Source organism: Streptomyces sp. NPDC107559, assembly GCF_055657365.1.
Genome location: NZ_JBVKBD010000006.1, coordinates 400,146 through 457,816, shown reverse-complemented (window position 1 = coordinate 457,816; position 57,671 = coordinate 400,146). Strand labels below are relative to the sequence as shown.

Genomic DNA, 57,671 nt, shown 5'->3' with positions numbered 1-57,671 from the left:
CCTAACGGGGGGCGAGCAGGGAGAGCAGTCCCCGGACGCCCGTGTCGAAGGCGGCCGGCGAACCGGAGGCGCGGGCCAGGACGTAACCGCCCTGGACAGTCGCGAGGATCGTCGCCGCGATCTCCTCGCCGTCGAGTCCGGGCGGGAACTCGCCCTGCTCCACGCCCTCCTCGACGATCCCGGCGAGCCGTTCGCGGATCCGGTCGAGCGCCTCGTCGACCGGGGCGCGCAGCGTGTCGTCGGCGACGACGTCGGGGTCCATGGTCAGCCGCCCGATCGGGCAGCCGCGCAGCACGTCGCGCTCGCGCAGGAGGTACGCCCGGATGCGCTCGTACGGAGTGCCCGGACCGTCGAGGAGGGAGCCGGTGGTGGCCAGCAGCTCCTCGGCCGTCCGCCGGATGGCGGCCAGGGCGAGGTCCGGCTTGCCCTTGAAGTGGTGGTACATGCTGCCCTGCCCGGCGCCCGCGCGCTCCAGGATCGCCTTGGGGCTGGTGCCCACATAGCCGCGCTCCCAGAGCAGGTCCCGGGTGGACTCGATCAGTCGTTCCGAGGTGCTCATGCCGCCACTGTACATACTAGTAGTTACAGAAATCTCGGAGGCCGGGAAAGAGGTCGGGGAGCGGCCTGGAGACGGCCGGGAGACGTCGGGGAGCAGGCGCGGACCGTCCGCGTACTCCCGGGGCGGTACGCGTACTGCCGCTGGCCGTACGACGACCCGGACCCCTTCCGTGGGCGAGTCTCGGGACATCACCGAGAACCCGTCCACCGTCTCACCGAGGAGATGACCGAGATGACCACCCTGGCCGACTGGCACGGCGGACCCGGCCCCTGGATCCTGTTCTTCCCGCTGATCTGGGCGGCCGTCGTGGCCGGCGCCGTCACCTTCCTGCGCCGCACCGCCCGGCGCGGCCGTCGCGGACCGTGGCAGGCGGTCGGCGACCCCCGTCCGTCCGGTGACTCGCCCGTCGCGATCCTCGGCCGCCGCTTCGCCTCCGGCGAGATCGACGAGGACGAGTACTGGCGCCGACTGTCCGTCCTCGACGAGCAGTTCGGCCGTACGGACAAGGGCGGCGCGGCATGACGGCGGCCACGGTCACGCGGGCGGCCACGGTCACGCGGGCGGCCGCGGGCTCCTCGCCGTGGTGAAGGACCAGGGTGACCACGAGCCGGCCGTACGAGCCCCGGAAGGCGTGGGCGTCGACCGAGCCTGCTGCGGCGACCTGATCGGCTTCCTGGTCTGGGCGTTCGACCTGGGCCCTGCGTCGGCCGCGGCGGAGGGCGGCACACCGGCGCCGGACCACGCGGACGGCAGCCGCGACACGGCGCGCAGGCCGGCGGACGAGGCCTGACGACGGGCGACACCGCCCGCCGCGACCTCGGCGACACCGCCCGCGGCACCTCGCCCACGGCGCGCGGCAGACCCGTACGGCCCGCCCGGTCACCGCCCGGTCAGCCTGCAACGGCCGACCGGGCGGGAGCATGGGCGGGCCTGAGGCCGTCGGTCGTGACCTCGACCTCCGTGAACAGGTGCGCGGGTTTGTCCGCGACCGTACGGCGTGCCGGGCGGGCCGGCGCGGAGACGGTCGTGGGGAGCGTGAACCACACGACCTTGCCGGACTCGCCGTCCGGCCGGACGCCCCAGCTCTCGCTCACCGCGGCGACCATGGCGAGCCCGCGTCCGCAGGTGGCCAGGGGTTCCGCGTCGTCGACCACCGGGAGCCTGGGGTCGTGGTCGCGCACGGAGACGGTCAGCCGGTCGACCACCAGCTCCATCTCCACTGTGCACGTCTTGTCGGGCTGGGCATGCCGGTGGACGTTGGTCAGAAGCTCTGTCACACCGAGCGCGGCCCGGTCGATGAGGGGGTCCATATGCCAGTAGCGCAACTGCGCCGATACGATTCTGCGGACCTGGCCGATCCGCGACGGCAGGGCTTGGAGCTCCACCGTGCAGTGCCTGCTCGGGTGACTGATCACGGCTGCGACTCCCCGACGTGAGGTCCGGAAGAACACGAAGTTCGGTTCCAGCAGGACGTGGGGTGAAGCTGCCGCCTGCTGTCATGTCCGGCGGGCTGGTTCGCAGCGTTATCGCCGGTAAACCCAGAGTGACGTGAGAACAGCGTGACCCAGTGGGGTCCGTGCCGCAACTCGCGACTCAGCCGCCCCGTCCGGCGGCCCGGCGTACGGCCTCGATGAACCGTCGTGCCGCGGGTGGCCCCGGCTCGCCGGGCGCGGGGTCGTGGTCACCCAGGGTCAGCAGGTACCGGTTGCCGTTGAGGTCCGCCAGGGCGCGGTCCTGCGGCGCGAACCAGGGCTTCGACGCCCGTACCGCCTGCACCGGCGCGCTGTCGATCTCGCTGCCGTAACTCGTGAGCAACTCCAGCCTGCCGCCGCTGATCCGGACCTGCCCGGCCCGGGTGAGCGAACGCAGCCGCTTGCCGATCCGCACGCCCGTCGCCGTGAACTCCGGCTCCGCCATGCCGTTCCGCCCCCTTGTGCGCCTGGTGCGCCGGACCGCGCTGCCTTGCGGGTGATCCGACCCGTGGCGTGATCCAGCCCGTCTCCGTGATCCAGTGTGCGCCCCCGTGCGGGGACCTCGCCCCGCCTGCTGAAGTCTGCCCGCGTACCGCGTCGAGCACCAGTGCGTACGACGTCTCGGCAGCGCGCACCCGGAGCACTCGCGTGAATGCGCCCCCCGATCTGCGCCAGGTCGGCTCCCGCGTCAGTTCCGCAGGCGTTCTTTGGGCCGCTCAAAGATGTGTTTATGCAGGTGAGAAGTGGTGCGGAGGGTGCTTATGATCGAGGCGTCGGGCGCGCCAGGCGCCGTCGGCGCGAAGCGTTAGGAGCACCGCCGTGAGTACCTCACAGCAGACCCGGACCGGCGAGACCCTCGACGTCGACCGCAGCGACGCTGCCTATCGTGACTGGCTGAAAGAGGCGGTCCGCAAGGTCCAGGCGGACGCCAACCGCTCGGCCGACACCCATCTGCTGCGTTTCCCGCTGCCCGAGCGATGGGGTATCGATCTCTATCTGAAGGACGAGTCGACCCATCCCACCGGCAGTCTCAAGCACCGCCTGGCCCGCTCGCTGTTCCTCTACGGTCTGTGCAATGGCTGGATCCGGCCGGGGCGCCCGGTGATCGAGGCGTCCAGCGGCTCGACGGCCGTCTCCGAGGCGTACTTCGCGAACCTGATCGGCGTGCCGTTCATCGCGGTCATGCCGCGCACGACGAGCGCCGAGAAGTGCCGCCTGATCGAGTTCCACGGCGGCCGCTGCCACTTCGTCGACGACTCGCGCCGGATGTACGAGGAGTCGGCCCGCCTCGCGGCGGAGACCGGCGGGCACTACATGGACCAGTTCACCTACGCCGAGCGGGCCACGGACTGGCGCGGCAACAACAACATCGCCGAATCCATCTTCCGTCAGCTGGAGTTGGAGCGGTTCCCGGAACCGGCGTGGATCGTCGCCACGGCCGGCACCGGCGGCACCTCCGCGACCCTCGCCCGCTACGTCCACTACACCCAGCGCGACACCCGCATCTGTGTCGCCGATCCGGAGAACTCCTGTTTCTTCGAGGGCTGGACCACCGGGGACCAGGACGTCACCTGCGACCGCGGCTCGCGTATCGAGGGCATCGGAAGGCCCCGCATGGAACCGAGCTTCGTGCCCGGCGCGGTCGACCGCATGATGAAGGTCCCCGACGCGGCGAGCGTCGCCGCCGTGCGCGCCCTGGAGCAGGCCATCGGCCGCAAGGCGGGCGGCTCCACCGGGACCGGGCTGTGGAGCGCCCTGAAGATCGTCGCCGAGATGGCGGCCGAGGGGCGCCGGGGGAGTGTCGTGACGCTGCTGTGCGACCCCGGGGACCGCTATCTCGACAAGTACTACGCGGACGAGTGGCTGGCCGAACAGGGCCTGGACATCACGCCGTACACGGCGGCGATCGAGTCCCTGCTGAAGACGGGCGTCTGGCCGGGCTGAGCTCCGGCGACCGACCGGCTCCGTCCCGCCGCGCGACCGGCTCCGTGACGCCGACCGGCTCCGTGACGCCGACCGGCTCCGTCACGCCGCGCGCGACCGGCTCCGTCACGCCGCGCGCGACCGGCTCCGTCACGTCGCCCGCCGGGCGGTGCCGCGGCGCCGGGGCGCGACGCGCAGATGCGACGCCGGGCCCCGCTTCTGTCCGGGGCTCCTATGCGGCCAACCGCCGGTCCAGCGTCCCCACCGCGTCCCGGAAGGCCTTGCCGAGTCCGGGCCGGGCCAGCCGCAGTACCAGCCGGAACGCCGTGTTGCCGTCCGCGGCGAACGTCCACTGCACGCGGGTGCCGGTGCCGACCGGGGTCAGCCGCCACTCCTCGACCAGGGCCCGGACACCCGGCGCGTTGCCCGAGTCCACCCGGTAGGCATAGACCTCGGGCCCGTCGGCCGCGAGAACCGTCTCGTGGAAGTGCCCGCCGCCCTTGAGCCGGATCTCCCGTCCCGCCCCGCCGTCGGTCGGCCGGGCGAGCGTCACCGCCGGGAACCACTCGGCCCAGCCGGGCACATCGTCGGCGAGCGCCTTGAAGACCTGCTCGGGAGCGGCGGTGATGTCCCGCGTGAAGACCAGGCGCAGGGGCGCGGTCTCGACGTGGTCGAGTCCCACCGGGCGTAGACGGCGAGCCATCGTGAGGCCCTTCCTGTCGACGGTCGGAAGACAACGGGCGGCCGAACGGGCAGCCACGCTAGCCGACTTGCCGTCAGATGTCAGTGTCCTCGTCGGGTTCGTCCGGCTCACCGGCCACCACCAGACGCCGCACATGCTCCGCGATCTCCGTGCGGACCCGGGCCGGCAGCCCCGAGTCGGTCACCCAGGTGTCCACCTGGTCCAGCGCCGCGAACGAACTCAGGCCCACCGTGCCCCACTTGGTGTGGTCGGCGACCACGACGACCCGCCGGGCCGACTGCACCAGACGCCGGTTGGTCTCGGCCTCCGCCAGGTTCGGCGTCGACAGGCCCGCCTCGACCGATATCCCGTGCACACCGAGGAACAGCACGTCGAAGTGGAGCGCCGCGATCGCCTGGTCGGCCACCGGCCCCACGAGCGAGTCCGACGGTGTGCGCACGCCGCCGGTCAGCACCACCGTCGCCGTGCCCGGCCGCTGGCCCGAGGTGCGCTGCGCCACGTGGAAGACGTCCGCCACCCGCACCGAGTTCGTCACCACCGTGAGGTCGGGCACGTCCACCAGACGGTGCGCCAGCGCGTACGTCGTCGTACCGCCCGAGAGCGCGATCGCCGAGCCCGGGGCCACCAACTCGGCGGCGGCGCGCGCGATGTCTTCCTTCGCGTTCAGCTCCAGACCCGACTTGGCCTCGAAGCCCGGCTCGTGCGTGCTCGCCTCGGCCACCGGCACGGCGCCGCCGTGCACCTTCTCCACGACGCCCTGCCGGGCCAGCGCGTCCAGGTCACGGCGTACCGTCATGTCCGACACGCCCAGCTTGCGGGTCAGTTCGTTGACCCGGACCCCGCCACGGCGCCGGACCTCGTCCAGGATCAGGGCGCGCCGCTGCTCCGCGAGGAGGTTCTGATTCTCACTCACGTACGCTCCGGTCCTTTCGCCTAGGCCGTCCGACAGGCCCGCATACCTGCTCCGACAAGGACATTCTTCCCGTCCACGATGCGCGGGCGTCCCATCCTCGCATGTGGGACCAGGGGACGCGCCACCACCCGTACCGACGCGCACATGCCATCCAAGGGCGCGGGGCCGCCCCGCTTGTCACACGTATCGGGGAGATTCGGCGACAGGAGGTGTACGACACGCCCGGAGCGGAGATCCTTGAGGCCGCACGGAGAGCTGCCGACGGTGCGTCACGGGGGAAGTGCGAACAGTGGAGCGTGCACAGGAAAGAACACGGGACCATCCGCGGCAGGCCGCGCGAGAGCCCGCGCAGGACCCCGCGCGAGCGCCCGCGGAGCTCACGCAGGAGTGCGCGGAGCCCACCCGGGAGCGTGTGCAGGATCCCCCGCACGACCCCGCGCGGGAGCGCACCACCCGCACCACCCGCACCACCGGCACCGAAACGGCGGCCGCCCCCGACGTGCGGCCCGCGGTGCCGCGCCCCGCCCTGGAGCTCCTGGTCCACGGGGTCGGCGGGGCCACGCCCGAGAAGATGCTGAACGACCCGCGCACCGTGCGGATCACCGGCGACGACACGGCGGCCGTGTACCGGCGGGCCGAGGACGTCGACGCCGAGCGCGGCCCCGCCGACCGCCACCCGGGCCCGGTGCCCGAGGCCTACGTCTGGTCCAACCTCACCTCCGGCGACGGCACCCGCGCGCTGTGGCTGTTGCTGCTGCCGTTCATGGTGGTCAACCTCGCCCACTGGATGCGCCCCGGCGCCCGGGGCCGGCCGCGCGCGGTGCGCCTGTACGGGCTGCTGGTGCGCCTCGCCGCACTGACCCTGACCGTGCTGCTGGTCGCGGCCGTCTGCGAGGTCGCCCTCGACCTCACGGCCTGGCAGTGCGCGGGCACCCCCGCCTGCGCCGCACGCCACTCCTGGCTGGGCTTCCTGGCCCCCACCGGCCCGGACGGCGGCTGGTGGAGCCACCCCGGCCGCAGACTCGCCCTCGCCTCCGTGGTCCCCGCCGTCCTCACCGCCCTGCTCTGCTACCTCTCCCACCGCACCTGGAGCGCGTACGAGTCCCAGCAGCCCCTCGTGCACGCCGCCGGACCCGAGACCCGCGCCGACCGCACGGCACTGGGGCGGCCCGGCTTCTGGTACGGACGCCGGCTGGTGGCCCGGCTGCGCGCGGCGCACACCGCGGCCGGTCTGCTCACAGTCGCCGCTGCGGTGGCCGCTCCGGCCGCCCGCTTCGACCGGCAGCCGGGCGGACCGGCCGCCCTGGACACGCTCGGCCGGCTGCTGGAAGCGGCCCTGCTGGCCGCGGCGGCCGCCGTGGTCTGGGTCGTCTGCCGCCGGGGCCGCAGCGAACACCGCCTCGACCGGGCGCTCGACGGGCACCTCGTGCACCGGCTCCCGCCCGCCGCCCTCACCCTGTTCCTGCTCACCCTGGTGTACGCCGGCTGGGAACGCCCCCACTGGCGCTCGCACGGACGGCTGGCGGGCGACGCGACCTTCGGCACCCTCGCCCTCGCCCAGGGCCTGATCGTCCTCGCGCTCGCCGCGGTCGCCCATGTCCTGTACCGCAGCGACCCCGCCCCGCGCACGGTGCTGCGCGGTCTGGCCGGACCCGCCGTCGCGCTGCTGGCCTGCGCCCTCGGCGGGGTGATGTCCGGCGGTGTGTCCCAGCGGGTCGCCGACTGGCTGGACGGCACCAAATCCTCGATCCCCGGACCGCCGGTCCTGCTCACCTGGCAGGCCTCCGTCATCCCCGGACTGCTCGCGGCCCTGCTCGTGCTCTGCGGCGGGCTGGGACGCGCCGCCTGGCGGCTGCGCCGGGCCGAACAGGCGGCCGTCGACCGCGACTACCCCGCGGAGAACAAGGACCCGGCCCGCACCCGCCGTATCGCCGACGCCCGCGCGATGGCCTCCCTCACCGACCGCGGCCCCCTCCTCGTCGCCGTCACCGCGGGGACCACCCTGCTGCTGGGCAGCGCGGCCCTCGTCGGCGCCCTGAGCACGGGGCAGACCCCGGCCGGTGCCGCCGACGGCACACCCGCATGGGTGCACGGCGCCGCCGACGCCGCGCAGGCGATCGGCTCCTGGCTGATCGGACTGGGCTTCATCGTCTTCGTGACCTGGGGCCGACGGGCCTACAAGGACGCCACCGCCCGGCGCACCATCGGCATCCTGTGGGATGTCGGCACGTTCTGGCCGCGCGCCGCCCACCCCTTCGCCCCGCCCTGCTACGCCGAGCGCGCCGTCCCCGACCTGACCTGGCGGATGGCCACCTGGACCCGCGACACGGGCGGCCGCCTGGTGATCTCCGGGCACTCGCAGGGCAGCGTGCTCGCGGCCGCCGCCGTCTGGCAGCTCAGACCCTCCGAGCGCGGCCGGGTCGCCCTGCTGACCTACGGCTCCCCGCTCGAACGGCTCTACGGCCGTTGGTTCCCGGCCCACTTCGGGCCGGGCGCGCTGAGCTCGCTGCACCGGGAGGTGGCCTGCTGGCGCAACCTCTACCGCCTCACCGACCCCATCGGCGGCCCGGTGCGCCTGCCCGGCGACTGCGGTCCCGAGGTGGACCGTGCGCCGCTGAAGGACCCGATGGCGTACGGCCGCACCGACCGGCACCCGCTGCCCGCTCCGGTCCTCGGACACTCCGACTACCAGGCCGACCCGGTCTTCGCGCGGGAACGGCAGCGACTGCTGGCCCGGTTGCGGCCGGACCTGCCGGGCCCCCGTCCCGCGGGCGGCCCGCCTCAGGACGGTTCGGGCAGGTCCTCGGCGTAGAGCAGGGTCAGGTCGTCCGTGCTCGGCTCCGCGACCTGGGCGACCCGGCCCGCATGCCGCTCCACCATCGCCTCGAACGTCTGCCGGGCCGTACGGCCGTTGCCGAAGGCAGGGCCCTTGGGCAGGTCCGTGAAGTACTTCAGCAGGGCCTGCGCGGTCCCCGGAGCCAACCGGTACTCGTGCTCCTCGGCCTGCTGCTCCACGATCCGCAGCAGTTCCCCGGGGCCGTAGTCGCTGAAGGTGATGGTCCGGGAGAAGCGGGACGCCACACCGGGGTTGACCGACAGGAACCGTTCCATCTCGGCCGTGTACCCGGCGACGATCACCACCACCGCGTCCCGGTGGTCCTCCATCAGTTTCACGAGGGTGTCGATGGCCTCCTTGCCGAAGTCGCGGCCGGAGTCCTCCGGGGAGAGCGCGTAGGCCTCGTCGATGAACAGCACCCCGCCACGCGCCCGTTCGAACGCCTCCTGGGTGCGGATCGCCGTGGAACCGATGTGCTCGCCGACCAGGTCCACGCGGGACACCTCGACCAGATGCCCCCGCTCCAGCACGCCGAGGGAGGCGAGGATCTCGCCGTAGAGGCGGGCGACCGTCGTCTTCCCGGTGCCGGGGGAGCCGGTGAAGACGAGATGACGTTTGACGGAGGCCGCCTTCAGCCCGGCCTCCCTGCGGCGCCGGCCCACCTCGATCATGTCGGTGAGGGCCCGCACCTCCCGCTTGACGCTGTCCAGGCCCACCAGCGCGTCGAGTTCGCCGAGCACGGCCGTGGAGGTGCGCGCCTGCTGCTCCGGCGGCGTGGCGGGGAGCAGCGGCTCCTGCTCGGTGACGCGCTGGCCGGGGATGGCGCCGAGCAGCCCCGCGGACCGGGCCGCCGTCTGCTGCACGGTCTGCTCCGGCTCCGGTGCCCGGGGCGCCCGCACCCCCGCGCTCTCGTCGCTCGTGCAGTCCTCGACGACCGGACCCGATCCGGGCGCGGCGTCCGGGCCGCCCTCCGCGAACTCGTACCCGCCGCGCGCGCAGCGCTCCGTACGGCACTTGCGCAGCGTCGTACGGCAGCCGTCGAGCACATGGAAGCCGTAGCCGGCGCTGCCCGTGACCCGGCAGCCCAGGAAGCTGCCCCGGCCGCCCGCCGAGACGTAGAACCCGGCCTCCGCGGGCGAGTCGACGGTGCACCGCTCGATGGTGGGGTCGGCGCCCTTGGTGACGATCACGCCGGTCTGGGTGCCGTCCACGGTGCAGTTGTTGAGGGTGCCGCCGCTGCCGTGGTCACGGAACCAGGCCCCGGTGGCCGCGTCCCGGATCCGGCAGTCGTCGAGTTGCGCGGTGGCCCCGTCGCTGACCGACACGGCGGTGTTGCGGACCTGGAAGAGATCGCTGTCGACGACGTCCGCGCGCGAGCCGCGGTCCAGGACGAACAGCGCGTCCGGCACGTCGTGCACCCGGCAGGAGTCGAGGACCACGGTCGCACCGTCGCTGACCCACACGGCCGGGTAGTCGCCGGTGCTGTCGAAGATCTCGCACTGGTTGGCGTCCACGCGCGTGCCCGGATCCCACACCGACAGCCCGTTGCGGCCGAATTGGCGCACCGTCGTGCGGGTCAGCGTCAGCACGGAGCGGGACCGCAGGTCGACCGCGTTCTCGGGGATGTCGTGGATCCGGCAGTCGGCGAGCGTCAGCACCGCGTCGGTGTCCAGGGTGACGCCGTCGGCCGTGGTGCGGTGCACATCGCAGTCCGTGAGGTGGGCGGTGGCCCGTGCGGTGATCTGCACACCGCTGCCCCGCACCTCGTAGACCTCGCAGCCCACCGCCTCCAGCGCGGAGTTGTCCCCGGTGACGCTCAGTCCGGCACCGGAGGTGTGGTGCACCCGGCAGCGCTCCAGCCGCGGATGGCCGGCCGCGCGCACCATCACCCCTGACTGCCCCGAGGCGACGACCTCGCAGTCCTCGAACACCCCGCCACCACCGTCGACCACGGCGATGCCGATGCCCGCCGGGTTGTCGACGGTGCAGCGCCGCACGGTGGGCCGGGCGCCGCCGCGCACCTCTATGCCGGCCGCGGACCGGGTGACGATCCGGACGTCGTGCAGCTCCGGCGAGCCGTCCTCGACCAGCAGCGCCGGCGCCGCCGCGTCCTGTCCCTCCACGTGCAGGTCCTGGACGACCGCCGACGCACGGACCGTCAGCGGCACTCCGTCCAGGGGCGCGATCCGCACCGAACCGGCCGAGCCCTCGGGACCGCGCAGGGTCACCGCCCGCTCGACGACGAGATTCTCCCGATAGGTGCCCGGGGCGATGGTGAGGACGTCACCTTCGGCCGCGGCCTCCAGGGCTGCGGCGAGCGACGCGTACTCACCTGTGCGGCGCCGCCACCTCGAAGTACCGGTGTGCGTCACCTGGACCGTGCCCTGTGCCATGGCGTTGCCGTGCCCCCACCTCGTCGTACGCGGGTCGATGCCGAAGTATCGGCCGGTCCACCGTAGCGTGCGTACGCACGGTGGATTGACCAGAGGCCGAAGGCGGCCGGGCGGACGCCGTGCCCTCAGCTGCCGGTGCCGGTCCGGCCCCAGTCCGGGCCCGCCCGCTCCCAGGCCCGGTCCCAACGCGTGTACCGGCGCCGGACCATGCGCCACAGGACGAGCCGTCTCATGCCCTCGACGAGTCCCACGGTCAGCATGGCCGCGCCCAGTCCGGCGAGGACGGCGTGCGTCGTCGCCGTCACCGGGTCCATCGGGCGGGCCACGAGGGTGCCGTGCACGTCGGTCCACAGGGTGAAGTGGTCGCCGCTGTGCGGGGTCTTGAGGGTCGTGACGACCGGGCCGTGGTGCGCGGTGCCGTCCGGTGCTCTCCAGTCGGCGGTCACCCGGCTGCGGCTGTCCCGCAGGGCGGAGACCTCCGGATCGGCCTCCAGCGGGGAACGGGTCAGCCGGCGCAGCACGGTGGCCGTCACCTCGTACCGCGCGGCGTGCTGCGCACGGACCGCCCGCTGGAGGGCGTCCTGGGCGGCGCCGCCGACGAGGAATCCGGTCACCGGCGTGACGAGCAGGACGAACAGCAGGGCCACGAGGGCGAGCCAGGCCTCCACCAGGTCGGTCGCGCGTCGCAGCGGATTGTGCCGCCAGCGCCAGAGCCCGCCGATCGCTCGCACCGAGACGCCACCCCCTCACCCCTCCGTGTATCCCCGTGCGCGACCGTTCACGCGTGGGTCCGGTCGAAGAGAGCGAACTCACCTCCGGCCCGGGCCTTGCACGAACTGCTCGCGAAAATCCCAACGAGCGGGTCCCGGCGCAGGGTTCCCGAACCGCGTCGGCATTCCGCGGGCGCGCGAGGAGCTGACGCACCGTCCGGGCGGGCAGGCGTCCATACGGGCAGGCGGCAGGCGGGCTCAGTCGAGGATCGTGACCGGGTCGCCGACCCGGAGCGTGCCGGGGGACTCGGGCACCAGGTTCTGGCCGAAGATCAGACCGCCGTCGATACGGCGGTGCCGGCCCAGGACGTGCAGCGGCTCCTTGCCGCGCCCGCCGGTGGTCTGGTCGGTGGTGGTCACGACGCAGCGCGCGCACTTCTTGGCGACCCGGAAGGTCACCTCGCCGACGGCGATACGGCGCCATCCGTCCTCGGCCCAGGCTGTGGTCCCCGACACCACGAGGTTCGGCCGGAAGCGGTTCATGGGCAGCGGGCCCTCCGCGGCGTGGCGGCCCTGCGCGATCAGCGTGTTGAGGGCGTCGAGGGAGGCGGTCGTGGTGACCAGCAGCGGGAAGCCGTCGGCGAAGGAGACCGTCTCCCCGGGCAGCGCGAACCGGGGGTCGACCGGACGGCGCACGGCGGGGTCGTCCATGTGCACGAGACGTACGTCGGCGTCGAGGAAGGCACTGCACCAGGCGTGGGCGGCGGCGTCGGCGGGCACACCTTCCACCTTGTCGCCGAATATCTCGACCGGCACGGTCCCGGCCGGCTGCGGCTCGGGGACGGTCAGCGGTGCACGGCCGGGCGCGGACAGCCGGACGCCGCCGGGCAGGAGCTCGGCGGCGGCCTGTGCGAGGCGCGGCTGCTGGCGTTGTGTGACGACCTTTCCCCCGTCGTCGATCAGTACCCAGCGTCGGTCTCCGGCCAGCCCCCAGGGCTCCACGACGGCTTCCCGGAGCGACAGTGCCCGGAACGCCTTGACCGGATGGACGTGAATCGACAGCAGGTCCGCTTTCTCCATGATTCCCATCGTGCCAGGTGGCACCGACGGGCCGGGAACGGATCAGTAGCCGCCGCGGTACTGCTGCTGGTTGCCGTACGGATCCTGGTAGGGAGCCGGAGCGGGCCGGGCGGCCGCGGGACGCATCGCCTCGTAGCCCATGCCGGGCTGGACCGGGCGGGGCTGCTGCGGCTGCGGACCGGGGTAGCCGCGGGGCGCCGCCTGCTGCGGGACGTAGGCCGCGGGCGCCTGCTGCAGCGGGGAGGGCTGCTGCGCCTGCGGGTAGCCGTAGCTCGGCTGGGAGGGAGCCGGGGGCAGGGCGGGCAGCGCCGAGGGGAGCGCGGGCAGGTTGCTGCCCATCGACGGAAGGCTGCTGCCCATGCCCATGTCGTACGCGGCGGGGACCCGGATCGGGGCGATCTGCGGAGTGCCCCGTTCGGCCACGAGCGAGTCGTAGATCGGGGTGTCCGGGAAGGAGGCGGAGTAGTAGCCGCCGCCATAGGTGGAGCGGGGGGAGGTCATGGCACATAAGTTAAGCCCACGATGTGCTGGTTGGGGAGACCGATAAGAGGGTTGTTTTCCGCGTCCGTAGTGACCTGGGATCCCCAATGCGAGCGAACATGGGAAAAAGGGGCACCAAGCAGGGGGTCGATCGTGTAAAGCCCGAGTTCCGGAGGGGTTACCGGTGGTTGACCTCCCGGGTTTCCGTCTCTCCATGGGAGTTCGCCACCGCGCGCAATAGGTTGGTTCCGTAGGCAACCCGATGGGTGCCGGGACCTGGCCCGGCGAAGTGGGATGTGATGGGGGCGGACATGTCAATGTCGAAGGGATCGAATACGCCGGTGCCGACGACGGCACTGCGCGTCGAATTGGGCTGGGGAGCCGGTGCCGGGGTGCCGGACGCCGATGCCTCGGCGCTCCTGCTGGTCGGCGGCAAGGTCCGCTCCGACGGGGATTTCGTCTTCTACAACCAGCCCGTGCACTCCTCCGGCAGCGTCCGGCACGAGGGGAAGCGACGGGACGGCGGCGGCCGGGTGACCGACACCCTTCTCGTCGACCTCGCGCGCGTGGAGCCCGCCGTCGAGACCGTGATCCTCGCCGCCTCCGCCGACGGCGGCGCGTTCGGGCAGATCCCCGGTCTGTACATCGAGGTCCGGGACGCGGAGCGGGGCACGGTCCACGCGCGATTCGACAGCACGGGCGCGACCGTCGAGACGGCGTTCGTGCTGGGCGAGTTCTACCGCCGCCAGGGCGCCTGGAAGTTCCGGGCCGTCGGCCAGGGCTACGGCAGCGGGCTGGCGGGACTGGCGACGGACTTCGGCATCGCCGTGGACGAACCGCAGCACCCGGCACCGGCCGCCCCGGTCCCGGCACCGGCCGCCCCGGCCCCCGTCCCGCCGGTGCCGGCCCCCGCCCCCCGGGATCCCACCCTCGTCACCCCCATGAACCCGTTCGGCGCTTCGCCCGCGGCTCCTCCTATGCCAGTGTCCCCGCCGCCGGCGGTCCACCCGGCGACCATGCCGGCGCCGGCCCACCAGGCCCCGCCGCCCCCCGCCCAGCCGGTCCGGCTGTCCAAGGTCACCCTCACGAAGTCCACGCCGTCCGTCTCGCTGACCAAGCAGGGCGGCACCTCGGGCGCCATGCGCGTGAACCTCAACTGGGAGGTGCGCAAGCAGTTCTCGGGCTGGGGCAGCAAGCGCGGCCGGGCCGTCGCGCTGCACAGAGACCTCGACCTCGACCTGTGCGCCCTGTTCGAACTCGCCGACGGCCGCAAAGGGGTCGTACAGGCCCTCGGCAACGCGTTCGGAGCCCTGAACCGGCCGCCGTACATCCACCTCGACGGCGACGACCGCACCGGCGCCACGGCGAGCGGCGAGAACCTCACGATCAACCTCGACCACGCGCGCGACTTCCGGCGCATCCTCGTCTTCGTGACGATCTACGAGGGCGCCCGCTCCTTCGCGGACCTGCACGCGACGGTCACCCTCACCCCGCAGTACGGCGCCCCGATCGACTTCTCGCTCGACGAGTGCACCGTCCCCTCCACGGTGTGTGCGCTCGCCCTCATCACCAACACCGGCGGTGACCTGGTCGTCCAGCGCGAGGCCCGCTACCTGGTGCCCCAGCGCGGAGTGAGCCCGCAGCGGACCGTCGACCAGACCTACGGATGGGGCATGGACTGGACGCCCGGCCGGAAGTAGGCGAGGCCGGTCCGGGGCGACTCAGCCCTCGTCGGCGACGGCTTCGGGACGCGGATAGGTGCGGCCCTTCCAGGCTGCACCCCGGCCCCGGTAGTGCTGCACCGCGGAATCGACCGTCATCAGCAGGTACAGGAACGCGGTGAACGGCAGCAGGGGAGCCAGCCACCGCGACTGCCGGTAGTAACGCAGCATCGGTACGTACGTCCCGGCCATCACCAGCCAGGCCGCGCCGCCGAGCACGGCGGTCGCGGGATCGCCCAGCGCCGCCCCCACGACCAGGGTGACGGGCGGCGCCAGGTACACCAGCGCCAGCCCGCCGACCGTGCCGGCCAGCAGCAGGAGGCTGTGGCGCAGTTGCGCGTAGGCGCTGCGCGAGACCATCCGCCACAGATCACGCAGTCGCGGATAGGGGCGCACGCTGTCCACGCCGTCGGCCAGCCCGAGCCAGACACGGCCCCCGGTGCGCTTGACGGCCCGCGCGAGGGCGACGTCGTCGATGACGGCGTGCCGGATGGAGTCCGGGATCCGGGCCCGCTCCGCGGCCTCTGCGCTCACCAGGACACAGCCGCCCGCGGCGGCCGCCGTCCCGGTCCTCCCCTTCTTCTCACCCGCCGTTCCTTCTTTGTTCTTCTCGTCGACGTTCTCCTTATTTCTTTTACTGATGCGGCGGAACGGATAGAGCTGGGCGAAGAAATAGACGAAGGCGGGCACGACGAGCCGCTCCCACAGGCTCTCCACCCGCAGCCGCGCCATCTGCGAGACGACGTCGAAGCCTCCGGTGCGGGCGCCGGCCACGAGCCGGCGCAGACTGTCCGGCGCATGGGCGATGTCGGCGTCCGTGAGCAGGAGGTAGGCGGGCCCACGCGTGCGTGCCAGGGCGATGCCGTGCCGCACCGCCCAGAGTTTGCCCGTCCAGCCCGCGGGCGGCTCGCCCGGCGAATCCACCGTCAGCGGCAGCCCGCCGTGCCGTCGCGCCAGCTCGCGCGCCAGTTCCCCGGTCCCGTCCCGGCTGCCGTCGTCGACCAGGAAGATCTCCGCCCGGCCCGGGTAGTCCTGGGCGAGCAGCGACGGCAGGCTCGACGGCAGCATCGCGGCCTCGTCGCGCGCCGGTACGACGACACAGACGGACGGCCAGGTCCTCGGTTCCCGCAGCGCCGGCAGCCGCACGTCCGTACGCCAGAAGAAGCCCTGGAAGAGCAGCAGCCACAGCCAGGCGGCGAGAGAAGCGGCGGCGATGCACGTGATGGCGCTCACCCGCGCAGTCTGCCCCACCGTAGGGGCGCGCAGCAGCCCATCGTCTATCGTGGCCGGGTGAAGATCGCGCTCATGGACTCCGGAATCGGCCTGCTGGCGGCCACCGCCGCGGTACGGCGCCTGCGGCCCGACGCGGATCTGGTTCTCTCCCTCGACCCCGACGGCATGCCCTGGGGGCCGCGTACTCCGCAGGACCTCACCGGGCGTGCCGTGGCCGTCGCGGAGGCCGCCGCCGCGCACCGGCCGGACGCCCTCATCGTCGGCTGCAACACCGCCACCGTGCACGCCCTGGACACCCTGCGCACCCGTCTCGAACCGGGCATCCCGGTCATCGGCACGGTTCCCGCGATCAAGCCGGCCGCCGCGGGCGGCGGCCCCGTCGCGATCTGGGCCACGCCCGCCACCACCGGCAGCCCCTATCAGCAGGGGCTCATCCGGGACTTCGCCGGCGGTGTGGCCGTCACCGAGGTGCCGTGCTGGGGCCTGGCCGAGGCCGTGGAGCACGCCGACGAGGCGGCCATCGAGGCCACCGTGGCCGCGGCCGCCGCGCTGACCCCCGCGGACGTCACGACCGTGGTCCTCGGCTGCACCCACTACGAGCTGGTCGCCGACCGCATCCGGGCCGCCGTGCAGCGCCCCGGTCTCCCGCCGCTCGTCCTGCACGGCTCCGCCGGTGCCGTGGCCGCGCAGGCCCTGCGCCGCATCGGCGGCGTCCCCGCCCCCGATGCGCCGGCGCTCGGTTCGGTGACGGTGCTGCTCAGCGGGCGTGCGGGCGCGCTGCCCGAGCCTGCGCTGGCGTACGCCGAGGGGCGGCTGTTGCAGGTGGCCAGCCCCGCCTCCTGACGGACGGGCCGCCCCCGTGCCGGACGGGCGCCCGGCGGACGCCCCCGCTCCGCCGCACTCGCCCGGCCGGCGGAGCCAACCTGCGCGACGCAGTACCCGTACGGTGAAACCTGAGTAATCTCATTGCCATGAGGGACCGCCTCCAGGACGTGGACACTCCGCACCCGGACATCTGGACCGGGCGCGCCACCAACCGCTTCCAGTGGCTGCTGGCGCTCGGCGGTGCCGCCTGCATGGCGCTCGGCATCGAACTGGCCGTCGACTCCGCGTGGACCTCCGGCACGGCCGCGCTCGCCATGGCCGTGGTCGGCTGTATCGCGGCCGGTCTGCTCGTCCTCTTCGGCACCCTCGCCTTCGTGCACGTCGACCTGAAGCTCGACAAGGAGTCCCTGGAGGTGCGGTGCGGCCACATCGGCGTGCCGCGCCGCCGTATCCCGCTGGCGCAGGTGGCCGGTGCCGACTTCGCCCCGCTCGTCACCCCGCGCCACTGGGGCGGCTGGGGTTACCGCTGGCGGCCCGAGAAGGGCACCGCGGTCGTCGTGCGCCGGGGTGAGGGCGTGGTGCTGCGGCTGTGGGACGGACACACCTTCACGATCACCGTGGACGACGCCGAAGCAGCCGTACGGGTCATCCGGGACCGGCTGCGCTCCAACGCGCACGGCCCGCTGCACTGAGGACGCGCGGGACCGCCTGGACCGGTGCGCCGGGCATCCGCCCCGGTCACGGGGCCGGCCGGCCGCCCCGCGCGCGTACCCTCGGTTCGCCCATTCGATCCGATGCGTCCGGCGCGGGCTCCTGGTCCAGCGGCCGCGCCGTGGCCAGCCCGGCCAGGAGCCCCGCGCCGACCGACACCGCGGTGAAGCTCAGCGCGTCGCCCACCGAGGCGATGGCCGCCAGCGCCGTCAGCGCCGCGCCCGCGGTCAGTACGACGGGGGTGGGACGCGGCGAGCGCCACAGCGCGCCCAGCAGCCAGCAGAAGGCGGCCGCGAGCAGGGCCACACCCACCACACCCTGTTCGGCGGCCAGCTGCAACGGCGCCGAGTGCGGCTTCCCGTCGGACGGCGTCGCGGCGGCCGCCGTGGCGCTGAGGTCGCCGAAGCGTCCCGGGCCCACGCCCAGCGCGCTCTCCCGGCCCGCCAGGTCCAGAGCGTCGTGCCACAGCTCTACCCGGTGCGTCGTGAGCCCGCCCTCCAGGGCCGAGGTGAGCCCGTCCGGCAGCGCGTTCCCGGCGACCGCCCAGGTCAGGCCCGTGACCAGGGCGGCGGTCAGGGCCAGGAGCGCGATGCCGGGACCCCGGCGGCGCATCCGGCCCGTGGCGAGCGAGTACAGCAGCACCGCGACGCAGGCGGCGGCGCCGACGACCGAGCCGCGCACGGCCGCGGTCACGGTGATCGCGGCCGCCAGCAGACACGCCGCCAGCCGTGCGGCCGGGGCGGGCGCGGCCCAGGCGGCGCAGCACGCGGAGCCGGCCGAGAGGGTCAGCAGGGCCGCGGTCGCCCCGGCGGGTCCGAGCGGCGCGACGATCTGCGGTCCTGGCGCGAGATGCGGCACGGTCAGGGTCAGTACCAGCCCGGCCAGTGCCCCGGCGCAGGGTGCCGCCACCGGCAGCAGCGCCCCGAAGATCCGCCCGGCGGCATAGCCCGCCGCCACGGCGAGCAGCGCGAGCAGCACCCCCTCGGGGCGGCCGTCGTGGGCGGCCGCCGTCAGCAGGGACCAGGCGGCGCAGGCCCCGAGCACCAGGACGCCCACGCCGTCGAAGGCGTTGCGTCTGTCACCGTCCGCCGCCGGACCGGCAGCGGACGTCCTCCCCGTGAACTCCACCCCGTCCCCCCGCACCCGGCCGCCCCCGACCCGTGACAGTCCCGTCGTCCGGCCCCCGCCGCACGACCGCCTCCGCGCCGACCGCGACCGGCCCCGCAGCGAAGACTCCGGCCCACCGTAACGGCTGATGGACGGTTTGTGGATGAGCTGTGCGGCACCCCGCAGAAACGTTGCCGCAAGAGGTGCGGGCGATGCCCCGCGTCGCCCGCCCACGCACCGGGTCCGGGCCTGTCCCGCATCCGGCCGCGTTGTGGACGCCGAGGTCAGCGGCCGTACACTCCCGGGGTGACCGTCACCGCAACCTCAGTAGGCCAGTCGGACCAGCTGGAACCCCCGGCCGCGCCCGCAGCGCGCGGCCGTCGGCTTCTGCGCCTCGTCCCGGCCGTCGCCGCGGCGCTCTCCGGAGTGCTGCTCTACGTCAGCTTCCCCCCACGCACCCTGTGGTGGCTGGCCCTGCCGGCCTTCGCCGTCTTCGGCTGGGTGCTGCGCGACCGGAGCTGGAAGGCGGCCCTGGGCCTCGGCTACCTCTTCGGCCTCGGCTTCCTGCTGCCGCTGCTGGTGTGGACCGGTGTCGAGGTCGGCCCCGGCCCCTGGCTCGCCCTGGTCGCGATCGAGGCACTGTTCGTCGGGCTGGTCGGCGTGGGTGTCGCCGCGGTGTCCCGACTTCCCGCCTGGCCGGTGTGGGCGGCCGCGCTGTGGATCGCCGGTGAGGCGGTACGCGCGCGGGTGCCCTTCCGCGGCTTCCCCTGGGGCAAGATCGCGTTCGGTCAGGCGGACGGTGTCTTCCTGCCGCTCGCGGCGGTCGGCGGCACCCCGGTGCTCGGCTTCGCGGTCGTGCTGTGCGGCTTCGGCCTGTGCGAGGCCGTGCGGCTGGCCGTCGCGGCACGCGGCACCCGTACCGTGCGGCGCTCCGCCGCCACCGTGGCCCTGCTCAGCGTGGCCGTGCCGGTCGCGGGCGCGGTGGCCGCCCGCCCGCTGGTCAGCGACAAGGCCGAGGACGGCACGGCGACCGTCGCCGTCATCCAGGGCAATGTGCCGCGGCTCGGACTGGAGTTCAACGCCCAGCGCCGCGCCGTGCTCGACTTCCACGCGCGCGAGACGCAGCGCCTGGCCGCCGAGGTCGAGGCGGGCAAGGTGCCGCGGCCCGACTTCGTGCTGTGGCCGGAGAACTCCTCCGACATCGACCCGCTCGCCAACCCCGACGCGGCCGCCGTCATCGACGCGGCGGCCAAGCGGATCGGCGCGCCGATCTCGGTCGGCGGCGTCGTCGAGCGGGACGGCAAGCTCTTCAACGAGCAGATCCTCTGGGACCCGCAGAAGGGCCCGCTGGACACGTACGACAAGCGGCAGATCCAGCCGTTCGGCGAGTACCTCCCGCTGCGTTCGCTCATCGGCGCGATCAACAAGGACTGGACGTCGATGATCCGCCAGGACTTCAGCCGGGGCAGCAAGCCGGGCGTGTTCGACATGGACGGCTCCAAGGTCGGACTCGCCACCTGTTACGAGGCGGCCTTCGACTGGGCCGTGCGCGACACCGTCACCCACGGGGCCCAGATGATCTCCGTGCCGAGCAACAACGCCACCTTCGACCGCAGCGAGATGACCTACCAGCAGCTCGCCATGTCGCGGGTCCGCGCCGTCGAGCACAGCCGCACCGTCACCGTCCCGGTGACCAGCGGGGTCAGCGCGGTCATCATGCCGGACGGGAAGATCGTCCGGAAGACCGGCATGTTCGTGGCCGACTCGCTGGTGCAGAAGGTGCCGCTGCGCTCCTCCGAGACGCCCGCCACCCGGCTGGGCATCCTGCCCGAGATCGCCCTCGTCCTCGTGGCGGCCGGCGGGCTCGGCTGGGCCGTCGCCGCCGGTGTGCGCGGCCGACGCGCCGGTGGCGTGTAGCCGTACGCCTGCCGAACGCCTCCTGGGCGAGACGGAGCCATGGGGCCGACCCGCTAGGGTCGGCCCCATGGCTACTCCTGACTTCATCCGCGAACTGCGGGCCTCCGCCGGACAGCAACTGCTCTGGCTCCCCGGAGTGACCGCCCTCGTCTTCGACGATGCGGGCAGAGTGTTGCTGGGCCGCCGCTCCGACACCGGCAAGTGGTCCGTCATCGGCGGTATCCCGGAGCCGGGGGAGCAGCCCGCCGCGTGCGCCGTTCGGGAGGTCGAGGAGGAGACCGCGGTACGGTGCGTCGTCGAGCGGGTCGTCCTGGTCCAGGCGCTGACGCCGGTCACGTACGCCAACGGGGACATGTGCCAGTACATGGACATCACCTTCCGCTGCCGTGCCGTCGGCGGGGAGGCCCGGGTCAACGACGACGAGTCGCTCGACGTGGGCTGGTTCGAGGTGGACGCCCTGCCCGACCTCAACGAGTTCGCCCGGCACCGGATCAAGCTGGCACTGTCCGACGGGCCCACCTGGTTCGACCCCACCGGCCCCCTCTGAGCGGAGGGAGTACCGGGACGGCACCCCATAGGGGCAAGCCCCATGAGTACGTTCTGAAGTGTGGGCCTTGAGCACATGGGGCGGGGTGGGACGGCTGCCTAGGGTCTGGGCATGACCGCGCCCAGTGCCCTCCCCGTTCCGACCGCCGTCCCGCTCGACCTCGGCGGCCGCACCGCCCTGGTCACCGGCGCCGCCGGCGGCATCGGCAGAGCCTGCGCCCTGCGGCTGGCCGCCGCCGGCGCCAAGGTGAGAGCGGTCGACCGCGACGTCCGGGGCCTGGAGGCACTCGCCCGACGAGCCGTGGACCTGCCGGGCGGCGTCGAGCCGCAGGTCCTCGACCTCACCGACCTGGACACCGCCGAACTCGCCGCCGCGGGCACCGACATCCTGGTCAACAACGCCGGGCTGCAACTGGTACGGCCCATCGAGGAGTTCCCGCCCGACGTCTTCCACACCGTGCTCACCGTGATGCTGGAGGCGCCGTTCCGGCTCATCCGCGGCGCCCTTCCCCACATGTACGGGCAGGGCTGGGGCCGCATCGTCAACGTGTCCTCGGTGCACGGGCTGCGGGCCTCGCCCTACAAGTCCGCGTACGTCGCCGCCAAGCACGGCCTGGAGGGGCTCTCCAAGACGGCCGCACTCGAAGGCGCCGCGCACGGCGTCACCTCGAACTGCGTGAACCCCGCCTATGTGCGCACCCCGCTGGTCGAACAGCAGCTCAGTGATCAGTCGAGGGCGCACGGGATCTCCGAGGAGCGCGTGCTGTCCGAGGTGCTCCTGAAGGACAGCGCGGTCAAACGGCTCATCGAACCGGCGGAGGTCGCCGAGGCGGTCGCCTATCTGTGCAGCCCGGGGGCGTCGTTCGTGACCGGCACGTCCCTGGTGCTGGACGGTGGCTGGACCGCACACTGAGCCGGCTCCTGCCGTCGTGCGCCGGAGTTGTCCACAGGCCTGACGCCGCGGCCGCGCCATGGGGGATCCTGTGACCATGTCCCGCGATCATGTGCAGTCGGTCGAGCGTCCCGCCCGTGAGGCCGAGCCCTCGCCCCACGCGGCCGAGGCGCCGTTCCTGGAGCTCCTGGCCCGGGGCGCGGCCGTCGACGCCTACGAGGAGCCGGTGCTGCGGGCCCGCGCCACGGCGGAGCCGGCCGCACGGATCGCCGCCCTCGAACACGCCAAGCTGCTCGCCCTGCGCGTGCGTTCGGAGCTGGAGGGACGACGGCGGCGCGAGGCCGAGCTGTCCGCGCTCTTCGAGACCGCGCACGACCTGGCCGGGCTCAGGGACCTCGACGCCGTCCTCCCGGCGATCGTCCAGCGCGCCCGGTCGCTGCTGGGCACCGACGTCGCCTACCTCAGCCTCCACGACCCGGCCCGGGGCGACACCTACATGCGGGTGACCGAGGGCTCGGTCGCCGCCCGCTTCCAGCAGCTGCGGCTGGGGATGGGCGAGGGCCTCGGCGGCCTCGTCGCGCAGACGGCCCGGCCCTACGTCACCGACGACTACTTCCGGGACGGCCGGTTCCAGCACACCACCACCATCGACGCGGGCGTCCAGGACGAGGGCCTGGTCGCCATCCTCGGCGTACCCCTGATGCTGGGACCCCAGGTCATCGGGGTGCTGTTCGCCGCGGACCGCCGGGCCAGGGTCTTCGAGCGGGAGCAGATCGCGCTGCTCGGCTCCTTCGCCGCCCTCGCCGCGGCGGCCATCGACACCGCCAACCTGCTCACCGAGACCCGCTCCGCCCTGGCCGGCCTGGAGCGGGCCAACGAGATCATCAAGGACCGCAGCGCCGTCATCGAACGCGCCTCCGACATCCACGACCGGCTCGCCGAACTCGTCCTGCGCGGCGGCGGGGTGCACGACGTGGCCGCCGCCGTCGCCGAGGTCCTCGACGGCACGGTCGAGTTCACCGAGTCCGCCGGCACCCCGGCCCCGGCCCTGGAGGCGTCCCGTGCCGAAGGACACGCCGTACGGCACGGCAAGGACTGGATCGCCGCCGTGACCGCCGGCGGCGAACTGCTCGGCGCCCTGGTGCTGCGCGGCCACCCGGACCTCGACCCGGTCGACCAGCGCACCCTGGAACGCGCGGCGATGGTCACCTCCCTGCTGCTGCTCGCCAGACGCTCCGCCGCCGAGGCCGAACAACGGGTGCGCGGCGAACTCCTCGACGACCTGCTGGACGCCCGTGACCGCGACCCGCGCCTGCTGCGCGAACGCGCCACGCGGCTGCACGCCGACCTCGACGCCACCCATGTCGTGCTCGCCGCCCGCCTCGACGGCGCCGCGGCCGACGCCGACCAGGAGGCGGCCGCCCGCCGGCGCCTGTGGTCGGCCGCCTCGCACCTCGCCGCCACCCGGCACGGGCTGGCCGCCGCCCGCGACGGCGGCACCGTACTGCTGCTGCCCCTCGTCCGCGGCGACACCGTCACCGACCTCGCCCGGCGCACCTCCCGGCACCTGGGTACGGCCGTCCACGAGGCGGTCACCGTCGGCGCCTCCGCCGCGGTGGACGGCCTCGCCGCGCGCCCGGACGGCGTGGCCGCGGCCTACGTGGAGGCGCGACGGTGTCTCGACGCCCTCCGGCTGCTGGGCCGCACCGGGGACGGCGCGGCCGCCGACGACTTCGGGTTCCTCGGCCTGCTCCTTGCCGGTGACCGGGACATAGCCGGCTTCGTCGACCGCACCGTCGGCCAGGTGGTGGCGTACGACGAGCGGCGCGGCACCGATCTGCTGCACACCCTCGACGCGTACTTCGCCTGCGGGATGAGCCCGGCCCGTACCAAGGACGAACTGCATGTCCATGTGAACACGGTCGCCCAGCGTCTGGAGCGCGTCGGCCGGCTGCTCGGTGACGACTGGCAGAGCCCGGCCCGTGTCCTGGAGATCCAGCTCGCCCTGCGCCTGCACCGGCTTTCGGCGGCGTGACGCCCCCGACCCCGCACGCGGGGCGCACGGGGTCGGGGGACGGGCGGGAACCGGCGGCTCAGGCGATGCGCGCGTCCGCCGCCGGTGCCGAAGCGGTCTCGGCCCCGGCCTCGGCCGAGACGTCCGCGAGGTCGCGCAGCCGGGTCTCCTTCGCCACCAGTACGGCGACCACCGTCAGGGCGGCCGCGGCGATCACGTACAGGGCGATCGGAGTGGAGCTGTCGTAGTCGGACAGCAGCGCGGTGGCGATCAGCGGCGCCGGCGCGCCCGCGGCGACCGAGGCGAACTGGGCGCCGATGGAGGCACCGGAGTAACGCATCCGGGTCGCGAACATCTCCGAGAAGAACGCGGCCTGCGGCGCGTACATCGCCCCGTGCAGCACCAGACCCACCGTCACCGCGAGGACCAGGCTGCCGAATCCACCGGTGTCGATGAGCGAGAAGAACGGGAACATCCACAGTCCGACCCCGACCGCACCCAGCAGATACACCGGCCGACGGCCCACCCGGTCCGACAGCGCGCCCCACGCCGGGATCACCGCGAAGTGCACGGCCGACGCGATCAGCACCGCGTTGAGCGCGGTCTGCTTGGAGACACCGGCCGAGGTGGTGGCGTAGACGAGGATGAAGGCGGTGATGACGTAGTAGCTGATGTTCTCCGCCATGCGCGCGCCCATCGCCACCAGGATGTCGCGCCAGTGGTGGCGCAGCACCGACACCAGCGGCAGTTGCTCGGTCACCTCGGCACGGGTCGCCTTGCGCGCCTCGGCCCGGGCCAGCGCCTCCCGGAAGACCGGCGACTCGTCGACCGACAGCCGGATCCACAGACCGACGGCCACCAGCACCCCGGACAGCAGGAACGGGATGCGCCAGCCCCAGCTGCCGAAGGCGTCGTCCGACAGCACGGCGGTCAGCAGGGACAGGACGCCGGTCGCCAGGAGCTGCCCGGCGGGGGCCCCGGTCTGCGGCCACGAGGCCCAGAACCCGCGCCGGCGTGCGTCGCCGTGCTCGGACACCAGCAGCACGGCGCCGCCCCACTCGCCGCCCAGTGCGAACCCCTGCACCAGCCGCAGCGCGGTCAGCAGCACCGGGGCGGCCGCCCCGACACTGGCGTGCGTCGGCAGCAGTCCGATCGCGAAGGTGGCCCCGCCCATCAGCAGCAGGCTAAGCACCAGCAGCTTCTTGCGGCCGAGCCGGTCGCCGTAGTGCCCGAACACCAGCGCGCCCAGGGGCCGGGCGGCGAACCCGACGGCGTACGTCAGGAACGACAGCAGGGTGCCGACCAGCGGATCGGAGTCGGGAAAGAACAGCTTGTTGAAGACGAGCGCGGCTGCGGAGCCGTAGAGGAAGAAGTCGTACCACTCGATGGTGGTGCCGATGAGGCTGGCGGCGACGATGCGCTTGAGGTTGCCGGGTGTCGGGGGAGCGGATGCTGCTGAGGCCATGTGCGCCACTTCCTCGTGTGCGGTGGGGACGGGTACGTGTCGGCACACCGTAGGAAGCGCCAGGTCGGGCGCACATGTGGTGGGGCAACATAGTTCGGGGGGTGGCTGTGCGTGCGGCCACCATGCCGGCTCACAGGAGGTCGACCGCCACGGCGAACTTCCTGCGATGTCCCACCCTTCCTCGCGGCGTACACCGGTGAGGAAGAGTGGGAGACGCGGCTGTTCGTGCAGGTGCAAACCGATCGGGCATCGAGGGCGTACTTGTGCAGGACGATGCCGTTCGAGGTCCTGGCCGAACCGGATTGCGGGGCAAGGCAAGGGTCTACGGGCTCGCCCTGCGGGTTGTCGTCTGGGTGAATCGGCGTGCGCCGGCGGCTGCCTGAGGGGATGCCATCAGCCGGGTGCTGATGGGGTCCTGGAGGATGAAGGCCGTGGGTTCGTCGTGGCCCCGTGTGCTGTGGACGATGTGTTTGACGGTCGTGACCGCGTCGGAGGTGTGGCGGCTAATCCGTTCGGCCAGGTCGAGGGCCGCGGTGACCGCCTGGCCGTCGGGGACCAGCCGGTTGACCAGTCCGTGGTGTTCGGCACGGAACGCGGGCAGTCGGTCGCCGGTGAGCAGTAGTTCCATGGCGAGGTGGTAGGGCAGGCGGCCCGGCAGCCGGATCGCCCCGCCTTCGGAGGCGACCAGGCCGCGGGCGACCTCCGGCAGGCCGAAGAACGCCGACTCACCGGCGACGATCAGGTCGCAGGCCAGGGCGAGTTCGAAGCCACCGGCCACCGCGGCGCCCTCGACCGCCGCGATCAGCGGGGTGCTCCGACGCGAGCGCGTCAGCCCTGCCAGGCCGCGTTCCCCGACGGTGGGGATGCCGTGTTCGGGGAACGCCTTGAGGTCCATGCCGGAGCAGAAGTGGCCGCCGGCTCCGGTCAGGATCCCGGCGCGCAGTTGCTCGTCGTCGTCCAGCGCGGACAGGGCCGCGTCCAGGGCGGCGGCCGTCGGTGCGTCGATGGCGTTGCGGACCGTGGGCCGGTTCAGGGTGATGACCAGGGCGGTGCCGCGGACCTCGGTGAGCACCGGGTCGCCTGCGTCGGGGGAGTGGTGCATCGTTTCCGCCGTTCAGTAGCGTTCCAGAGGCAGGGCGGCCAGTCCGCGCATGACGCGGGTGGGCCGCCAGGTCAGGGATTCGGCGGGGATCGCGAGACGGATCTGGCCGAGGCGTTCCAACAGCAGCGGGAAGGCGATGCGGGCCTCCAGACGGGCCAGCGCGGCACCGATGCAGAAGTGCGGGCCCCGGCCGAAGGACAGGTGCTCGTTGGGCGTGCGAGTGAGGTCGAGGACGTCGGGCTGGTCGAACTGCTCAGGGTCGCGGTTCGCCGAGCCGATCAGCAGGCTGACCACGTCACCGGGCGGGATGGTGTGGCCACCGGCCTCGACCGGTTCGGCGGTCACGCGGAAGGTGGCGTCGCGTACGGGTGCGTCGAAGCGCAGCAGCTCCTCGACCGCGAGGCCGATCAGGTCGGGTTCGGCGTCCAGTCGTTTGGCCTGGTCGGGGTGCTGGAGCAGGGCCAGCGTGCCGTTGCCGATCAGGTTGAGCGTGGTGTCGTGGCCCACCAGCAGCAGCAGGTACGCCGTGGACAGCAGTTCCTCCTCGGTCAGGGTGTCGCCGTGGTCGCGTGCGTGCACCAGCGCGCCGACGAGGTCCGTCTCCGCGGTCGCGGCAGGCCCGGCGGCGCGTTTGTGCGCCACCAGCTCGGCGAGGAACGCGTGCAGGTCCCGGCCGGTGCGGCTCCTGCCCGCCGCTGTGGCGTGCGTGCCTGTGGGCATGACGGTGGCGAGCAGCAGCTCGCGAAGCTCCGGGGTGTCCATGGCCGGCGGGACTCCGAGGATGCGGCAGATCACGGCGAAGGTGAGCGGCCCTGCGAAGTCCCCGATCAGCTCGACCCGGTGCCGGCCCTCCAGCCGGTCCAGCAGCCGTGTCGCGGCGGTGCGGATGACCGGCTCCAGCGCGGTGACCCGGCGCGGGATGAACGCGGTGTTCACCAAGGCCCGCAACCGCGTGTGGTCGGGCGGATCGCTGTGCACCAGGTGCCGGTTCAGCCCCGGCGGTCCGGCGACGTAGCCCGGCACCCGCTCCGGGCGCTTGCTCAGCCGGCCATCGGCGATCAACGCGTCGACGTCCGCGTAGCGGGCGATCTGCCACACGGTCGTCCCGTTGGTCTTCCGCTCGGCCGAGACCGGCGCATGGCGCCGCAACCAGGCGAAATACGGGTAGGGGTCGGCGCCCCGCCGATCGAGCAACTGCTGTGGTGGCCCGGCGAAGGAGTCCCGGGGAGTGGTCGGCACGGCGACCTCAACGATCAAGATCCGGGAAGGTGACGCCCGCTGCGCCACACCGGGCGCCTCCGCCGTACCTCGCAGCTCAGGGGGCGTCGGCCCGCCCGGTGTTACGGCGAGGTGGGCAGGTTCGGGGAGCGGAGTACGAGGAGGGTGATCTCGCTGGGGGCGAAGACGCGGAACGGCGGGCCCCAGAAGCCGGTGCCGCGGCTGGTGTAGAGGAGGGTGCGGGCGCCGTGCCGGCTGAGGCCGGCGACGGCGGGCTGGTCGATGCGGACCAAGTGGTGGAAGGGCCAGATCTGGCCGCCGTGGGTGTGGCCGGAGAGCTGGAGGTCGATGCCCTCGGCTGCCGCCCTGTCGACGAACTTGGGCTGGTGCGCCAGCAGCAGGACGGGCAGTTCGGGGTCGGAGCCGTCCAGGGCCCCGGCGAGGTGGGCGCGGTGGCCCGCCAGGCCGGAGGACTCGGCGGTGACATCGTCCACGCCGGCGACCACGAGGGTGTCGCCGCCGCGTTCGAGCAGCAGATGGCGGTTGCGCAGCGGCTCCCAGCCCAGCTCGTCCATCAGGTCGACCCAGCCCTGGGCTTCGCTGTAGTACTCGTGGTTGCCGGTGACGTAGACACGGGCCCGGGTGGCCTGCACGGTGCCGAGCGGGAGGGCCTGGGCGCGGCGGCGTTCGGCCGTGCCGTCCGCGATGTCGCCGGTGTGGCAGACCAGGTCGGCCTCCAGCGTGTTCACCGTCTCGCACACCCGCTCCGACCAGCGGGCGCGATCGAGCGGTCCGTAGTGGGTGTCGGTGATGAGGGCGACCCGCAGGCCGTCCAACCCGGCGCCCAGCCGCGGGAGTTGTACGTCGAGTCGGCGTACGCGTGGTACACGGCGGGCCTCGGCGTAGCCCCAGACGAGGAGTGCGGCGGTGACGCCGAGGACGGCCCAGGTGACGATGCGGGCCCGGTCCTGACCGTCGCCGACCCCGGCGACGGTCAGGGCGAGCCGCAGCAGGACGCCGAGCAGTACGGACCAGGTGAACAGAATCCAGCTGCTGCCCAGCAGGGTGTCACCGACGATCGCCGCCCGGTCCTGCTGCCGCCGGCCGTGGCCGCGCATCATCGCGAGCGGCATGGCGATGAGTCCGAGGACGAACAGCGCGGTGCCGGTCAGTGTGACGGGCAGCGGCCAGTGCTGCCCGCCGTACAGGAGCACCCCGCAGGGCACGGCCCACAGCAGGACCGGGGCGATCAGGGGGATGTAGCGCATCAGGCGGTGCAGTCGGCTCTGCCGGGGCGCTCGCGCTTCACTGTCGGCGGTTCGGGCGTTGCTGGTGTCGGTCACGCTTCCCCTCCCTGACCGGGCTGCCGTCCCGCGCACTGTATCCGGTCGCCCTCGGGCCGGCCGGACCGGTGTGCGCGCCCGGTGACACCAGGACACTCCGGCTCAGGACACCGCCACCACCACGTTGAACCACGGGGTGCTCAGCGAGGACAGCGGTGACCTCAGCTTCTGCATGTCGACCCGGTAGGTCCCGGCCGGGAGCACCCCGCCGCCCGGGTACGGGGCCAGTGGGAGGTAGCGCCCGTTGAGGGCGCCGGTCGCCCGGTCCCGTGTCCAGATCCCGGCGGAGGTGTGCAGCCAGGTCACCGGGCCCCTGCTCAGCGACGGGTTCACGGCCGAACTCTGACCGGAGGTGAGCCGGAAGGTGGCTCCGACCAGCGACGGCACCCGGGCGGCCCGGGTCAGGGTGAACGAGAAGTAGCGGTGGTTGTAGGGGAGTCCGGAGGTCAGCGGCGGGCAGTCGACGGCGACGACGGTGCGCCCGGTGACATTGCCGAGCTGCTTCGGGCTGCTGTAAGAGCCGGCACCGGCGAGCCGGCGGCAGTCGTACCGGTAGGTGGCGGCCGAGGCGTCGGGGGCGACGGCGCCGACCACCGCGAGGGCTGCCGCGACCCCCAGCCAGGTCACGGTCCGCCGGGTCCTGGTGCGGGGCCGGGTCTCGGGGTGGGGCCGGGTCTCGGGGCGGGTGGCGGGAACGGCGGCAATGCGGGCTCGGTCCATGAAAGGTCCCCCTCGTGCTCGTGCGGTCGCTCGGTCGCGGCGTCTCCCCGCCGGCCATCGCCCCTCCCGGGCGCACTCGCGGGGAGAGTCGGAGCATAGGCGGCCATGTATGGACTACGAGGGGTCTGTGCGGTAAGGCCCGTAATTGACCGAAGCGGTACTCGGTGTGGCCGGGTGCGATTGTGATGGGCACCGGCGGTTCGCGGAATCCGGGCGGTGCTCGACGGAGCCGCCCAGGGGGTACCGCCTTCCGTGAGATCAGTCGGAAACCCGATAGTCCTCAGGGTAATGGGGAAATCGGCCCGGTGGGGCGGTCGATGGGTGCGCGTACGGTAATTCGTGTCGCCCGGTGGCGTCAATGGCACTCGCATGAGTGAAACCGGTCTAGGCGATTTGGTCTCGAAGGACACGACTCGGCTACGGTGTTGGAAGAGCGGGTTCCGGATCCGTCGGTGGGGAATCGGCCCCGGCGGGGAAATCGTAAATTCCGAAGATCGGTGCTCCTGCTCGCCCAGTTGTGCGCCGCCTCGCTGTTCGCGGCGTGCGGAATGCCTGTCCATACGTACGCGTGGAGAGAATGGAGCGTCATGCCCCCCGTAGTACCGCCCTTCCTGATCGGCCTTGTTGCCGCGCCGCTGGCCAAGCGTCTCTTCAAGCCGTTGATGCGCGGCCTCGTCAAGACGTCCGTGGGCATCGCCATGGAGGTGAAGAGGGCGACCCAGGAGGCCGGAGAGAACATTCAGGACCTTGCGGCCGAGGTGACCGCCGAGATGGTGGCGGCGCAGATCGCCGCCGATGACGGTCATGGGTCCGCCGAGAGCAGGATCCCGAACGGCGCCAAGGGCGAGAGCGCCGCCCGGCCCGAGGGGGAGGCGAGGACTCCGAAGATCCGTGCGACCGCCGGCGTCGGCAAGACGGACTGACGGGCTGACGGTCTGTCCGGCGCCCGGGGGCGGGGCCCGGGCGCGTATTGACGGTCGGGCCCGAAGAAATGCACCCCCAGTTGTAGTCGGCCGCAGACCTGCCGATCGCGTCACTTTCTCTGGAATTTCCATTCCGTCGCATTGAACCGTCTTGCTCGTGGCGGAATTTGCGACCTCCTAAACAGGTGATCGTACACATGTCATCTCTGCTGGGTGCCGCAGCCGGATTTCACTCCACGGATTTGGACGTGCGTCCGCGTTCGGTCATTTCGGGCCGCCAGCGCTGGGACGTCAAGCTGGTTCTCGGTCGGCCGCAGGCGGCCGAAGTCCTTGCCGCGGTCCTGCGGCGCATTCCCGGGATCACCGAGGCACAGGCCAGCCCGATCACCGGTGGGCTCCTCGTCCGGCACGATGCGCGAGTGCAAGGCGCGGACGTCGGCCGACTCGTCCGCAGAGCCGTCGCCATGGTCGTGGCGGGCTCGGCCGGGGCACGGCGGCCGGCTCCGGCGCAGCCCGCCGCCGGGCCGGCCCCGCGCACGGACCGTGGCGTCGTGCGCCCCGCGCTCGCCGTCGGGGGCGGGGTGGTGGCGTGCCTCGCCCTGATCCGCGGGGCGTCGCTGGGCAGGCAGCTGGTCGCCCTGGGCGGAGTGGCGGTGGCGACCGGAGTCGTGGTCCGCAAGGCATGGCGCAGAGCGGTCGACGCTGCCCGGGACCTTCCCGGAGCCGGAGCCGGAGCCGGAGCCGGAGCCGGAGCCGGAGCCGAACGACATCCCCTGCTGGAGATCGTCGGACCGCACCGCCGGCGTCTCTACCGCGCGTCCGCGCTGTCGGTCGCCTGCCAGGTCTCGGAGATGGCGCTCGGCACCTTCCTCGGCTGGACGGCGCTGGTCCTCATCAAGGGCCAGGCCGCGCCGCTCGTCCACCTCGGTCTGACCACCGCGTCCGCTCAACTCTGGGGCCTGGCAGGGCTGGTGGCCGTCGCCTGTGGCGCCGTGGCCGGTCTGTCGTACTCCTCGAGCCTCCAGTGGCGCCGGCTCGGGCAGGACATCGAGCACGACTGGCGCAACCGGACGTACGGCCATGTGCAGCACCTCGAACTGCGGCATCTGGAAGGCGAGCGGACCACCCGGGTCGCCGGCGCGCTCACCGACGACGTCCGCCAGTTGGGCACCTTCTTCGCCACCGCGGCCAACGACCTGCTGCAACTGGGCACCAGCCTGGCCCTCCTGGTGCCGCTGTTCCTGCTGCTGGCACCCCAGATCGCCTGGATCGCGTTCCTGCCCATTCCGGTCATCGCCTGGCTGTCGTTCCACTACCAGGACAAGGCCGCGGCCGACTACACCGTCTCCGGCGAGCAGCGGGCCAGGCTGCACAGCCAGCTGGTGAACACCCTGGAGGCGGGCGCCACCGTCAAGAGCTTCTGCACCGAGGACTACGAGTCCGAGCGCATCGACCGGCTGAGCGGGGAGGCTCAGGAGAGCAACCGGCAGACCGACCGGAGCACGATCCGCCACGCCGAGATCGTCCGGGTCTGCACGACCAGTTCGATGGCGGGAACCCTGCTGATGGGCGGCCGGTCGGTACTCAACGGCAGTCTGCGGTTCGAGGTGTTCAGTCCGCTGATCGGGCTGCCTCAGATGGTGATGCTGCGGATGAACCGGCTCGGCGGCATCGTCGACCAGTACCAGCGCACGATGACCGCCTACGACCGGGTCCAGCGGCTGCACGCCCTGCCCGCCGAGTCGGACGGCACCGGCGGACCGCTCGACGTCGAGAAGGTGCACGGGGAGATCGTCCTCGACGGTGTGACCTTCGCCTACCCCGGCCGGCCGCCGGCGCTGGAGGACCTCTCACTGACCATCCCCGCCGGGCAGGTCACCGCCCTCGTCGGCGCCACCGGCTCCGGCAAGACGACGATCGCCAAGCTGCTGATGAGGTTCCAGGACGCGGACTTCGGCAGCGTGCTGCTCGACGGGCGGGATGTGCGCGACCTGCCGCGGCACCATCTGCGCCACGCGATCGGCTTCGTGGCCCAGGACCCCTTCCTCTTCGACGGCACCGTCGCCGACAACATCCGTTACGGCAGCTTCGCCGCCTCGGACGAGGCCGTGGTCGAGGCGGCCATGAAGGCGGAGGCGCACACCTTCGTCGCGACGCTGCCGGACGGCTACGACACGCTGATCGGCGAACGCGGCGCCGCTCTCTCCGGCGGCCAGCGGCAGCGGATCGCGCTGGCGCGGGCGATCCTCAAGGACGCTCCGGTCGTGATCCTCGACGAGGCCACCTCCGCCGTGGACAACGAGACCGAGGCCGCCATCCAGCGGACGCTCCGCGCCTTCGCGGCCGACCGGACGATGCTGATCATCGCCCACCGGCTCTCCACGGTCCGCCACGCCGACCGGATCTACGTCATGGACAAGGGCGGGGTCGTGGCCGAGCAGGGTACCCACGACGAACTCCTCGCCCAGCACGGACTCTACGCATCCCTCTGGCAGCTCCAGGCCGGCGAACTCGCCGCCTGACCGCAGTACCCGCGCCGACCCGCCGACCGCGTGACGCCACTGCGGTCGGCGTGGTCCGGCGCGCCCGGCGACCCCGCCTGCCCACACTTCTGGAGGTACCCCCATGTCCCGTCGCGACGGCGACGTCCTGCCCCTGACGGCGGCCCAACGCGAGATCTGGCTCGCCGAGCAGCGTTCCCGGACGGAGCTTCCCGTCTACCGCATCGGCGAGTACCTGGAGATCCACGGCCCGGTCGACGCGGAGCAGTTCGAGGCCGCGGTGCGGCAGGTGGTCGGCGAGGTCGACGCTCTGCACGTGAGCTTCGTCGAGGACGGAGACGGTCCGCGCCAGGTCGTCCACGGGAGCTGGGACTGGGCGCCGGTCTTCCTCGACCTCAGCGCGGAGGCGGCACCGCTCGCGGCGGCCCGGGCGTGGATGGACGAGGACCGGATCCGCCCGCTCGACCTCGGCCGCGATCCGCTGTTCAGCCTCGCGCTGATCAGGCTCTCGCCGACGCACCACCTCTGCTACCAGAGCTACCACCACCTGGTGATGGACGCATACGGCTACGCTCTCGTCCGGCAGCGGGTCGCGCAGACGTACACGGCGCTGGCCGAGGGCCGGGAGGTGCCGCAGCACCCGTTCGGTGCGCTGGACGACCTGGTGGCGGCGGACGCCGACTACCGCGCCTCGACACAGTTCGCCACGGACCGGGCGTACTGGACGGAGCGCTTCACCGACCGCCCGGCCCCCACCCGGATCGCCGACCGGGCTCCGGGCGGTTCCGCCCGGTCCGTGCGCCGCACCAAGGAGTCGGAGGCCCTGCGCCCGGATGAGTTCCGGGCTGCGGCCGGGCGTGCCGGCGTCCGGTGGTCCCGGCTGCTGATCGCGGCGACGGCTCTCTACGCGCACCGGCTGACCGCCTCCCAGGACGTGGTGCTCTGCCTCGCCGTCACAGGCCGGCCGCGGTCCGAAGCCGATCTGACGTCGGTGCCCGGCGCCGTGTCCAACACGGTGCCCCTGCGCCTGACCGTGCGACCCGACATGAGGTGGCGCGAACTCGTCTCACAGGTGGCGGGCGAGGTGGACGCGGCCCTGGCGCATCAGCGCTATCGGAGCGAGGACCTGCTTCGGGATCTCGGCGCGCCCGGCACCATCGGGACGGCGTTCCCGCTGGTCGTCAACATCGTGGCCTTCGATTCGGAGCCGAGCTTCGCGGGACATGCCGCCACGGTGCACCACCTGTCCGAGGCGGCGACCAGCGACCTGGCCGTCTGGGTCTACGCCCACCGGGACGGCAGCGGCCTGCGGCTCGTGCTCAACGGCTCGCCGGACGCTTACCGCGCCGGCGAACTCGCCGCCCACCAGCAGCGGCTGATGGCGCTGCTGGAGACCATCGCGGTGTGCGAGCCGGACGAGGTGGTGGGCCGGATCGACCTGCTCACGGCCGAGGAACGGGTCGAGCTGTCGGCGGCCGCCACGGGGCCGGTGGTGAGGGGCACGGCCGAGAGCCTGCCGGAGCTGTTCGCGGCCCAGGTGACGGCGACGCCGGACGCGGTCGCGCTCGTCCGCGGCGATGTCGAGCTGTCGTACCGTCAGCTGAACGCCCGGGCGAACCGGTTCGCGCATGCGCTGATCGCGCGGGGTGTGGGTCCGGAGCAGTTGGTGGCGGTGGCGTTGCCGCGGTCCGTGGAAGCGGTGGTGGCGGTCCTCGGTGTGCTGAAGGCCGGTGCCGCGTATCTTCCGGTGGATCCGGCGTATCCGCAGGCGCGGATCGCGTACATGCTCGACGACGCCCGGCCCTCGGCGGTGGTCGACGACCCCGCGATGGTGGCCGACGGGGACTGGCCGGAGACCGATCCCGTGGTCGCGACGGACGTCCGGCATCCGGCCTACGTGATCTACACCTCGGGTTCGACCGGCCGTCCCAAGGGCGTCGTGGTCGGCCACGGTGGCGTGGCGAGTCTGGTCGCCGCGCAGATCGAGCGGTTCGCGATCGAACCCGGCAGCCGGGTGCTCCAGTTCGCCTCGCCGAGCTTCGACGCCTCGGTGTCGGAGATCTTCACCGCTCTGCTGTGCGGCGCGGCCCTGGTGCTGCCGCCGACGGCGGACCCGGTGGCCGCGCTGAGCGACCGGGGCCTCGCGGTCACCCATGTGACTGTGCCGCCGTCCGTCCTCGCTGCCGTGCCGGAGGGCTCGGTGGCCGTGTCGACGCTGGTGGTGGCGGGTGAGGCGTGCCCGCCGGAGCTGGTGGAGCGCTGGGCGCCGGGCCGTCGGATGATCAACGCGTACGGTCCGACCGAGATCACGGTGTGCGCGACCATGAGCGAGCCGCTGTCGGCGGGGTCGGGTGTGCCGCCGATCGGCCGTCCGATCACCAACACACAGGTGTACGTACTGGACGGGCGTCTGGGACTGGTGCCGCCGGGGGTGACGGGGGAGCTGTACGTCGCTGGGGCGGGCCTGGCGCGCGGCTACCTGAACCGGCCGGGGCTGACCGCTGGGCGGTTCGTCGCCTGCCCGTTCGGTCCTGAGGGCGCTCGCATGTACCGCACCGGCGACCTGGTGCGCCGGCGCGCCGACGGTGAGCTGGAGTACGTCGGCCGTGCCGACGAGCAGGTGAAGGTGCGCGGCTTCCGGATCGAGCTCGGCGAGATCGAGGCCGTTCTCGCCGAACACCCGGAGGTCGCCCAGGCCGCCGTCATGGTGCGTACCGACGAGGAACCCCGCCTGGTCGCCTACACCGTCCCCGTGACCGGGCAGGTGGTCCGACCGGACGTGCTGAGGGCTCGTCTGCGGGAGCGGCTGCCGGAGTACATGGTGCCGTCGGCGTTCGTGGTGCTGGACGCGATGCCACTGACCCCGAACGGCAAGCTCGACCGGCGTGCCCTCCCGGCCCCCGAGCGGCAGCCCGCGGCGCCGGGCCGCGCTCCGCGCACGGCGACCGAGCACCTGATCGCCGGGCTGTTCGCCGAGGTGCTCGGGGTGTCCGAGCCAGGCCTCGACGAAAGCTTCTTCGACCTCGGCGGGCACTCGCTGCTGGCCACCCGGCTGGTCGCCCGGGCCCGCTCGATCCTCGGCGTGGAGCTGCGGCTCGGCGACCTGTTCGACGCGCCGACGGTGGCGGAACTGGCGACGGCCGTGGACGTCGCGGGCCGGGCGCGTCCGGCCCTGGGGCGGCGTGAACGGCCGGAGGCGGTCCCGTTGTCGTTCGCGCAGCGGCGGCTGTGGTTCCTGCATCGCATGGAGGGCCCGAGCGCGACGTACAACATTCCGATGGCCTTGCGGCTGTCCGGGAGTCTGGACCGGCGGGCGTTGGAGCAGGCGCTGGCGGATGTGGTCGAGCGGCACGAGAGCCTGCGCACTGTGTTTCCGGTGGTCGACGGGGTGCCGTGTCAGCGGGTGTTGGGCATCGATGAGGCCCGGCCGCGGCTGCGGGTGACCGAGGTCGGAGAGCGCGAGCTGCCGGAGCGGCTGGCGGAGGGGGCGCGGTACGGCTTCGACCTCGCCGAGATGCCGCCGCTGCATGTCGAGCTGTTCCAGCTCGCGGCCGAGGAGTACGTGCTGCTGTTGGTGGTGCACCACATCGCCGGTGACGGCTGGTCGATGGGTCCGCTCTCGCGGGACCTCACGGCGGCCTATGCGGCCCGCGCCGAGGGCGGGAAGCCGGAGTGGTCGCCGCTGCCGGTCCAGTACGCCGACTACAGCCTCTGGCAGCGGGAGCTGCTCGGCGAGAGCTCCGACCCGGACAGCCTGCTGAGCGAACAACTCGCCTACTGGCGGAAGCAGTTGGCTGGCCTTCCGGAGCAGGTGGAGCTGCCGTTCGACCGGCCCCGGCCGGCCGCGATGTCCTACCGGGGCGCCCACCTGCCGGTGCGCATCGACGCGGAGCTGCACCAGGGCCTGCGCGCGCTCGGTCGGGACAGCGGCACCAGCCTCTTCATGGTTCTCCAGGCTGGGCTGGCCGCCCTGCTGGGCAAGCTGGGCGCGGGCACCGACGTACCCGTCGGCACGCCGATCGCGGGCCGCACCGACGAGGCCGTGGACGAGTTGGTCGGGTTCTTTGTCAACACCTTGGTGTTGCGCGCCGACCTGTCGGGCGACCCGTCGTTCAGCGAGCTGCTGGGCCGGGTGCGGGCCGACGCGCTGGCCGCGTACGCGCATCAGGACGTGCCGTTCGAGCACTTGGTGGAGGCGCTGAACCCGACCCGGTCGCTGGCGCACCACCCGCTGTTCCAGACCATGCTCGCGCTGCAGAACGCGCCGCTCGGCACGTTCGACCTGCCGGGGCTGCGGGTGACGACCGACCTGGTCCACACGGGGACGGCCAAGTGCGACCTGACCTTCATCCTGGCCGAACAGCCGGGCGAGGACGGCCTGTCGGGCGTGGTGGAGTACAGCACCGACTTGTTCGACGAGGTCACCGTGACGGGGATCGTCGAGCGGTGGCTGCGGCTGCTGCGGGCCGTGGTGGCCGACCCCGGCCGACGGATCGGCCGGGTGGACGTGCTGTCCGCCGACGAACTCCGCGCCCTGCTCCCGGCGCCCGCCAGCCGCGGCGAAGAGCCGTCGGACAGCGGTCTGGCCGCGCTCTTCGAGCGGCAGGTGCGGGCCGACCCGGTCGCCGTCGCGCTCACGGACGGCGAAGTCGCCCTGATGTACGCCGAGTTGAACGCCCGCGCGAACCGGCTCGCGCACGCTCTGATCGACCGGGGGGTGGGCCCGGAGCAGCTGGTGGCGCTGGCCCTGCCGCGCTCGGCGGACCTGGTCGTGGCGGTGCTCGCGGTGCTCAAGGCGGGCGGCGCGTATGTTCCGGTGGACCCGGAGTATCCGGCCGCCCGGATCGCCTACCTGCTCCAGGACGCCCGGCCCGCGCTGCTCGTGACGACGAGCCGGACCGGCGACCTGCCGGGCGTGGACGCGGTAGACCGGCTGCTGCTGGACACCGTCGACCTGGACGGGCTGCCGGACACGGACCCGGAGGTCCCCCTCGACCCCGACCACGCCGCCTACGTCATCTACACCTCCGGCTCCACCGGCAACCCCAAGGGCGTGGTGGTCACGCACCGGAACGTGGTGAGGCTGTTCGACACCACCGAGAAGCTGTTCGACTTCTGCGCCGAGGACGTCTGGCCCCTCTTCCACTCCTACGCCTTCGACTTCTCGGTGTGGGAGCTGTGGGGTCCGTTGCTGTACGGCGGCCGGCTGGTGGTCGTGGACCACGAGACCAGCCGCTCGCCCGGCCGGTTCCTGGAGCTTCTCGCCCGTGAGCGGGTGACGGTGCTCAACCAGACGCCGTCGGCGTTCTACCAGCTGATGCAGGCGGACGCGGAGGCTCCGGAGACCGGCCGTTCGCTCGTCCTGCGCACGGTGGTGTTCGGCGGTGAGGCGCTGGAGATCGCCCGGCTGGCGAGCTGGTACGAGCGGCACCCGGACGACGCGCCGCGGCTGGTCAACATGTACGGCATCACCGAGACCACGGTGCACGTCACGTACGCCGCGCTCGACCAGACCGGAACCGCCGCCGGCGAGATCGGCGCGGCCCTCCCGGACCTGCGGACGTACGTGCTCGACGACGGCCTGCGGCCGGTGCCCCCGGGCGTGCCCGGCGAGTTGTACGTTGCGGGGGCGGGTCTGGCGCGCGGGTATCTGAACCGGCCGGGCCTGTCCGCCGGTCGCTTCGTGGCGGACCCGTTCGGGCCGCCGGGATCGCGGATGTACCGCAGCGGCGATGTGGTGCGCCGCGCGGCGGACAACAGCCTGCGCTACGTCGGCCGTGCCGACCAGCAGGTGAAGGTGCGCGGCTTCCGGATCGAGCTCGGCGAGATCGAGGCGGCGCTGGCCGCGCATCCTGGCGTCGCCCAGGTCGCCGTCCTGGCCCGGCAGGACCGCACCGACGACACCCGACTCGTCGGCTACCTGGTACCGGTCTCGGGTGCCGAGCTGCGCCCCGCCGACCTGCGTGAGCACCTGGGCGAGCGGCTGCCGGAGTACATGGTGCCGTCGGCGTTCGTCATGCTGGACGCGCTGCCGCTGACCGCCAACGGCAAGCTCGACCACCGGGCCCTGCCCGCCCCCGACCTCGCGCCCGCGGCTACTGCCCGCGCGCCGCGTACCCCGCAGGAGCAGATCCTCTGCGAGCTGTTCGCCGAGGTTCTGGGCGTTGCGTCGGCCGGTGTCGAGGACGGTTTCTTCGACCTGGGCGGGCACTCGCTGCTGGCCACCCGTCTGGCCGCCCGCATCCGCGCGACCCTCGGCGTGGAAATGCCGCTGCGCACCCTGTTCGAGGCACCGACCCCGGCCGGCCTGGCCGCCGCCCTGGCAGGGGCCGGACCGGCGCAGCTTGCTCTGGCACGGCGTGAACGGCCGGAGGCGGTCCCGTTGTCGTTCGCGCAGCGGCGGCTGTGGTTCCTGCATCGCATGGAGGGCCCGAGCGCTACGTACAACATTCCGATGGCCCTGCGGCTGTCCGGGAGCCTGGACCGGCGGGCGTTGGAGCAGGCGCTGGCGGATGTGGTCGAGCGGCACGAGAGCCTGCGCACTGTCTTTCCGGTGGTTGAGGGGGTGCCGTGTCAGCGGGTGTTGGGCATCGATGAGGCCCGGCCGCGGCTGCGGGTGACCGAGGTCGGAGAGCGCGAGCTGCCGGAGCGGCTGGCGGAGGGGGCGCGGTACGGCTTCGAGCTGTCCAAGGAGCCGCCGCTGCACGCCGAACTGTTCCGGTCGGCGCCCGACGAGCACGTGCTGCTGTTGGTGGTGCACCACATCGCCGGTGACGGCTGGTCGATGGGTCCGCTCTCGCGGGACCTGACGACCGCCTATGCGGCCCGCGCCGAGGGCGGGAAGCCGGAGTGGTCGCCGCTGCCGGTCCAGTACGCCGACTACAGCCTCTGGCAGCGGGAGCTGCTCGGCGAGAGCTCCGACCCGGACAGCCTGTTGAGCGAACAACTCGCCTACTGGCGGGAGCAGCTGGCGGATCTGCCCGAGCAGGTCGAGCTGCCCTTCGACCGGCCAAGGCCCGAGGTCGCCTCGCACGGCGGCGGTTTCGTACGGGCCGAACTGGACGCGGAGCTGCATCAGGGCCTGCGCACGCTCGGTCGGGACAGCGGCACCAGTCTGTTCATGGTTCTCCAGGCCGGACTGGCCGCCCTGCTGGGCAAGCTCGGTGCGGGCAGCGACGTTCCGATCGGCACGCCGATCGCGGGCCGCACCGACGAGGCCGTGGACGAGTTGGTCGGGTTCTTCGTCAACACCTTGGTGTTGCGCACCGACCTGTCGGACGACCCGTCGTTCACCGAGCTGCTGGGCCGGGTGCGGGCCGACGCGCTGGCCGCGTACGCGCATCAGGACGTGCCGTTCGAGCACTTGGTGGAGGCGCTGAACCCGACCCGGTCGCTGGCGCACCACCCGCTGTTCCAGACCATGCTCGCGCTGCAGAACGCGCCGCTCGGCACGTTCGACCTGCCGGGGCTGCGGGTGACGACCGACCCGGTGCACACGGGGACGGCCAAGTGCGACCTGACCTTCATCCTGGCCGAGCAGCCGGGCGAGGACGGCCTGTCGGGCGTGGTGGAGTACAGCACCGATCTGTTCGACGAGGTCACCGTGACGGGGATCGTCGAGCGGTGGCTGCGGCTGCTGCGGGCCGTGGTGGCCGACCCCGGCCGACGGATCGGCCGGGTGGACGTGCTGTCCGCCGACGAACTCCGCGCCCTGCTCCCGGCGCCCACCGGCCGCAACGAGGAGACACCGGACAGCGGTCTGGCCGCGCTCTTCGAGCGGCAGGTGCGGGCCGACCCGGTCGCCGTCGCGCTCACGGACGGCGAAGTCGCCCTGACGTATGCCGAGTTGAACGCCCGCGCGAACCGGCTCGCGCACGCTCTGATCGACCGGGGGGTGGGCCCGGAGCAGCTGGTGGCGCTGGCCCTGCCGCGCTCGGCGGACCTGGTCGTGGCGGTGCTCGCGGTGCTCAAGGCGGGCGGCGCGTATGTTCCGGTGGACCCGGAGTATCCGGCCGCCCGGATCGCCTACCTGCTCCAGGACGCCCGGCCCGCGCTGCTCGTGACGACGAGCCGGACCGGCGAGCTGCCGGGGGCGGACCACCTGGACCGGCTGCTGCTGGACGCTGCCGACCTGGACGGGCTGCCGGACACGGACCCGGAGGTCACGGTCGACCCCGGCCACGCCGCCTATGTCATCTACACCTCCGGCTCCACCGGCAACCCCAAGGGTGTGGTGGTATCGCATCGCAACGTGGTCCGGCTGTTCCGGACGACGGAGAAGCTGTTCGGCTTCTCCGCAGACGATGTGTGGACGCTGTTCCACTCCTACGCCTTCGACTTCTCGGTGTGGGAGCTGTGGGGTCCGTTGCTCTACGGCGGCCGGCTGGTGGTCGTGGACCACGAGACCAGCCGCTCGCCCGGCCGCTTCCTGGAGCTTCTCGCCCGTGAGCGGGTGACGGTGCTCAACCAGACGCCGTCGGCGTTCTACCAGCTGATGCAGGCGGACTCGGAGGCTCCGGAGACCGGCCGTTCGCTCGCGCTGCGCACGGTGGTGTTCGGTGGTGAGGCGCTGGAGATCGCCCGGCTGGCGAGCTGGTACGAGCGGCACCCGCAGGACGCGCCGCGGCTGGTCAACATGTACGGCATCACCGAGACCACGGTGCACGTCACGTACGCCGCGCTCGACCAGACCGGAACCGCCGCCGGCGAGATCGGCGCGGCCCTCCCGGACCTGCGGACGTACGTGCTCGACGACGGCCTGCGGCCGGTGCCCCCGGGCGTGCCCGGCGAGTTGTACGTCGCGGGGCCGGGTCTGGCGCGCGGGTATCTGAACCGGCCGGGTCTGACCGCCGGTCGCTTCGTGGCCGACCCGTTCGGGCCGGTCGGCGCGCGGATGTACCGCAGCGGCGATGTGGTGCGCCGCGCGGCGGACAACAGCCTGCGCTACGTCGGCCGGGCCGACCAGCAGGTGAAGGTGCGCGGCTTCCGGATCGAGCTCGGCGAGATCGAGGCGGCGCTGGCCGCCCACCCGGATGTCGCCCAGGTCGCCGTCCTTGCCCGGCAGGACCGCACCGACGACACCCGGCTGGTCGCCTACCCGGTGGCCGTCACCGGTGCCGAGCTGCGCCCCGCCGACCTGCGTGAACACCTGGGCGAGCGGCTGCCGGAGCACATGGTGCCGTCGGCGTTCGTCATGCTGGACGCGCTGCCGCTGACCGCCAACGGCAAGCTCGACCACCGGGCCCTGCCCGCCCCCGACCTGGCCTCCGCGACTACCGGCCGCGCGCCGCGCACCCCGCAGGAGCAGATCCTCTGCGAGCTGTTCGCCGAGGTCCTGGGCGTTGCGTCGGCCGGTGTCGAGGACGGTTTCTTCGACCTGGGCGGGCACTCGCTGCTGGCCACCCGTCTGGCCGCCCGCATCCGCGCGACCCTCGGCGTGGAAATGCCGCTGCGCACCCTGTTCGAGGCACCGACCCCGGCCGCCCTGGCCGCCGCCCTGACGGGAGCCGGACCCGCGCAGCTCGCCCTGACACGGTGCGAGCGACCCGAACGCATCCCGTTGTCGTTCGCGCAACGCCGGCTGTGGTTCCTGCACCAGCTGGAGGGCGCCAGCGCGAACTACAACATCCCGCTGGCCTGGCGGCTGTCCGGTCCGCTCGACCGTGAGGCGCTGCACGCCGCCCTGGCGGACGTGGTGGCCCGGCACGAGGCCCTGCGGACGGTGTTCCCGGTGGTGGACGGCCTGCCGTACCAGCAGGTGTTGGACGTGGCGGCGGCCCGTCCGGGTCTCGCCGTGCGTCGGACCGCGGAGGCCGGGCTGTCCGGCGCACTGGCGGAGGCACAGGCCCATCGGTTCGACCTGGAGGCCGAACTGCCGCTGCACGCCGCGCTGTTCGAGCTGGCGGCGGACGAGCATGTGCTGCTGCTGGTGCTCCACCACATCGCCGGCGACGGATGGTCGCTCGGTCCGCTGGCCGCGGACCTCACCGAGGCGTACGCAGCCCGCTGCCGGGGTGAGGAGCCGCAGCGCGAGCCGCTTGCCGTCCAGTACGTCGACTACACCCTGTGGCAGCACGACCTGCTCGGCGTGGCCACCGACAGCGACAGCCCGATCAGCCGCCAGGCGTCCTACTGGACACGGCAGTTGGCCGGTCTGCCGGACCAGCTCCAGCTGCCCACCGACCGGCCCCGTCCGGCGGTCGCCTCGTACCGGGGCGGTCACGTGCGGGCCGAGCTGGACGCGGAGCTGCACAGCGGGCTGCGTGAGCTCGCCCGTACCAACGGCACCAGTCTGTTCATGGTGCTCCAGGCCGGGCTGGCGGCGCTGCTCAGCCGGCTCGGCGCGGGCGAGGACATCCCGGTCGGCAGCCTCACCGCCGGGCGTGGCGACGAGGCGTTGGACGACCTGGTCGGATTCTTCGTCAACACCCTCGTGCTCCGGACGGACACCTCGGGGGACCCGACCTTCGCAGAGTTGCTGGCCCGGGTCCGGGAGACCGCGCTGGCCGGGTACGCGAACCAGGACCTGCCGTTCGAGTACCTGGTCGAAGCCCTCAACCCGGTGCGGTCGCTCTCCCACCACCCGCTGTTCCAGGTCATGCTGGTGCTGCAGAACACCGCCCGGTCCGAGTTCGCCCCGCCCGGCCTGCGGGTCGGCGAGCTGGAACTGACCACCACCACGGCCAAGTTCGACCTGGTCCTCGCGCTGGCCGAGCGGCACGCCGAGGACGACTCCCCGGCCGGGATCGACGTGTTCGTCCAGTTCGCGAGCGACCTGTACGACCCGGCCACCGTCGAGACGATGGTCGCGCGCCTGGTGCGGCTGCTGACCGCGGCCGTCGCCGACCCGCGGCAGCGGCTCAGCCGCATCGAGCTCCTGTCCGCCGGGGAACGCCGTGCGCTGCTGCCGGCCGTCGAGGGCGCGGCGGACGCCGAGAGCGTGCTGGCGGCCTTCGCGGCCCAGGTGGCGGCGAGGCCGGATGCGGTCGCCCTGGCCTCCGGGGACGTGGAGGTGACGTACGGCCGACTGAACGCGTGGGCCAACCGGTTCGCGCACTCGCTGATCGCCCGCGGGGTGGCTGCCGAACAGGTCGTGGCGCTGGCGCTGCCCCGGTCGGTGGAGTTCGTGGTGGCCGTCCTGGGCGTCCTGAAGACGGGAGCCGCCTATCTGCCGGTGGATCCGGTCTACCCGCAGGCGCGGATCGCGTTCATGCTGGACGACGCGAAGCCGAGCGTGGTGGTCGACGACCCGGCGACGGTGGCCGAGGTGGCCGAGGAGCCGGAGTGGCCGGAGACCGATCCGGTCGTCGCGGTGGACGCCCGGCACGCGGCATACGTGATCTACACCTCCGGCTCGACCGGCCGGCCCAAGGGCGTGCTGGTGAGTCACGCGGGCGTGCGGGCCATGGCGGCGGAGCAGGCCGAGCGCCTCGGCATCGAGCCCGGCAGCCGCGTGCTCCAGTTCTCCTCGCCCAGCTTCGACGTCTCGCTGTGGGACATCCTCGGCGCCCTGCTCAGCGGCGCCACCCTGGTGCCCGCGCCCGCGACCGAGCCGGTCGCCGCGCTGACCGACCCGAGCCTCGCGCTCACCCACGCGACCGTCCCCCCCTCGGTGCTGGCGGCGCTCTCGCCGGACGCGGTGGCCGTACCGACGCTGGCGGTGGCGGGCGAGGCCTGCCCGCCGGAGCTGGTGGCCCGCTGGGCGCCGGGACGGCTGATGCTCAATGCGTACGGCCCGACCGAGACGACGGTCGTGATCACGATCAGCGAGCCGCTGTCGCCGGGGTCCGGCGTGCCGCCGATCGGCCGCGCCATCGCCGGTCAACAGGCGTACGTGCTGGACCAGCGTCTGGGCCTGGTGCCGCCGGGCGTGACCGGAGAGCTCTACCTCGTCGGTCCGGGCCTGGCCCGCGGCTACCTGAACCGGCCGGGGCTGACCGCCGGACGGTTCGTCGCCTGCCCGTTCGGGCCGGCAGGCGCTCGCATGTACCGCACCGGTGACCTGGTGCGCCGACGCGCCGACGGTCAGCTGGAGTACGTCGGCCGGACCGACGACCAGGTGAAGGTGCGCGGCTTCCGGATCGAGCTCGGCGAGATCGAAACGGCGCTGGCCGATCACCCGCAGGTCGGCCAGGTCGCGGTGATCGCCCGGAAGGACCGGGCGGCGGACACCCGTCTGGTCGCCTACCTGGTGCTCGCCCCCGGCACCGAGCTGCGGCCGGAGGAATTGCGAGCCCACCTGCGCGAGCGGCTGCCGGACTACATGGTGCCCGCCGCGTTCGTCCCCCTCGACGCCCTGCCGCTGAACACCAGCGGCAAGCTCGACCGGCGCGCCCTGCCAGAGCCCGAGTTCGCCGTGTCGCGGGCAGGCCGGGCACCGCGCACCCCCCAGGAGCAGGTGCTGGCCGGGCTGTTCGCCGAGGTGCTGGGCCTGCCGGAGGTCGGTGTCGACGACGACTTCTTCGACCTGGGCGGGCATTCGCTGCTGGCCACCCGGCTGGTGGCGCGGGTCCGCGCGACCCTGGGCGTCGAGCTGGCGCTGCACGTCCTGTTCCGCACCCCGACGGTGGCCGGGCTGGCCGCCTGCCTGGACGGCGCCGACCGGGCCCGGCTCGTCCTGGAACGGGCCGAGCGGCCCGAGCTGGTACCGCTGTCCTCCGCCCAGCGGCGGCTCTGGTTCCTGCACCAGCTGGAGGGCGCCGGACCGATCTACAACATGCCGCTGACCTGGCGGATCTCAGGCCCGCTGGACCGGGCGGCCCTGACGAAGGCCCTCGGTGACGTCGTCGACCGGCACGAGACCCTGCGCACGGTCTTCCGGGCGGTCGACGGCGTGCCGTACCAGCACGTGCTGGCCGCGGGGGAGGTGCGGCCGGAACCGACGGCCACCCCGGCCGACGAGACGACCCTGACCGAGCTGCTGGCCGGGGCCGCCACGCGCGGATTCGACCTCGCGGCCGAGCCGCCGCTGCGGGCCGAGCTGTTCGAGCTCGCCGCCGAGGAGCACGTGCTGCTGCTGGTGGTGCACCACATCGCGGGCGACGGCTGGTCGCTGGGCCCGCTGGCCGCCGACCTGGCCACCGCGTACGCGGCACGCCGCCAGGGCGAGGAGCCGCAGTGGGCGCCGCTGCCGGTGCAGTACGCCGACTACACCCTCTGGCACGACCGGCTGCTCGGGGACCCCACCGATCCCGCGAGCCTGTCCGCCCGGCAGTCGGCCTACTGGACGGAGCGGCTGGCCGGCCTGCCCGAGCAGATCCGGCTGCCCGCCGACCGGCCCCGCCCGGCGACCACCTCCTACCGCGGCGGGAACCTGACGATCGACCTGGACGCGGAGCTGCACGGCGCTCTGGTGGGCCTGGGCCGGGAGCACGGCGCCAGCGTCTACATGGTGCTCCAGGCCGTGCTGGCAGCGCTGCTGGACAAGCTCGGCGCGGGTACCGACATCCCGGTCGGCAGTCTGATCGCCGGCCGCACGGACCAGGCGCTGGACGACCTCGTCGGGTTCTTCGTCAACACGCTGGTGCTCCGTACGGACACCAGTGGCGACCCGTCCTTCGCCGAGCTGCTGGTCCGGGTCCGGGAGAGCGCACTCGGCGCCTACGCGCACCAGGACCTGCCGTTCGAGCACGTCGTCGAGGCCCTCAACCCGTCCCGGTCGCTCGCCCGGCAGCCGCTGTTCCAGGTGCTGCTCGCGCTCCAGAACGTGCCCCGCACCGAGTTCGCGCCGAGCGGCCTGAGCGCCGCCATCCTGCCGGTGCACACGCCGACGGCGATGTTCGACCTCGGCTTCCACCTGCTGGAGCTCGGTGGGACCGGCGGGTCGGCCGGAGGCATCGTCGGGCGTGTCGAGTACAGCACCGACCTGTTCGACCCCGCCACGGTGGAGGCGCTGGTCGCCCGGTGGCTGCGGCTGCTGGCCGCGGTGGTCGCCGAGCCGGACCGGCCGCTGAGCCGGATCGACGTCCTGACCGCCGAGGAACGGCACGACCTGCTGGTCGTACGCAACGACACCGCGCGTCCGGTGCCCGCCGCCACCCTGCCCGCCCTGTTCGAGGGGCAGGTCCGGGCGACCCCCGAGGCCCCGGCGGTGGTGTTCGAGGACACCGTGCTGACCTACCGGGAGCTGAACCGCAGGGCCAACCGCCTGGCGCACGCGCTGATCGCCCGCGGGGTGGGGCCGGAGCAGGTCGTCGCCCTGCGGCTGCCGCGCTCCGCCGAGCTGGTGGTCGCCGTCCTCGCCGTGCTCAAGACGGGCGCGGCCTATCTGCCGGTCGACCCGGACTACCCGGCCGCCCGGATCGTGTACATGCTGGACGACGCGCGGCCGGCCGTGGTGCTCGACGACCTCGCGGCCGTCACACCGGACGGGGACCTGCCGGAGCACGATCCGGCCGTCGCCGTGGACCCGCGGCACCCGGCCTACGTCATCTACACCTCGGGCTCCACCGGCCGGCCCAAGGCCGTGGTGATGCCCGCCGCCGGGCTGTTGAACCTGTTGGCGTGGCACCACCGGTCCGTCGGCGGCGCACCCGGCACGCGTACCGCGCAGTTCACCGCGATCAGCTTCGACGTCTCGGTGCAGGAGACGCTCTCGGCGCTGCTGTACGGCAAGACCCTCGTGGTGCCGACCGAGGAGCAGCGCCGCAGCGCCGAGCTGTTCGCCCGCTGGCTGGACCGGCACGGCGTCGAGGAGCTGTTCGCGCCCAACCTGGTGATCGAGGCGCTGGCCGAGGCCGCCGAGGAGGCCGGTCTCGAACTGCCGAAGCTGCGGCTGGTCGCGCAGGCCGGCGAGGCGATGCGGCTCGGTGGTGCCGTGCGTCGCTTCCAGGCCCGTCGTCCGGGCCGGGAGCTGCACAACCACTACGGCCCCGCCGAGACCCATGTGATCACCGCCTACCCGCTGCCGGCCGACCCCGACGACTGCCCGCTGCCGGTGCCGATCGGCGTACCGATCACCAACTGCCGGGTGTACGTGCTGGATTCGACCTTGCGTCCGGTCGCCCCCGGCGTGCTGGGCGAGCTGTACCTCGCCGGGACGGGACTCGCCCGCGGCTACCTGAACCGGCCCGGACTCACCGCCACCCGGTTCGTCGCCGACCCGTACGGACCGGCCGGCGCTTTGATGTACCGCACCGGTGACCTGGTGCGCTGGCGCGCCGACGGCGAGCTGGAGTTCGCGGGCCGGGTGGACCACCAGGTGAAGATCCGCGGCTTCCGGGTCGAGCCGGGCGAGATCGAGGCCGAGCTGACCGCGCACCCGGAGGTCGCCCAGGTCGCGGTGCTCGCCCGGGAGGACCGGCTCGTCGCGTACGTCGTCCCCCTGACCGGGACCGGCACGACCGCCGCGGCGCTGGCGGCGTACCTGCGCGACCGGGTGCCGGACCACCTGGTGCCGTCCGCGTTCGTGCTGCTGGACGCGCTGCCGTTGACGCCGAACGGGAAACTGGACCGGACGGCGCTGCCCGCGCCCGAGGCGGCGACCACGGTGACCGGCCGCGCTCCGCGCACCCCGCAGGAGCAGATCCTGTGCGAGCTGTTCGCCGAGGTGCTGGGCGTGCCACGGGTCGGCGTCGACGACGGCTTCTTCGACCTGGGCGGGCACTCCCTGCTCGCCACCCGGCTGGTCTCGCGGGTCCGGGCCACCCTCGGCGTCGAGCTGGAACTGCGCAGCCTGTTCCGGACCCCGACACCCGCCGGACTCGCGGCCGGGCTGCACACCGCCGACACCGCACGTCAGGCCCTCGTGTCCCGCCCCCGCCCAGAACCGATGCCGCTGTCGTCCGCCCAGCGCCGGCTCTGGTTCCTCCAGCAGTTCGGAGCGCCGAGCGCCACCTACCACATGCCGCTCGCCCTGCGGCTGACCGGCGACCTCGACCGGGCCGCGCTGAGCGCCGCGCTCGCGGACGTGGTGGCCCGGCACGAGACCCTGCGCACGGTCTTCCCGCACACCGCCGGAGTCCCGTACCAGCGGGTGCTGGACACCACCGAGGCCGCCGTCCCGCTGACCGTACGCGCGGCAGGCGAGGCGGACGTGTCCGCCCTGCTGCGTGAGGCGGCGGTACGGCCGTTCGACCTGACCTCCGAAGTACCGCTGCGGGCCGAACTGTTCGCGCTCGCGCCGGACGAGCACGTGCTGCTGCTGGTCATGCACCACATCGTCGGGGACGGCTGGTCCATGGGCCCGCTGGCCCGTGACCTGGCCACCGCCTACACCGCCCGGCGGAGCGGCGGGGCACCGGCCTGGCCGCCGCTGCCGGTGACGTACGGCGACTACACCCTGTGGCAGCACGAGATCCTCGGCGACGAGCACGACACGGACAGCGTGTTCGCCCGTCAGGTCACCTACTGGACCCGGACGCTGGCGGGGCTGCCCGAGCAGCTGCCGCTGCCTGCCGACCGGCCGCGCCCGGCCACCATGTCGTACGCCGGCGACCTGTTGGAACTGCGGATCGACGGCGAACTGCACGCCGCTCTCCTGGAGTTGGCCCGACGCTCGGGCGCGACCCTGTTCATGGTGCTTCAGGCGGCGCTGGCGGCGCTGTACACGCGGCTGGGTGCGGGGACGGACATCGCGATCGGGTCTCCGATCGCGGGGCGCACCGACGAGGCTCTGGACGATCTCGTCGGGTTCTTCGTCAACACGCTGGTGCTGCGCACCGACACCGGTGGCGACCCGAGTTTCACCGAGCTGCTGGGGCGGGTGCGGGAGACGGCGCTGGCGGCGTACGCGCACCAGGACGTGCCCTTCGAGCACCTGGTGGAGGCGTTGAACCCGTCCCGCTCGCTGTCCCACCACCCGCTGTTCCAGACCGGGTTGGTCGTGCAGAACGCGCCGGGTGACGACTTCGAGCTGCCGGGGCTCCAGGTCCGCGGGACGAGCGTGCTCACCGGGACCGCGCGGCTCGACCTGACCTTCGGGTTCGCGGAGGAGCACGGGCCCGACGGCGCGCCGGCCGGGCTGAGCGGTGCCGTCGAGTACAGCACCGACCTGTTCGACCGCTCGACGGTCGAGGCCCTGGTCGCCCGGTGGACGAGGCTGCTCGCCGCGGTCGCCGCCGCGCCCGACCGGCCGATCGGCGGGATCGACCTGCTGTCCGCCGAGGAGCGCCGCGAGCTGCTGCCCCCTGTCGAGGGCGGGGCGGCCGGGCTGAGCCTGCCGGAGCTGTTCGCGGCGCAGGTGACGGCGACCCCGGACGCGGTCGCGCTCGTCCGTGGCGATGTCGAGCTGACGTACCGGCAGTTGAACGCCCGGGCCAACCGGTTCGCGCACGCGCTGATCGCGCGGGGTGTGGGCCCGGAGCAGCTGGTGGCGGTGGCGCTGCCGCGCGCGGTGGAGTCGGTGGTGGCGGTCCTGGGCATCCTGAAGGCCGGGGCCGCGTACCTGCCGGTGGATCCGGCGTATCCGCAGGCGCGGATCGCGTTCATGCTGGACGACGCACGGCCCACGGTGGTGATCGACGACCCGGCGATGGTGGCCGATGGAGACCGGCCGGACACGGATCCGGTGGTCGGGCTGGATGTCCGGCATCCGGCCTACGTGATCTACACCTCGGGCTCGACGGGCCGGCCCAAGGGCGTCGTGGTGAGCCACTCCGGCGTGTCGGGCCTGGTGGCGGCGCAGGCCGAGCGGCTCGGCGTGGCGCCGGGCAGCCGGGTGCTCCAGTTCGCCTCGCCCAGTTTCGATGCGGCTTTCTGGGACCTGTGCAGTGCCGTGCTCACCGGCGCCGCCCTTGTTCTCGCTCCGGCCGAGGCCCCGCTGGAGGCCCTGACCGACCGCCGGCTCGGCGTCACCCATGTGACGCTTCCGCCCTCGGCCCTGGCCGCGGTGGAGAGCGCCGACCTCACGGCCGACACCCTGGTGGTGGCGGGTGAGGCCTGCGCGCCGGAGCTGGTGGCCCGGTGGGCGCCGGGCCGGCGGATGATCAACGCGTACGGTCCGACGGAGACGACGGTGTGCGCGACCATGAGCGCCCCGCTGGCCCCGGGGGCCGGTGTACCGCCGATCGGCCGGTCGGTCGCGGGCTTCCGGGTGTACGTCCTCGACGAGCGGCTGCGTATCGTGCCGCCCGGAGTGACGGGGGAGTTGTACGTCGCCGGCCCCGGCCTGGCGCGCGGGTACCTCAACCGGCAGGCCCTGACCGCCGGTCGGTTCGTCGCCTGCCCGTTCGGTCCGGCGGGTGCACGGATGTACCGCACCGGCGACCTGGTGCGCCGTCGGACCGACGGAGAGCTGGAGTACGTCGGCCGTGCCGACGACCAGGTGAAGGTGCGCGGTTTCCGCATCGAACTGGGCGAGGTCGAGGCCGCCTTGGCCGAGCACCCCGCCGTCGCCCAGGCCGCCGTGCTCGCGAAGGACGACCGGCTCGTCGGCTATGCGGCGGCGCGTCCCGGCACGGTCGTACGTCCGGCGGAGCTGGCGGCGTACCTGCGGGACCGGCTGCCCGACTACCTGGTGCCGGCTGTCTTCGTGGTGCTGGACGTGCTGCCGTTGACGCCGAACGGGAAGCTGGACCGGGCGGCGCTGCCCGCTCCCGCTTCCGATCGCGGCTCGGCCGAGGCCGGGCGGGCACCGCGCACCCCGCAGGAGCAGATCCTGTGCGAGCTGTTCGCCGAGGTGCTGGGCGTGCCGCGGGTCGGGGTCGACGACGACTTCTTCGACCTGGGCGGGCACTCCCTGCTCGCCACCCGGCTGGCCGCGCGGGTGCGTTCGGTGCTCGGCGTGGAACTGGGGCTGCGCGCACTGTTCCTGGCGCCCACCGTGGCGGGCCTGGCCGGGGCCCTGGCCGGGGCCGGCCACGCCCGCCCCGCGCTGACCACGCACGAGCGGCCGGAGACGGTGCCGCTGTCCTTCGCGCAGCGCCGGCTCTGGTTCCTGCACCGTATGGACGCCGCCGCCGCGACCTACCACATCCCGCTGGCGCTCCAGCTGACCGGGACGCTCGACCGGGCGGCGCTGGACGAGGCGCTGGCCGACGTGGTGGCCCGGCACGAGAGTCTGCGGACGGTCTTCCCGGAGGTCGACGGCGTACCGTGCCAGCGTGTCCTGGACCCGGCCGAGGCCCGGCTTCGGGCGGCGCTGACCGAGGTGCCGGAAGACGAACTCTTCGAGCGGCTCGCCGAGTTCGCCCGGCGGCCCTTCGACCTGGAGGCCGAAGCGCCCCTGCGGGCGGAGCTGTTCGAACTCGGGCCGGACGCGCACGTGCTGCTGCTGGTGATGCACCACATCGCCGGTGACGGCTGGTCCACCGGCCCGCTGGCCCGCGACCTGGCCGAGGCGTACGCCGCCCGCTGCGAGGGCCGCGCGCCGCACCGGCAGGCCCTGCCCGTGCAGTACGCGGACTACACGCTGTGGCAGCGCGACCTGCTCGGCGACGCCGCCGACCCCGAGAGCCGGTTCGCCGAGCAGCTCGACTACTGGAAGCGCCAGCTGTCCGATCTGCCGGAACTGCTCCAGCTTCCCGCCGACCGGCCGAGGCCGGCCGTCGCCGGCTGGCGCGGGGACCACGTGGGTCTTGAGCTGAGCCCCGAACTGCACGTCGCCCTGGTGGAGTTGGCCCGGAAGTCGGGTGCGAGCCTGTTCATGGTGCTCCAGGCGGCACTGGCGGCGCTCTACACGCGGCTGGGTGCCGGGACGGACATCCCGATCGGAAGTCCGATCGCGGGACGGACGGACGAGGCGCTGGACGATCTGGTCGGGTTCTTCGTGAACACGCTGGTGCTGCGGACGGACACGAGCGGTGATCCGAGCTTCGCCGAGCTGCTGGGGCGGGTGCGGGAGACGGCGCTGTCGGCGTACGCGCACCAGGACGTGCCGTTCGAGCACCTGGTGGAGGTACTGAACCCGTCCCGTTCGCTGTCCCATCACCCGCTGTTCCAGACCGTCCTGGCCGTGCAGAACGCGCCGATGGGCCGGTTCTCGCTGCCCGGTCTGGACGTCGCCACCTACGCGGTGGCCACCGGAACCGCCAAGTTCGACCTCGGTGTGAGCCTCGTCGAGCAGTTCGGTCCGGACGGCGGTCCGGCGGGGATCGTCGGCGCGGTGGAGTACGCCACCGACCTGTTCGACCGCTCGACGGTCGAGGCGCTCGTCGGGCGCTGGACGCGCCTGCTGGAGGCGGTCACCGCCGACCCGGACCGGTCGATCGGACGGATCGAACTCCTCGACGCCGACGAACGCCACCGTCTGCTGGAGCGGGGCAACGCGACCGCCCGCGAGGTGGCGGCCGTCCCGGTGCCGCGGGCGTTCGCTGCGCAGGTGGCGGCGACCCCGGACGCGGTCGCGCTGGTGTGTGGTGAAATCGAGCTGACGTACAGTCAACTCGACGTTCGGGCCAACCGGTTCGCGCATGCGCTGATCGCGCGGGGTGTCGGTCCGGAGCGGACCGTGGCCGTGGCGTTGCCGCGGTCGGTGGAGTCCGTGGTGGCCGTCCTGGGTGTGCTGAAGGCCGGGGCCGCGTATCTTCCCGTGGATACGGCGTATCCGCAGGCGCGGATCGCGTTCATGCTGGACGACGCACAGCCGGCCCTGATGGTCGACGACCCGGCGCTGGTGACCGAGGTGTCCGCCTGGCCGGAGACCGATCCCGTGGTCGCGCTCGACGTCCGGCATCCGGCTTACGTGATCTACACCTCGGGTTCGACCGGCCGTCCCAAGGGCGTCGTGGTCGGCCACGGCGGCGTGGCGAGTCTGGTCGCCGGACAGATCGAGCGGTTCGCGATCGAACCCGGCAGCCGGGTGCTCCAGTTCGCCTCGCCGAGCTTCGACGCCTCGGTGTCGGAGATCTTCACCGCTCTGCTGTGCGGCGCGGCCCTGGTGCTGCCGCCGACGGCGGACCCGGTGGCCGCGCTGAGCGACCGGGGCCTCGCGGTCACCCATGTGACCGTGCCTCCGTCCGTCCTCGCTGCCGTGCCGGAGGGCTCGGTGCAGGTGTCGACGCTGGTGGTGGCGGGTGAGGCGTGCCCGCCGGAGCTGGTGGAGCGCTGGGCGCCGGGCCGTCGGATGATCAACGCGTACGGTCCGACCGAGACCACGGTGTGCGCGACCATGAGCGAGCCGCTGACCCCGGGGACGGGCGTGCCGCCGATCGGCCGTCCGATCACCAACGCACAGGTGTACGTACTGGACGAGCGGCTGCGGCCGGTACCGACGGGCGTGGCGGGGGAGCTGTACGTCGCGGGCGCGGGACTGGCGCGCGGCTACCTGAACCGGCCGGGCCTGACCGCCGGACGGTTCGTCGCCTGCCCGTTCGGGGCCGGTGAGCGCATGTACCGCACCGGCGACCTGGTGCGCTGGCTGGGCGACGGCGATCTGGAGTACGTCGGCCGTGCCGACGACCAGGTGAAGGTGCGCGGCTTCCGCATCGAGCCCGGCGAGGTCGAGGCGGCGCTGGCCGAGCACCCCGCCGTCGCCCGGGCCGCCGTGCTCGCCAAGGACGACCGGCTCGTCGGCTACGTCGTCCCGCACCAGGACGAGGCCCGGGACAGCGGCCTGGAAGCGGACCATGTGGGCGAGTGGCAGGACATCTACGACGCCCTGCCCATCACCCCCGAGGAAGCCGGCTTCGGCCAGAACTTCGTTGGCTGGAACAGCAGTTACGACGCGAGCCCGATCCCGGTCGAGCACATGCGGGAATGGCGGGACGCCACCGTGGCCCGCATCCTGGCCCTGCGCCCCCGCCGGGTGCTGGAGGTCGGCGTCGGCACCGGGCTGCTGCTCTCGCAGATCGCACCGCACTGCGAGTCCTACTGGGCGACGGACTTCTCCGCCACGGCCATCGACGCGCTGACCGCGCAGGTCGCCCGGCAGGACGACCTGGCCGAGCGTGTCGTGCTCCAGACCCGTCCGGCGCACGACACCGACGGTCTGCCGGCCGGACGGTTCGACACCGTCGTGATCAACTCGGTGGTGCAGTACTTCCCGTCCGCCGACTACCTCGCGGACGTGATCGGGAAGTTGATGCGGCTGCTCGCCCCCGGCGGGGCGCTCTTCGTCGGCGACGTCCGCAACCTGCGGCTGCTGCGCCCGCTGGCCACCGCGGTCCAGCTGCACCGCACCGGTGCCGACGGCGACCTCGCGGCCGTGCGCCGCGCGGTGGAGCAGGCCGTCAGGGTGGAGAAGGAACTCCTGGTCGACCCGGACTTCTTCACCGCCCTGCGGGAGCACGGCACGGACGTCGGCGCGGTGGCCGTGGAGGTCAAGAGCGGCCGTCACCACAACGAACTCACCCGCTACCGCTACGACGTGACGCTGCACAAGGCCCCGGTCGTCCCGGCGGCCCAGGGCCGGACGGTCGAGCTGGAGTGGGGAAGCAGGCTCGCGGGACTGGCCGAGTTGCGCGAACTCCTCGCCCAGCCGTCCGCGGACGTGCTGCGGATCACCGGGGTGCCGAACCGTCGGGTGGTGCGGGAGTCCGCCCTGGCCCGGGCGGTGCACGACGGCGACGCGTCGCTCGCCGAGCTGCTGGAGCGGCTCCACGGTCCGCAGGAGGGTGAACTCCCCGACCCCGAGGACTTCCGGGCTCTCGGGCTGGAGTTCGACCGCTGGGTGGGCGTCACCTGGTCGGCCACCGCGGCCGACGCCGTGGACGTCGTCTTCGGCGACCCGCGGGCGCGGCACGGCGCCCCGGTCGAGACGTACCGGCCGGCCCGGACCACCGGCGGGCCGCTGTCGTCGCTGACGAGCCGCCCGACCGGCGGTCGGGGCACCGGCGCCCTCGTCGGCGAACTCCGCGCATGGCTGCGCGGGCGACTGCCCGACTATCTGATCCCGTCGGCGTTCGTGGCGCTGGAGACGTTGCCGCTGACGGCCAGCGGCAAGCTCGACCGCCGCGCGCTGCCCGCACCCGACCTCGGCCCGGCCGGAGCCGGTCGGGCACCGCGCACCCCGCAGGAGCAGCTCCTCGCCGGGCTGTTCGCCGAGGTGCTCGGTCTGGCCCAGGTCGGCGTCGAGGACAGCTTCTTCGACCTGGGCGGACACTCGCTGCTGGCGACCCGCCTGGCCTCCCGCGTCCGGGCGATCCTCGGCGCGGAGCTCGAGGTCCGGACGCTGTTCGAGACGCCGACCGTGGCCGGACTCGCGGCCCGCCTCGACGGCTCCGGCACGGCGCGGCCCGCGCTCACCGCCCGGCCGCGACCCGAACGGGTGCCGTTGTCCTTCGCCCAGCGCCGGCTGTGGTTCCTGCACCGGATGGAGGGGCCGAGCGCCACCTACAACATGCCGTTCGCCCTGAGCCTGACCGGCGAGCTCGACCGGTCGGCCCTGCACGCCGCGCTCGCGGACGTGATCGCCCGGCACGAGAGCCTGCGGACGGTCTTCCGCGAGACCGACGGCGTGCCGTACCAGGTCGTGCTGAGCGCCGCGCGGGCGCACCCGGAGCTGCCGGTGGTCGAGCTCGACGAGAGCGCACTGGCCGAGCGCCTGGCGGAGGCGGCCCGGTGCGGCTTCGACCTGGCGGCGGAGCCGCCGGTCCGGGCGGAGCTGTACGCCCTGGCTCCCGACCGGCACGTGCTGCTGGTCGTGGTGCACCACATCGCCGCCGACGGCTGGTCGATGGGGCCGCTGTCCGGCGACCTCGCCGCGGCCTACGCGGCCCGCTGCCGCGGCGAGGAGCCGCAGTGGTCCCCGTCGGCGGTGCAGTACGCGGACTACACGCTGTGGCAGCGCGACCTGCTCGGCGACACCGCCGACCCGGACAGCCTGTTTGCCCGGCAACTGGCCTACTGGAAGGACGAGTTGGAGGGGATTCCGCAGCAGGTGCAGCTGCCCGCCGACCGGCCCCGGCCGCCGGTGGCCTCCCAGCGGGGCGGCCGGGTCGTGGTCGGGCTGGACCCCGAACTGCACCAGGCACTGCGGGACCTGGCCGCCGCGCGCGGCGCAAGCATGTTCATGGTGCTCCAGGCCGGTCTCGCCGCGCTGCTCACCCGGCTCGGTGCCGGCACCGACATCCCCGTGGGCAGCCCGATCGCGGGCCGTACCGACCAGGCGCTGGACGATCTCGTCGGCTTCTTCGTCAACACGCTGGTGCTGCGCACCGACACGAGCGGCGACCCCGGCTTCGCCGAACTGCTCGGCCGGGTGCGGCAGAAGGCGCTCGCCGCGTACGACCACCAGGACGTGCCGTTCGAGTACCTGGTCGAGGTGGTCAACCCGGCCCGGTCACTGGCGCACCACCCGCTGTTCCAGATCATGCTGGCCCTCCAGAACGCGCCGGTGGGCGAGTTCGCGCTGCCGGGTCTTGAGACCGGCCACCTGGAGGCGTCGACCGGGACCTCGCGGGTCGACCTGACGTTCAGCCTGGCCGAGCAGTTCCGCCCGGACGGCGGACCCGACGGCCTGGTCGGCGCGGTGGAGTACGCCACCGAC

Annotated in this window: 30 protein-coding genes (1 of these 30 only partly in view); 14 read left to right on the top strand and 16 right to left on the bottom strand. The window is 73.2% G+C overall.

All coding sequences use genetic code 11. From position 1 onward, the window contains the following. Nucleotide 1: 1 nt before the first annotated feature. Entirely contained in the window at nt 2-574 is a 573-nt protein-coding gene (locus ACZ7OY_RS21135; RefSeq protein ID WP_471912774.1) for a TetR/AcrR family transcriptional regulator, read from the bottom strand. 216 nt (nt 575-790) lie between these two features. Here ACZ7OY_RS21135 and ACZ7OY_RS21130 point away from each other — a divergent pair, with 216 nt between their 5' ends. Then, on the top strand, nt 791-1,081 hold the full coding sequence (locus ACZ7OY_RS21130; RefSeq protein ID WP_471912773.1) for an SHOCT domain-containing protein: 291 nt from the start codon (nt 791-793) through the stop codon (nt 1,079-1,081). A 58-nt stretch (nt 1,082-1,139) separates the two neighbouring features. Beyond that, nucleotides 1,140-1,349, top strand: coding sequence for a hypothetical protein (locus ACZ7OY_RS21125; RefSeq protein ID WP_471912772.1), 210 nt, complete (start codon nt 1,140-1,142; stop codon nt 1,347-1,349). Nucleotides 1,350-1,449: 100 nt separating this feature from the next. Here the strand turns inward: ACZ7OY_RS21125 and ACZ7OY_RS21120 are convergent, their stop codons facing one another. Together ACZ7OY_RS21120 and ACZ7OY_RS21115 are read right to left on the bottom strand one after the other, a co-directional pair. Then, on the bottom strand, nt 1,450-1,974 hold the full coding sequence (locus ACZ7OY_RS21120; protein WP_351608561.1) for an ATP-binding protein: 525 nt from the start codon (nt 1,972-1,974) through the stop codon (nt 1,450-1,452). Nucleotides 1,975-2,152: 178 nt separating this feature from the next. Then, nucleotides 2,153-2,476 carry a hypothetical protein gene (locus ACZ7OY_RS21115; RefSeq protein WP_351608564.1) on the bottom strand — a complete coding sequence of 108 codons (324 nt, stop codon included), beginning with the start codon at nt 2,474-2,476 and terminating at the stop codon, nt 2,153-2,155. A gap of 374 nt (nt 2,477-2,850) precedes the next feature. Here ACZ7OY_RS21115 and cds1 point away from each other — a divergent pair, with 374 nt between their 5' ends. Beyond that, the gene (gene cds1 / locus ACZ7OY_RS21110; protein ID WP_385530709.1) at nt 2,851-3,975 is read left to right on the top strand and encodes an L-cysteine desulfhydrase Cds1; all 1,125 of its coding nucleotides are present in this window, start codon (nt 2,851-2,853) and stop codon (nt 3,973-3,975) included. A gap of 211 nt (nt 3,976-4,186) precedes the next feature. Here the strand turns inward: cds1 and ACZ7OY_RS21105 are convergent, their stop codons facing one another. Further along, nucleotides 4,187-4,657 carry an SRPBCC family protein gene (locus ACZ7OY_RS21105; protein WP_351608568.1) on the bottom strand — a complete coding sequence of 157 codons (471 nt, stop codon included), beginning with the start codon at nt 4,655-4,657 and terminating at the stop codon, nt 4,187-4,189. Nucleotides 4,658-4,730: 73 nt separating this feature from the next. Further along, nucleotides 4,731-5,570, bottom strand: coding sequence for a DeoR/GlpR family DNA-binding transcription regulator (locus tag ACZ7OY_RS21100; protein WP_471912771.1), 840 nt, complete (start codon nt 5,568-5,570; stop codon nt 4,731-4,733). A gap of 571 nt (nt 5,571-6,141) precedes the next feature. Here ACZ7OY_RS21100 and ACZ7OY_RS21095 point away from each other — a divergent pair. Then, entirely contained in the window at nt 6,142-8,382 is a 2,241-nt protein-coding gene (locus ACZ7OY_RS21095) for a hypothetical protein (protein ID WP_471912811.1), read from the top strand. Here ACZ7OY_RS21095 and ACZ7OY_RS21090 read toward each other — a convergent pair. The 4 genes from ACZ7OY_RS21090 to ACZ7OY_RS21075 form a co-directional block, all read right to left on the bottom strand. Further along, entirely contained in the window at nt 8,352-10,799 is a 2,448-nt protein-coding gene (locus tag ACZ7OY_RS21090) for a right-handed parallel beta-helix repeat-containing protein (protein WP_471912770.1), read from the bottom strand. The two genes, ACZ7OY_RS21095 and ACZ7OY_RS21090, sit on opposite strands and share 31 nt — an antisense overlap. Before the next feature lie 125 nt (nt 10,800-10,924). Further along, the gene (locus ACZ7OY_RS21085) at nt 10,925-11,530 is read right to left on the bottom strand and encodes an Rv1733c family protein (protein WP_471912769.1); all 606 of its coding nucleotides are present in this window, start codon (nt 11,528-11,530) and stop codon (nt 10,925-10,927) included. 237 nt (nt 11,531-11,767) lie between these two features. Beyond that, nucleotides 11,768-12,589: an MOSC domain-containing protein gene (locus ACZ7OY_RS21080; protein ID WP_471912768.1), complete on the bottom strand. Its 822-nt coding sequence runs from the start codon at nt 12,587-12,589 to the stop codon at nt 11,768-11,770. Between the two features lie 42 nt (nt 12,590-12,631). After that, nucleotides 12,632-13,090, bottom strand: a complete 459-nt coding sequence (locus tag ACZ7OY_RS21075; protein WP_384723608.1) for a DUF6643 family protein — start codon at nt 13,088-13,090, stop codon at nt 12,632-12,634. Between the two features lie 296 nt (nt 13,091-13,386). Between ACZ7OY_RS21075 and ACZ7OY_RS21070 the strand changes: the two genes are divergently transcribed. Next, a complete protein-coding gene (locus ACZ7OY_RS21070; RefSeq protein WP_471912810.1) occupies nt 13,387-14,769 on the top strand; it encodes a TerD family protein in 1,383 nt (460 codons plus the stop codon). Between the two features lie 21 nt (nt 14,770-14,790). Here the strand turns inward: ACZ7OY_RS21070 and ACZ7OY_RS21065 are convergent, their stop codons facing one another. Then, nucleotides 14,791-16,041: a glycosyltransferase gene (locus ACZ7OY_RS21065; RefSeq protein ID WP_471912767.1), complete on the bottom strand. Its 1,251-nt coding sequence runs from the start codon at nt 16,039-16,041 to the stop codon at nt 14,791-14,793. Between the two features lie 39 nt (nt 16,042-16,080). Between ACZ7OY_RS21065 and ACZ7OY_RS21060 the strand changes: the two genes are divergently transcribed. Together ACZ7OY_RS21060 and ACZ7OY_RS21055 are read left to right on the top strand one after the other, a co-directional pair. Further along, on the top strand, nt 16,081-16,866 hold the full coding sequence (locus ACZ7OY_RS21060) for a glutamate racemase (protein ID WP_471912766.1): 786 nt from the start codon (nt 16,081-16,083) through the stop codon (nt 16,864-16,866). 128 nt (nt 16,867-16,994) lie between these two features. Then, complete coding sequence (locus tag ACZ7OY_RS21055; RefSeq protein WP_471912765.1) at nt 16,995-17,540, top strand: hypothetical protein; 546 nt, start codon at nt 16,995-16,997, stop codon at nt 17,538-17,540. 46 nt (nt 17,541-17,586) lie between these two features. On the opposite strand, the gene ACZ7OY_RS21050 is transcribed toward ACZ7OY_RS21055, so the two are convergent. After that, nucleotides 17,587-18,615, bottom strand: a complete 1,029-nt coding sequence (locus ACZ7OY_RS21050) for an O-antigen ligase family protein (protein ID WP_471912809.1) — start codon at nt 18,613-18,615, stop codon at nt 17,587-17,589. Between the two features lie 357 nt (nt 18,616-18,972). On the opposite strand from ACZ7OY_RS21050, the gene lnt reads away from it, so the two are divergent. From lnt to ACZ7OY_RS21030, 4 genes are all read left to right on the top strand, one after another. Continuing rightward, on the top strand, nt 18,973-20,583 hold the full coding sequence (lnt, locus tag ACZ7OY_RS21045) for an apolipoprotein N-acyltransferase (RefSeq protein WP_471912764.1): 1,611 nt from the start codon (nt 18,973-18,975) through the stop codon (nt 20,581-20,583). A gap of 67 nt (nt 20,584-20,650) precedes the next feature. Continuing rightward, entirely contained in the window at nt 20,651-21,130 is a 480-nt protein-coding gene (locus ACZ7OY_RS21040) for an NUDIX hydrolase (protein ID WP_471912763.1), read from the top strand. Between the two features lie 111 nt (nt 21,131-21,241). Next, complete coding sequence (locus ACZ7OY_RS21035; protein ID WP_471912762.1) at nt 21,242-22,042, top strand: 3-hydroxybutyrate dehydrogenase; 801 nt, start codon at nt 21,242-21,244, stop codon at nt 22,040-22,042. A 76-nt stretch (nt 22,043-22,118) separates the two neighbouring features. Next, nucleotides 22,119-24,056 carry a helix-turn-helix domain-containing protein gene (locus ACZ7OY_RS21030; protein WP_471912761.1) on the top strand — a complete coding sequence of 646 codons (1,938 nt, stop codon included), beginning with the start codon at nt 22,119-22,121 and terminating at the stop codon, nt 24,054-24,056. A 58-nt stretch (nt 24,057-24,114) separates the two neighbouring features. Here the strand turns inward: ACZ7OY_RS21030 and ACZ7OY_RS21025 are convergent, their stop codons facing one another. The 5 genes from ACZ7OY_RS21025 to ACZ7OY_RS21005 form a co-directional block, all read right to left on the bottom strand. Continuing rightward, on the bottom strand, nt 24,115-25,500 hold the full coding sequence (locus ACZ7OY_RS21025) for an MFS transporter (protein ID WP_471912760.1): 1,386 nt from the start codon (nt 25,498-25,500) through the stop codon (nt 24,115-24,117). 322 nt (nt 25,501-25,822) lie between these two features. Further along, nucleotides 25,823-26,602, bottom strand: coding sequence for a crotonase/enoyl-CoA hydratase family protein (locus ACZ7OY_RS21020; protein ID WP_471912759.1), 780 nt, complete (start codon nt 26,600-26,602; stop codon nt 25,823-25,825). Between the two features lie 12 nt (nt 26,603-26,614). Then, on the bottom strand, nt 26,615-27,859 hold the full coding sequence (locus tag ACZ7OY_RS21015) for a cytochrome P450 family protein (protein ID WP_471912758.1): 1,245 nt from the start codon (nt 27,857-27,859) through the stop codon (nt 26,615-26,617). 83 nt (nt 27,860-27,942) lie between these two features. Beyond that, on the bottom strand, nt 27,943-29,163 hold the full coding sequence (locus ACZ7OY_RS21010; protein WP_471912757.1) for a metallophosphoesterase: 1,221 nt from the start codon (nt 29,161-29,163) through the stop codon (nt 27,943-27,945). A gap of 102 nt (nt 29,164-29,265) precedes the next feature. After that, nucleotides 29,266-29,883: a hypothetical protein gene (locus ACZ7OY_RS21005; RefSeq protein ID WP_471912756.1), complete on the bottom strand. Its 618-nt coding sequence runs from the start codon at nt 29,881-29,883 to the stop codon at nt 29,266-29,268. A 587-nt stretch (nt 29,884-30,470) separates the two neighbouring features. On the opposite strand from ACZ7OY_RS21005, the gene ACZ7OY_RS21000 reads away from it, so the two are divergent. The 3 genes from ACZ7OY_RS21000 to ACZ7OY_RS20990 all read left to right on the top strand — a co-directional run. Continuing rightward, complete coding sequence (locus ACZ7OY_RS21000) at nt 30,471-30,806, top strand: DUF5132 domain-containing protein (protein ID WP_471912755.1); 336 nt, start codon at nt 30,471-30,473, stop codon at nt 30,804-30,806. A gap of 248 nt (nt 30,807-31,054) precedes the next feature. Continuing rightward, nucleotides 31,055-33,328, top strand: a complete 2,274-nt coding sequence (locus ACZ7OY_RS20995; protein ID WP_471912754.1) for an ABC transporter ATP-binding protein — start codon at nt 31,055-31,057, stop codon at nt 33,326-33,328. A 103-nt stretch (nt 33,329-33,431) separates the two neighbouring features. Next, nucleotides 33,432-57,671: the 5' portion of a non-ribosomal peptide synthase/polyketide synthase gene (locus tag ACZ7OY_RS20990; protein WP_471912753.1), read on the top strand. The gene runs 2,685 nt beyond the window's last position; the window shows 24,240 of its 26,925 coding nt (coding positions 1-24,240); its start codon is at nt 33,432-33,434; its stop codon lies beyond the right edge, outside the window.

Bases quoted from the DNA above. Each gene is read 5' to 3' on its own strand.
- ACZ7OY_RS21005 (WP_471912756.1), bottom strand. From the start codon at position 29,883: ATGGACCGAGCCCGCATTGCCGCCGTTCCCGCCACCCGCCCCGAGACC.
- ACZ7OY_RS21035 (WP_471912762.1), top strand. From the start codon at position 21,242: ATGACCGCGCCCAGTGCCCTCCCCGTTCCGACCGCCGTCCCGCTCGAC.
- ACZ7OY_RS21090 (WP_471912770.1), bottom strand. From the start codon at position 10,799: ATGGCACAGGGCACGGTCCAGGTGACGCACACCGGTACTTCGAGGTGG.
- ACZ7OY_RS21055 (WP_471912765.1), top strand. From the start codon at position 16,995: ATGAGGGACCGCCTCCAGGACGTGGACACTCCGCACCCGGACATCTGG.
- ACZ7OY_RS21030 (WP_471912761.1), top strand. From the start codon at position 22,119: ATGTCCCGCGATCATGTGCAGTCGGTCGAGCGTCCCGCCCGTGAGGCC.
- ACZ7OY_RS21000 (WP_471912755.1), top strand. From the start codon at position 30,471: ATGCCCCCCGTAGTACCGCCCTTCCTGATCGGCCTTGTTGCCGCGCCG.
- ACZ7OY_RS21080 (WP_471912768.1), bottom strand. From the start codon at position 12,589: ATGGAGAAAGCGGACCTGCTGTCGATTCACGTCCATCCGGTCAAGGCG.
- ACZ7OY_RS21020 (WP_471912759.1), bottom strand. From the start codon at position 26,602: ATGCACCACTCCCCCGACGCAGGCGACCCGGTGCTCACCGAGGTCCGC.
- ACZ7OY_RS21070 (WP_471912810.1), top strand. From the start codon at position 13,387: ATGTCGAAGGGATCGAATACGCCGGTGCCGACGACGGCACTGCGCGTC.
- ACZ7OY_RS21135 (WP_471912774.1), bottom strand. From the start codon at position 574: ATGTACAGTGGCGGCATGAGCACCTCGGAACGACTGATCGAGTCCACC.
- ACZ7OY_RS21095 (WP_471912811.1), top strand. From the start codon at position 6,142: ATGCTGAACGACCCGCGCACCGTGCGGATCACCGGCGACGACACGGCG.
- ACZ7OY_RS21040 (WP_471912763.1), top strand. From the start codon at position 20,651: ATGGCTACTCCTGACTTCATCCGCGAACTGCGGGCCTCCGCCGGACAG.
- ACZ7OY_RS21075 (WP_384723608.1), bottom strand. From the start codon at position 13,090: ATGACCTCCCCCCGCTCCACCTATGGCGGCGGCTACTACTCCGCCTCC.
- ACZ7OY_RS21130 (WP_471912773.1), top strand. From the start codon at position 791: ATGACCACCCTGGCCGACTGGCACGGCGGACCCGGCCCCTGGATCCTG.
- ACZ7OY_RS21025 (WP_471912760.1), bottom strand. From the start codon at position 25,500: ATGGCCTCAGCAGCATCCGCTCCCCCGACACCCGGCAACCTCAAGCGC.
- ACZ7OY_RS21105 (WP_351608568.1), bottom strand. From the start codon at position 4,657: ATGGCTCGCCGTCTACGCCCGGTGGGACTCGACCACGTCGAGACCGCG.
- ACZ7OY_RS21115 (WP_351608564.1), bottom strand. From the start codon at position 2,476: ATGGCGGAGCCGGAGTTCACGGCGACGGGCGTGCGGATCGGCAAGCGG.